Origin of the sequence: Ruminococcus sp. 1001136sp1, from assembly GCF_039841815.1 — a bacterium.
Classification (GTDB): domain Bacteria; phylum Bacillota; class Clostridia; order Lachnospirales; family Lachnospiraceae; genus Blautia_A; species Blautia_A faecis.
Genome location: NZ_JBDPGY010000002.1, coordinates 1 through 57,671, shown reverse-complemented (window position 1 = coordinate 57,671; position 57,671 = coordinate 1). Strand labels below are relative to the sequence as shown.

Sequence of the window (57,671 nt, the reverse complement as noted above, 5' to 3'; positions counted from 1 at the left end):
GTCTACACGGATCTTCACCTGATTGAAAATGGTTCCTCTCTCATTGTCTGCTTTAACAGATACGATATCTCCATCCTTCACACCGGCTGCCTGAGCATCCTTCGGGGACATGTGAATGTGACGCATTGCTACGATACATCCCTCTTTCAGATAAATCGCACCTTTCGGTCCGACAATTGCAATAGGAGCACTTCCCTTAACATCTCCAGACTCACGCACCGGTACTTTCATACCAAGCTTGATTGCGTCTGTAGCTGATACTTCAACCTGTGAAGCCTTGCGGACCGGTCCGAGAATACGTACATTCTCAATTGCACGGAGCTTCAGTCCAACGATAGTTACTGTCTCATTGGAGGCAAACTGTCCGCCCATCAGCTCTTTCTTCTTGGTGAGCTGATATCCTGGTCCAAATAAAGCTTCAACATGTTCCTGCGTCAGGTGGATATGTCTTGCGGAAACTCCGATGGGCACCATGAAGCCATTGCCTTTTTCTTCTTTTTTATTGAGAGCATCCAGTACCATTCTGGTAATCAGCTCAACATTATTGGTTTCCAAAAGTACACCTGCTTTCTTCCTGAAATTCGGTAATGTCTGCCATAGCAGACATTATAAAAGTAAGGAGCATCCATGAATTCGCTTATGCAAGCACAGCTCATTCATGGCTGCTATCTGGGACTTTTATATTATTTCAGAACTGGAAGGATTTTCTCAACATCTGTATGAGGTCTCGGAATTACGTGTGTAGCTACAAGCTCTCCAAGTCTGGATGCTGCTGCGCTTCCGCTCTCTACTGCAGATTTAACTGCTCCAACATCTCCACGAACCATAACAGTTACAAGACCGGATCCGATCTTCTCTGTTCCAACTAATGCAACGTTAGCTGCTTTGCACATCTGGTCAGCTGCCTCGATAGCTGCTGTAAGTCCTCTGGTTTCTACCATTCCTAATGCTTCCTGTGTCATGATTTTTTCCTCCTTATGAATTGCTGGTTTCTCAGCTTCTGTATGTTTGGTTTCTGTAATCTCTTTGTCAGCTGCAGTGGTCTTCGGCTCTTCGGCCTTTACTTCTGCTGCTTTTGCTCTGGTTGTTCTGGCCGTTCTTCTCGGAGCGGCTGCCTTTTTAGGGGCTGTTTTTTTCGCTGTCTCTTTCTTTTCTTCGTCAGCCATTATTCATCCCCCTTTTTCTTTCTCCATCGACTTGCGCTAAGCTCCACCATTTTGACGATTTCCTCATGGGGATTGGCAATTACTGCATAGCTTGCCGGTTTCTTGATGGCATTTGTTGCTGCCGCTTCCACAGCTTCTGTAACAGCTGCCACATCGCCTTGTACAATAATGGTCACCAGTCGTCCGCCCAGCTTACGCTCCCATGACGCCAGCTCAACGTCTGCCGTTTTACACATAATGTCCAGGGCATCCATGGCCGCTACAACACCTGTGATTTCAATAAAACCATATGATTTACTCATGAGCGAACTCCTTATAGTTCATTAGATGCTTGGAAGGATTTTCTCCACATCTGTATGAGGTCTTGGGATTACGTGTGTAGCTACAAGCTCTCCAAGTCTGGATGCTGCTGCGCTTCCACTCTCAACTGCTGCCTTAACAGCTCCGACATCACCGCGAACCATAACAGTTACAAGACCGGATCCGATTTTCTCTGTACCAACCAGTGTAACCTCTGCTGCTTTTGTCATTGCATCTGCTGCCTCAATTGCAGCTGTAAGTCCTCTGGTTTCTACCATTCCTAAAGCTTCCTGTGCCATGATGAATTCCTCCTGATATATCTCGACTTTTCAAGTACGCTCCAGCGTACTTGCTGTGAGGTACCTGCCATGCTCCGCATGACTTTGTTCGTTTTTATTATAGACTTAAATTCACTGGTTAGCAATCATTAATCCTTATCCAGTGCGCTGATTTTCAGCATTTTTTGTGTACCGGGTTCCGGATTTGGTATTACGTAGTGCTGTACCACACCGGTCATACTCTCTGCTACTCTGATTCCAGCTTCCACAGCCTCTGTTACATCAGAAACGCTTCCGCGGAACTTGATGCAGACAAGGAGCGGTACCGGCAGACTGTCCGCATTTGCAGGTTTATTTTTATCAAAAACCTCCAGATGGACATTTGCTGCCTTGCAGCCGGCGTCGGCCGCCACAAACGCTGTTGCCAGTCCGAACACCTCCAAGATTCCTACAGCTTCTGCCATCTTGATTCTCCTTTATCCGGCAATTATTTATTTACAACTGCGATCTTAAGACCGGTCATTGCAAGGTTCTTCTTTAATGCTTCATTGATCTCCTCAAGCGGATACTTGTCTGTGATCAGCTCAGACATTGGAAGTCCGATTGCATTTGCTCTCTTAAGGAAATCAAATGTTGTAACGTAATCTCTTAAGGTGTATACCCAGGAGCCTACGATTGTGATCTCTTTGGAGCAGATGTCAAAGTGCGGGTTGATTGTAGCATCTCCACCATTGATGAAGAAACCAAGCTCGCAAAGGCCACCGCCGTTACGGATGAATTTGTAGATGTTTGCATGAGCAACAGGTGATCCTGTACACTGGAATGCAAAGTCTGCAAGATGTCCGCCAAACTGATCTTTAACAGCTTCAGAAAGTGCTTCGATTCCTTTGTGCTCCATGAAGTTTACACTCATGGTAGCGCCCATTCTCTTAGCGAAATCAAGACGCTGCTGATTTCCATCTACAGCACAGATGTTCTCGATACCCATGGTACGAAGAACTGCAATACAGATCAGACCGATTGGTCCGCATCCCTGTACAACAACTCTGCTGTTGAAACGAAGGATACCAGTTGTTTTTGCTCTCTCAACTGCATGTACAAGAACTGCACATGGCTCGATCAGGATACGGGAGTCCAGATCAAGATCACTTACGTTGAAGAATGTGCTTCCAAACTCTCCACCTCTGATAAAGATGTAATCAGAGAACCATCCGTTAAGATGAATGTCATCATCTGGAAGAAGTCCGTATACGTCAGCTCCTCCAACGTTTTTCTTGTTTAAGTCGAACATTGTGATTTCAGGATCATCCTTGAAGATCATACAGGTAACGACTTTGTCACCGATCTTAACCGGTTTTCCAGCTGTATCAGTCTTAACATTTTTACCCATGGCAACGATCTCACCAGTTCCCTCATGTCCAAGTGCAACCGGGATCAGGTTGAATGGGTCTCTCTTGAATTCGTGAGCATCAGTACCGCAAACGCCGCAGCCTTCTACTTTAACAAGGATGTCGTCATCGCCAATTGCCGGAATCGGGTACTCTTTAATATCAAAATGCTCTTTTTCAGTAAGTACTGCAACGTGTGCAGTTTTCGGAATTGCGCCTGCCGGTGCTGCAGCTGGTGCTGCCGGTGCTGCTGATGCAGAAGCTGCCGGTGCTGTTCCAGCCATTCCAGCAAGAACCTGTTTTACGATTTCTTCGATATTTACGTTATTCATATCCATTTTTATGTTTCCTCCTGTCAGCGAATGCAAAGGCTGTCTGCCATTACGCAGCGTCTTCTCTTGGTGAATGTACTTGCACTTGTAAGTCCTTCACCAGTACGGCTTGCGATTGTGAATGTACAGTAACCTTCTCCGCCGAATCCAAGTGCTGCATAGGAAGGTGCATTCTTAACAAGGATTGCGGTGTCGATTGCTTTCGCATATTTGGTGATATTGTCAATGTTCTTGGAATGAATGTGTGCAGAGTGGCGGTTGCCATGCTCAAGCCATACAGCTTGCTCTACTGCATCATCAAAATCTTTTGCCCTTACAACGCCAAGGATCGGCATCATAAGCTCTGTAGCGATAAGTGGATGTTCCTTCGGTCCTTCAAATACGATGCAGCGGATATTTGCAGGAGCATTTACTCCGATCATGGAAAGTAATGTTCTTGCGTCACGTCCAACGCATTTACGGTTCAGCTTGCCGCCTGCAAGAACAACTGCTGTAAGTTTATCCTGTTCTTCTTTGGAAGCAAGGTAACAGTCATTCTCACTTACCAGATAATGCATAAGCTCATCTGTAATAGAAGCAACTGCTACGATTTCCTTCTCTGCGATACACGGAAGGTTGTTATCGAATGTACATCCGTTTACGATATCCTGAGCAGCTTTTCTTACATCTGCTGTCTCATCTACAACTGCCGGAGGATTTCCTGCGCCAGCGCCGATTCCACGTTTTCCAGAGGAAAGGACTGCTGTTACAACGCCAGGACCGCCTGTTGCTGCGATAAGCGGGATATCTTTATGTTTCATCATAATATTGCTTGTCTCTAATGTAGGTTTCTCTACTGTTACTGCGATATTGTCCGGGCCACCTGCTTCCAGGGATGCCTCATTCAGAAGATTGATCGCATAAATAGAGGTTTTGATTGCTGCCGGATGCGGATTAAATACAACTGTATTTCCACCTGCCAGCATACCCATTGTGTTGCACAGAATGGTTTCACTTGGGTTCGTACACGGAGTGATTGCTCCGATTACGCCAAACGGTCCCATCTCGATCAGAGTAAGTCCTCTGTCGCCTGACCATGCTGTAGTGCTGAGATCTTCTGTACCAGGGGTCTTATCTGCTACCAGATGATGTTTCAGGATCTTATCTCCTACATTTCCCATTCCGGTCTCATCAACACCCATACGTGCAAGGATTTCTGCATTTTCTTTTGTTTTTCTTCGAATGCAGGTAATAATTTTTTCTCTCTGGTCCAAGGACATTTTCCGAACGATCTTCTGGGAAGCTTTCGCAGCCTCAATGGCCTCGTTCATATCTGTGAAAATTCCATGTTTACCGGCCGGAGCGTCTGCAATCTGCATTTTCGCCATAACTTCCTGTACAATATCCTGTACCATGCTCTCGCTGATTGGCATGAGATTGTTCCTCCTTAACAATTGCCTGCAGCTGCCTGATTCTCTCACAGCTGCGGCCTTTATATTTTCTGATTATTTCAGTCCTAACTGAGCCATAACCTGTTTGGTAATCTTAGCTACTAACTCTGCATCTGCATTAGCTGTATCTGTTGCCGGAGCATCGCAGTTGCCGCCAACGAAATCATACTGATATCCTGGGAACTGTTTATAGTCTTCGTTGTGACATGCACCACCGCAGTTATGGCAGTTCATGCCATCTTTGTTCTGGCAAAGGCTTGCCGGATGTTTTCCAGGCATACCGAATTTACGACGGATCTCATAAAGTTTCTTAATGTTCTCTTTATCAAATTCCTTCGGGCCTCCAAGAAGTTTGCTCTGATACAGAAGCTGTGCATAGAATTCTACGGACTCCATCTTCATGTATGCAGCGTTCAGGTCTGTGCTCCAGGTAAGAGCTCCGTGGTTCTCAAGAAGAACTGCATCGAAATATGGAAGATATTTCTCAAGGTTATCCGGAATCTCCATTGTAGAAGGTGTACCATACTCAGCGATCGGAACACATCCAAGAGCGATAACTGCCTCTGGCATGATTGGCTGTGTAAGCGGAATACCAGCAATAGCAAAAGATGTTGCATAAATTGGATGAGCATGTACAACAGATCCTACATCAGGTCTCTTCTCATATACTCTCATATGCATCTTGATCTCAGATGATGGTTTGAATCCCGGGTTAGCCTGAAGAACATTTCCTTTTGCATCTACTTTACAGATGAACTCTGGAGTCATAAAGCCTTTGGATACACCAGTAGGTGTGCAAAGGAACTCATTGTCATTCAGTTTTACAGAGATGTTTCCATCATTTGCTGCAACCATGTTGCGGTTATAGATTCTTCTTCCGATGTCGCAAATCTGTTTTTTGATTTCGTATTCGTTTACCATGCTTTTTTCCTCCTTAAGCACATTCAGGTGCGGTGGATTATGTAAGTTATAGTACCGCACCGGGTAACTTATCATGGCTAGGCATAGCTAGCCTGTTACTTTTTAGGTTATGTTGTAAGTTTACACCATTCCACATTATAAGTCAAGGTTTTTCCGTTGTTTTATGTTGTTTTATGTGGATTTTTTTCTGGATTGCTATGTTGTTTTTCGTGGTTTTGCTGGTTTTACTGTTTTTCCACATTTGACAGGTATTTTCTAATTCACAGGATCAGAGGCATCTTTTTCCCATGGCATTACATCGCCATCTTCCCTAAGATATTCCAAAATCTCCGGAATGCCCTCCTGCTGCCTGGAGTCTACATAAAAGATTTTTTTACAGCCGGCAAGCTCCAGCCAGGACGTGGCAAGTTTTACATTTGCATCCGGATTGTGGATTTTGGTAACAATTCCAATTACTTCACGGTTGGCCATACAGGTAATGCAAGGTGGAAAAAGGCAATACGGTTCCGTGGCAGATACCAGCAGCCCTACCACATCTGATTCATATGTATACAACGCCAGGGCGTGTCCCAGACCTTTCGTCTGGGCATACTCTCCTGGCGTATCTACGATCACATCAAAATTATTTACATATTGTGTTTTATGATAATGTATTTTTTCACCACGCAGGGCCTGGGTCAAAGTAGTTTTTCCAGCCTCGCTGCGACCGATCAGAACAAGTTTCCTCATATTCTGTCAAGTCCTTGTAATGGGGCATAAAGTAAAGCCCAGTTTATTTCCCACATAGTCCAGAATTGCGCTAGTAGAAGCTTCTACTTCCGACACAGTACCTGTGATGATCAGGCTTCCGCTGAAACGATCAACAAATCCCAGTTCAATGCCAGATGATTTCATCGCAATATCTGCCATAATGATAGCAGTTTCTGCCGGACTTACAGTCATGATCCCAATGGCCGCTCTTGAGTAATCCAGAGATGGATCAAGACCCAGCTTGGTGTAAAGAATCTTATCCGGATTGGCAATGATATGTGCCAGGGAAATCTGCTTGCCTGGCACAAGCTCCTGTACAATTCTCTGTTTCATTTCCGGAGACATATTATCTGTGTATCCCATTTTCTCCTCCTGAATAAAGAGTTTTTATTTTCTGATTTGATTATACCTTTCTGATTTCCAAGTGTCAACAAAAAGCAACACTTCTCTGCATGCGATGTGTGGTTTTTCTTGTACTGTAATGTTGTTTTTATTTGTTTTCTCTGTTTTTTCTTATTTATGATTGACATGTTTTTTGCCCTCTGGCATACTAAAGTTAACTGTAAATGGCTTTTTAAAACACTTTTATAGTGAAATTACCAGCTGCATATATTCACGTAATCTTGATTAGGAGATGATTTTATGTATCTTTCTGATATACACACACATTCTATTGCCAGCGGACACGGCACGACCTGCACCATCAGTGACATGGCAAAGGCAGCTTCCCAAAAAGGGCTGAAGCTTCTTGGAATCACAGACCACGGACCAGCCACTCTGGCTGCCGGAACTTCTTCTTATTTCCGAAGCCTGATCTATTCGCCCAGGAAGCGTTTCGATGTGGAATTATTATATGGAATTGAACTGAACATTCTGGATACCGATGGAAAAACAGATCTGCCACAGGAGCTTCTTGATAAGCTGGACTACGCAATCGCCAGCATGCATTATCAGAATTTCCGGCCAAAGACCAGGGAAGAAAATACTGCTGCTTTTCTGAACGTAATGAAGAATCCGGTTATAAAGATCCTGGGACACATTGATAATCCCCAGTATGACATAGATTACGACGCAGTTGTAAAATCTGCCAGTGAAAACGGTGTTATCCTTGAAATCAACGAAGCTTCCCTGGCGCCTTACGGATATCGGGGCGATACCCATGCCAACTGCGCGCAGATCCTGTCCTGCTGCCGGAAGTATCTGGTTCCAATCGTGCTTTCCAGTGACAGTCATGGAACAGAGCATATTGGAGACTTCACTTATGCCGCTGATTTCGTTCATAATGCTATGTTTCCAGAGGGTCTGATTCTCAACAACCAGATTCCGAAATTAAAGATGCTGTTAAGCATACGATAAAAAGGATCCAGCTTGCAGAATTCCAATGGAATTTTGCATTACGCAAAAACTCTCCGAGAAATGTAAATACGTAAGCTTAACTTCGTATATATTCCGGAGAGTTTTTTATACTTATTTCTTTGATTACTCATTTTCATTTTTATGATCTGCTTCTCTTACTTTCTGCATCATCGCAGCAAGTTCCTGATATTTTCCTGTCACATAACCGTAGTTTTTCTTCTTATGAGGGAGCTGACAATTCGTACAATCTTTAAATCCCTTCTCATTATATTTGAAATTTCCGCCGCATTTGTCTCCAAGGGCATAAAGCGGGCAATAGCAGAACAGACAGTTAAAGTCCTCTGGATCAGCTCCTTTATGGCATGGAAAATACTCACATTTCTTATGACTGAAATAAGCGTATTCTTTATCTTCCCAATATTTTTTCTCCATATTTCTCTCCTTATCTCATACAGCTCAAAACAAAATATTCTTTATATTCTATTTCGTAATGCCCCAAAATCAAATGCAAAAAAAGAATCCCGCTTACAGGAATAGAATACGGCCAGAGCGTGTTTAAAAAAGGCTTTCTGTAAGATGTGCGTCACACCCTGCAGGAGATTACGGGAATAATTCTACAAACAGGCTCAGGAAAAGTGTAAAAAAAATACCGCATATGCGGCTTCTGAATCATCATTATTTAAGAGGGAGCGATGCTACTCCGGGGTAGAATATGATCCGTTCATATATACGCGGAGGGAACGGTTTCATCCGAAGTAGTATCGCCTGCCATTTAATCTGTATAATTCTTCTGAACAGGCGATCATTCCATAAAAAATGTCCACTCACAAAAGCGGACAACATCTCAGGGCTGCGGATTCCCCAAAACTGGTTGTTACACTTTCATCGGAAGTTTAACCTCGCCATACCAAGCAGGTTTCCTGGCTCCAGGATCATCACATCCTCTCTCCTTCTCATGCGCAAGCACAATGGACTATAAGATTCGCTCCTCTGTTACAGTGACCGGATCGCTCAGGTTTCTCACCTGATTCCCTCTTTCTGCCAGCTTATAGCTGTCAGCACTTAATATGTTCACTATGGAATTATACTGACACCATAGTACCACCGGTCACTGTCTTTGTCAACCCTTTGAAAAGATTTTTGTTATTTTTGAAAAGATTTTTGTTATTTTTTTATCAACCAGATGTTGCTAGTCACGGCGTGACCAGCAGCGTCATTTTTTCCTGAATCTTCTCCACCAGGATTTTCGCTGTTCTTTCATGAGATCTGTGCCCTGGGTGCTGCCTTGATCCAAATTCTCCTTCCAGTGTATCCGGAAGCTTCACAAATTCTACGCGTTCATCCCCTGTTTTTCTTTTATAATTCCCCACCGCTTTCTCAAGCGTTGGTAAAATCTCATCTCCAAGCATTCCATAACACCACAGAATATAGCTTTCCGGATTACATACGCGCAGTTTTCTCAAAAAGTCTTCCACAGCCTTTCCAATCCTGTCCATATTCTTCGTGCCGCTGCTGTCGTTTGTCCCCAGATTCACCACGATCACATCAGGCTGAAACTTCTGGAAATCCCATTTTTCCATAGCACCCAGTTGTTTGTTTCTTTCTCCATTTAAAAGACCGCACACCTGCTCATAATATAGCGGGATTGCCTGCTGCTCATTGCCTTCCCAGGAACAGAAAACGCCCCAGCCGCTCTGACTGATGCAATTGTACACCGCGCCCAGTTCTTTTGCTGCCATATATGCATAATTATCCACGGCATTGAAGCAAAAGGAATTCCATGTCATTTCTTCTCCTGCACCGCTGCCGCCCTCACCAGAGGTAATGCTGTCCCCTATTACCTCCAATCTGAGCTTTGGTGTTTCAAGAGGTAAAAACTCACCGTCAGTTTCAACCTCCAGAAGCTGAAGCAATGTTTTTTCATCTGTGGGAAACGCAGGAGTATCACGAAGAAGCTTTACATTTCTTACCTTATCCCTTTCCATATTACGGAAAAGGCAGATTTCCTGTTCTCCCTTATTTACCATAAGCCGTTGGGACAATACGCCGTCTACGATCACATCCACCCATGGCTCAAAAACATCATAATCGGAGCGGATTTTCACCCATATTTCTGTTGCTTTTACATTCAGTTCAATTCCGGAAGCGGTCCAAAATAGTGTTACCGGTTCCAGACTGCCATTCGATCTTCCTAATATTCTTAAATATGGAATTTCCTTCATCTGATAATGGCTAAGCATTTTTCTCCACCTCTCATCTGGCTATACGAAATATTTATATTACGATTTTCAGACAATACTTTTATTCTTACTATACTTCTTTTTCCTTTGCTTTTCCACATTATTTTCAGTAAAAAGCCCCTTCCGGATTTTCATCTCCGGAAAGGGCTCACAAATTCATTTATTCAGATTACACAAGACGTCTTACAGAAGTAATCGTTCTGTATGCAGCATTATCGCTGACCTTGATGCCATCTCTGGCATTGGATGCATGGACAATCTGTCCATTTCCCATATAAATTGCAACATGTCCGCCATAGCAGATCAGGTCGCCTGGCTGAGCATCCGCATAGGATACTTCATATCCGGCATTCTGCTGCTCATAAGATGTTCTTGGAAGACTTACGCCAAAGTTTGCATATACACTCTGCACAAAGCCAGAGCAGTCAGCACCACTGGTAAGGCTTGTTCCACCCCATACATATGGGTTTCCAACAAACTGTGTTGCATAGGATACAACAGAAGAGCCGGAACCTGAAGAACTGCTGGCTGATGAACTGTCAGAAGAACTATCTGAGGAACTGTCGGAGCTGCTTGCCTCGGAATTGTAATCAACTGTATTGTCAGTATCAATTACATTACCATACTCATCGTATTCATAATCAGAAGATCCATCAGAAGAACCACTTACAACATTTCCATCTTCATCATACTGAACATCTTCTGAGGAATCATCTCCGTTCTGAGCTGCTTCCTGTGCTGCTGCAGCTGCTGCGGCCTCTGCCTCTGCCTGACGTCTTGCCTCTTCTTCTGCTGCAATACGTTCTGCCTCAAGCTGCTCAATTTCTGCCTGCTGCTGTTCCAGAAGGTTCGCATACTCAGTAGCCTGCTGCTGTGCGTATGCGATCTCATTCTCGCAATCAGCACTGTTCGCACGGGTTACATCCAACTGATACTGAAGGTTAGACTGCTGAGCCTCATATTCTTCCTTCATGGTCTCAAAATCAGCTTTCTCCTGCTCATACTGATCTTCTAACTTCTGAACCTCCTCAATCGTTCTTGCATATTTCTGAAGGCTCTCTCTGTCCTGCTCATACATCTGCTGTGTATACTCAGCTCTGGTAAGAAGGTCTGCAAGGTTATCTGCATTTAACATCATCTGGAACCATGCATTGTTTCCACCTTTTTCATAAAGATACTGAATACGTTTCTTCATGGCGCCGTACTGTTTATCCTTGGCATTCTGAGCCTTGGTCAGGTCACCCTGTGTTTTCTCAATTTCTGCTTCCTTGGAAGCGATATCACTCTCAAGAGTCTGAATGGAAACCATTACATTTACAAGATCAGAATTCAAAGATTCGATCTGGCTCTCAAGCTGCTGCTTCTGATCCCACAGGGCACTCATGCGTGCGTATGTAGCATCCAGCTGCTGGCTTGTCCAGGCCTGCTCTTCTCTTAAATCGCTCTCACGGTCAGCCATTACGCTTACAACCTGTGAGCCGCACATTAAAATTGCCAGTGTCAGACATACAATTCTTTTCTTCATGTTTCATCACCCTCGTTAATCTTTTTGATAATCTAAAAAGCTCAATTTGTAATATGTTTGCAACATTTCATTCAATCTTGCTACATATTAGCACACTCTTGCAAAGATTTCAACCCTAAATCGCAATAATTTTTAAAACTTTGTAACATTTCGTAATACATTTGTCTAAATAAGAGAACACAGAGCGTGTTTGTGTAACAGAGGGGGAATTCAAAGATTTCCGCTGTTACATAAAAAGAGAACCAGTATTTTCACTGATTCTCTCTTGTATATTACTTAACCATTATTTTCCAAACAGATCGTACAGAATCTGGTCTGCTGTCATATTGTAATAACCATCCGGATCAGAAAGTGTATCTCCATTCCATCTCAGATAGTTTCCATTTCGGATATAGTTTCCAACGGATGGATGATAGTTGAAGATGCTGTATCCGGAATACAAGGACATATATTTCTTCGCAAGGGCTGCCGCCTCACTGGAATAGCTTCCTGTAGGTGTGGTAGTTCCAGAAATCTGGACACCTGCCTGCGGAGTGGAATGAATGATAACAACACTCTTATCACTGCACTGTCCAAGAACGATCCATGTATGACCATCATTGTATCCGATATCGCCAGGCTTCAGTTCCCAGCCATTCTGTGACAGATAAGACTGATTTACGATTGAGCCCCAGCCTTTCCCCTTGTAATAGCTTCCAATTTCACCTGAAACCACTGTGTATCCATATCCTACACCGGACTGTGTCTGCATTACCTGATAAGCAGACCAGCCTACAAAGCCTGAGCAGTCAAATCCTTTCGCACGATTGGAAGTAGAAAGATCACGGTAATTATTGTAATCATAACTGGATGGATTCGCTGACCATTTATTATACCAGCTGGTCATGGTATCGCTGAGACCCTTTCTTGTGGAATCATTCCATCCGCCGCCCCATACGTAAAGTGCTTTTCCAACAGGTAAAAGTGCTCCTGCAAGATAATTCTTGATGGTCTTATTTCCTGTATTTCCATTCGGAGAAGGATCATCCTGCTTCTCTCCCTGGCATACACCAGTGCTGGAAAATGTATATGTAACACCATCAACAGTCTGTGTGCCTGTGTACATCGCGCCTGTAGTAGGATCAAAATAGTACTTTGTACCCTTGTCTGTATTCTCCACCCAGCCCGTCGCCATAGCTCCGGAGCCGCTGTAGAAATAATAGGTCACATTATTGATCGTCTTAAAACCAACTGCCATGATTCCATTGGTAGCAGTTTTCGATGTAGTGTCAAAATACCGCTTCACTCCTGATGAGCTAGTCAGCCAGCCAGTGGCCATAATTCCCGTTTTGGAAAAATAGCGGATATTTCCTTTGCTGTCCTTTACAAAACCGGTAGCTGCAACGCCTGATTTCGCGTAAAGGTAATAGGTCTTTCCGCCAAGCTTCAGCCACTTTGTCTTCATGTATCCGGTTGATGGTGCAAAGTAACGGCGCTGTCCCTTGGAATTGGAAAGCCATCCAGTTACCATAACACCTGCTTTGCTTGTGAAATAACGCTTTCTGCCCTTTTTATCTTTCACCCAGCCTTTCACCTGAACACCAGTAGATTTATTAAAATAATATTTCTTACCGTTCAGGGTAAGCCATCCTTTGACTTTCTTGCCGTTTTTATAGTAGTATGTTTTCCCTTTTACTGTACGGAATCCATTCTTCGTGGCAGCCTGTACATCTCTTGATGTACTATGGCATGTAAAACCGGCTGCCATAAGCATTACCAGCAGCAAGATACTCCAAAGTCTGAATTTTTTACATTTGTTTTGCATACTTACCTTCCTTTTTAATTAATCTGTTGCTGTCCACAGGTAATACTGCTGTCCAGCAAACACAACCCCTGTTATTATCATCTTCAAGTTTTTACAAAGTTGTTACAGCTTTATGTAGCTCATTATATTACAGTTTCCATCTATCGTCAACCCGAAAGTAAAACTCTGTAAAGTTTTCACAATATTTTCGTATTATTTTCTCTTTAAAAGCAATGTTTTCAAAGGTATTTTCCATAAAAAAAGAACAGCCCCACACAATGTGAAAGAACTGTCCTTTTATAAATTCTGTAATATTTCTGTTATAAAGTAATTATAACAGATGTTTTCTTAATTCTTCTCCACTCAGAGCGCTTAAGTAAGCAGGTGCTACATCAAATACCGTCTTGCAGCCATTCTGTCCTTCCTGGTTCATGCGGTATGCAGCTCTTGCATATGCAATGATTACAGAAGAAGTAAATTCCGGATTGGAATCCAGTTTCAGGCTATATTCGATCACATGGCTATTCTCATCGTTCCAGCCAGTCTTGCCTGTGCGGATTACAAATCCACCGTGCGGAATTCCGCTGTGGTCACGTTTCAGTTCCTCTTCGGAAATAAAATGTACTGTGGTATCGTATTCATCAAAGTAGTTCGGCATAGTCTTGATCTCATTCTCAATCCTTGCAAGATCAGCGCCTTCTTCAGCTACTACGAAACACTCTCTGGTATGTTTCTCTCTTGTAGTAAGCTCCGGATTCTTTCCGCTTCTTACTGCTTCCAGAGCAGACTCAACTGGGATGGTGTACTGTTTGCCATCCTTTACTCCTTTGATACGGCGGATTGCATCAGAATGTCCCTGACTTACGCCTTTTCCCCAGAATGTGTAATCCTTGCCGTTTGTCAGGATTGCATTTGCATACATGCGGTTCAGAGAAAACATTCCCGGATCCCAGCCTACAGAAATAATTCCAACATGACCGCTCTCAGAAGCTGCTTTGTCCACATTTGCAAAATGTTCCGGGATTCTCTTATGGGTATCAAAGCTGTCTACCACATTGAACCACTGGGCATACTTAGGTGTCTGCTCCGGCAGATCAGTAGCACTTCCGCCGCAAAGAATCATAACATCAATCTGGTCTTTCATCTTCTCAGCATCATCTACAGAATATACCTTCGCTGTCTCTGTCAGAATTTTAACACTTTCAGGAGCACGACGGGTAAAAACTCCCACCAGTTCCATATCAGGATTGTGTTTGATCGCACATTCTACGCCACGTCCCAGGTTACCATATCCCAGAATACCAATACGAATACTCATTATCTGATTCCTCCTATACTACCGCACGCCAGATGCACAATCCCCACAAATGGTCATGCAGCCCCCAAAAGCTGTATTATCCCATACGAACGTCAGATGCTTCACGTCTGCGGTATCTATATCTATTTCACGCTTTAACAGTTTAATACGTGCGAGTTTTCTTGTCAATTGATTTTTAACAAAATCTGTCATTCAAAGGTTACTGTTCTCTGGTAACATCAAAACACCTCAAAAAAGAATACTGTACAATGGCATCCTTCTCCACGGTACAGTATCATAAACTTCTACTTTATCAACAGCACAGCACTCCGCTTCCCGGACAGCACATTCCGCAAAGCGCATTCGCCAGACAAAGCTTCAGGCACATATCATCCCCTGCCACTGGCATTCCTCCAAACGGTCCCTGCTGTGTCTCATACCAGCTTCCGCCACCTTCCATCCGGTTCAGGAGCATACGGTACTGCTGATTATTCGGCTCCTGGCGCACAGCTTCACGAATATGCTCCAGCGCTTTTACATTATTCCCCATTCCCATGTTCGCCATGGAGGAAATATAATACCACTCTCCATTCTTCTGGGAAAGGGAATTCAACACATTCATAGCCTCCTGATAATGTCCGCTCTGAACAAAATTAGCTGCTGCACGTCTGCGCACACTTTCCTCATCTTCATAAGTGCTCTGGCGCTGCTGTCCTCCAAAGCCGCCAAATCCTCCATATCCATAACCACCGTATCCGCCGGAAGATCCACCACTGCTTCCATACTCGCGTTCTCTCATGATCTGCTCATATGCCTGCTGTACTTCCTTAAACTTCTCTTCTGCCTGATCCTTGTTCGGATTGTTAATATTCGCATCCGGATGGTACTTCCGGCTTAACTTTCTGTATGCCTTCTTTATTTCTTCATCTGTTGCATTTCTGGAAACTCCCAGTACGCTATATGGATCCAACATGTTCTTTCTCCCGTTCTTCCCTGCGTTTCCTGCTCACTTCCTCGAAGCGGCACCACACACCGGAATATAAAATGTTCCGAAGAATATCCCCATATTTAATAATAGGAAGCTTCTCGAATTCTCTGCAGGTTTCTGCCATCATCATCATAAGAATCTGGCGTACTTCCCCTTCAAACCCTTCCATTGTATATTTTTCTGCGAAAGGATTGTAATCTTTATTTTTCACATCTTCTTCCACATCATCATATGCATCCAGAAGATAGATGAATTTGCCAAGATAAAAGCCAATTCTTCGAAGGCTTTTCTCCCACTCATCCTGCCTGTAAGCAAGAATCTCCTCCATAATATGCCCAAAAATCCCGGACATTCTGTCTATATCTGTCTCTCCCTGTTTCTCCAAAGCGGAAAGCTCATCCAGAAGTTCGACGATCCGCTTCGCCTTATCTGGATAAAGTTTTAACAGACGGTTATTTTTCCCCTCGAGAAGCCTGGCGTAACCAAGCTTCACATATTTTCTGTCATCGTTCCAGTCATCCAGACATTTATAATAAGTTAAAAGTATATTCATGTCTGCACAGTATTCTGTCATCACATTCTTTCGAACTGGCTGTTTTCTCACAGGATGAAGAAGGCATCTGGTAGTGCCCTTGTACGTCTTTGGCTCATAAAGGCCGGAAAGAAGCATGATCACAAAAGTCATATCATAGCTTAATGTAATCTGGCCGGATATCCCGTATTTCTCACGCAGTTCCCTGCAGAGTCCGCAGTAAAAGGTTCTGTACATGTCAAAATCCTTCATCTTGATCTCCGGCTTGTTCATTACAATATATCCAAACATATCAGCGCCTCTTTATAAATTTGGTATGACACTTAGGACATTCAATCTCCACTTTCTTAAATCCGCCTCTGGGAATACGGATTTTCTGACCGCAGCCAGGACAGCTGTAAATATGATAGTCCTTGCGCTGGCTCATCATTCGCTTCTCTTTCTGGAAACGGGCTCTTAACTTATCTGTCATCTGAAGATACTTCTGATTCTCCTGATAACGTTTGGAAATATTTTTGGAAAAAATCCTGAAATAAGTATAAACAATGGCAGCCATTCCAAACAGATCCAAAAATGCGCCAATTCCACTTCTGGTCCCAGTAAATAAGGTGAGCACAATAGCAGCCAGTGCCACTCCCATAGTGAATCTTGCGAACTGATCCACTCCGTTGCGTCCCTGCATAAATCTCATAAATTTTTCTTTCAATAAAATACCTTCTTTCTTGTGAACTTATCTTCCTGGAATAAGTTTCTGTCGCTCTTTTGTTATTATATTATTTCCCTATCCCTGATTCTGTACATTCACTATTATGGTTCACAAAACAACCAGCAATCATTCCGTCTTTTCCTATCTGTCGCTGCAGACTTGAAAAATGTAAAATTTCAGATAATAAGATTCATCAGCAGACCATAAGATCGGATGATCTGGTGCCTGGGTGCGATATTCTACCTGACGGAGACGTTTATGCACATTTCTGGCAGCCTGCCCGATGGTCTGGGTAAAAAGCTGGTAATCCATAAAATGTGAACAGGAACAGGTTGCAAGGAAACCGCCGTCTTTCACCAGCTTCATGGCACGGAGATTGATCTCACGATAGCCTTTCACTGCATTCTTAACAGAACTTCTTGACTTGGTAAATGCAGGTGGATCCAGAATCACCACGTCATATTTCTCGCCTTTCTCTTCCAGTTTCGGAAGAAGAGCGAAGACGTCCTCACAGATAAATTTTACAGAATCAGAAAGTCCGTTTAAAGCTGCATTGGCTGTAGCCTGATCAACTGCAAGCTGTGAAGCATCCACACCAGTTACTTCTTTCGCTCCTGCATATCCTGCATTTAAAGCAAAAGAACCGGTATGGGTAAAACAGTCCAGAACTCTGGCATTCCTGCAAAGCTTCTGGATTGCCAGACGATTGTATTTCTGATCCAGGAAAAATCCTGTCTTCTGACCGTCTTTTACATCCACCTGATATTTTACACCATTTTCCACAATTTCAACCAAAGTAGGGAACTCTTCACCAATAAAGCCCTTATATGGCTCCATTCCCTCCTGCTTACGTACTTTCACGTCACTTCTCTCGTAAACGCCGCAGATCCGGATACCATCCTCTGCCAGAACTTTCTTCAGAAGTTCCACCAGCATCTCTTTATAACGGTCGATTCCAAGTGCAAGGGACTGTACCACCAGCACATCAGAAAACTTGTCCACAATAAAACCCGGCAGAAAATCTGCCTCTCCAAAGATCACGCGACAGCTTGAAGTATCCGTTACTTTCTTACGATACTCCCATGCATCCCGCACTCTTTTCTCAAAAAATTCCTCATCGATCACAGTATTCTCATCTCTTGAAAGAAGACGTACCACAATCCTGGAATTCGTATTGATAAATCCTCTTCCCAGAGGATATCCGTCAAAATCATGAACCAGTACAATATCTCCATTTACAAAGCTTCCCATAATAGAAGCTACTTCATTATCAAAAATCCACATTCCGCCGGATTTCAAAAGACGTCCTTCTCCCTTTTTCAGGGTTACTACTGCCAGACTCATAGCACTACTCCTTTGCTTTTGCGATTTAGGTAACATTGTAGCACACAATTTCTCAATTTGCCAGTGTTTCCAGGGGTTCTGAGAAAAAGTCATAAAAATTTCACTAATCTTAAAATTTTATAAACTGCCAGCCATTCATCTTCTTTTTTTAACAGACATCTCAGTCTCATTAACAACACAAAAAAACTCCGGACTACCTGAACTCGCTTCCTATCGTCAGATTCTAAATCTGACTTTCAATGGCGGTACACGGTTCAGACATTCCAGAGCTTTCACTTATCTTATATTCTGACTTTTCCAGATGGTTATTTTCTTCTTATTTCGCATTCGCTGCAGTTACATATACATGAATCAGATTTGCCTTAATAAGAGCTGGACGAACTGCATTGTAAATAATCACAACCAGGATTGTAGATACAATTGCATTTACAAATGTAGCACCGGCGCTTAATTTTGCAAGGATGCTCGCTACTTCCTGGGGCTGACCAAGAATGTACTGTTTGTAGAAATAGCCAACGATGGGATCTGCGATCACATTAAAAGCAAGACCTGCAATGGAAGCGATCAGACTCCATTTGAATACGTATTTCTTGTCGTTCGTCTCATTGATCTTTGCAATCTTGTGGGCTACAAGACCTGTTATAAGACCGATGCAAAGCTTCAGGACAAAAGTCTTGGGTGCTCCTGTAATGTAAACCGGATCCATAAGGTCTGCAATAGTCATTCCAATAGAACCAGCAAGACCGCCGTACCAACCGCCAAGAAGCAGAGCTCCAAGCACGCAGAAGGTATTTCCGATGTGAAGAGAAGTAGCATCTCCACCCGGTACCGGAATCTTAATCTGCAAAAATGTAAAAGATACATAGCAAAGTGCTGCAAGAAGTGCAGTCTCTGCAAGTTTCATAATGGTAGAATTCTGTTTGTTCATAGGTTTCTCTCTCTTTCCCGGAAACCTGGTACATATTGAAAAAACATTCTGCAAGATGTGCCTCACAAGTTGCAGGAATGATTTCTCAAACAAGCTCCAATGTTTCCTGTTTAATCACTGCTTTTTATACTGCAGTATCTAATTAGCACTTATCATAGCGAGATACTGGTATGTCTTCAATAGACAGTTTTGATTATTTTTAAGAGGACAGTTATTTTCTGCAAAAAAAGGTACCGTCCCCAATATCCCACTGGATATCAGTTTCTGTACCTTTTCCACCAGCAGACATGTCATCTCCTGGAGCATCAACACATACTATTCAACAGTATTCTTCCGAATTCAGGTCTGTTATTCTTCGTAGGACTCTTCATCAATAGTCTCGTCGTAAGATTCATCGCCAACTTCATCTGTAGCACTTTCATCTGTTGTCACATTTTCAGAGCCGTCAGCTGAATCACTGGAATCTGAACTTTCACCATAAAGTTTCTCAAAGAACTTCATGGTATCTTTATACAGGGTATCTTTATCATCAGAAGATACTGCATCGCCAAGAACATCAATATCCTCAGAAGACTCACCATCATCGATCACATCAATGCCGAAAAGTTTCTTCATCTCTTTATCCAGCATGTTCAGTTCTGGTGTAATGTATTTCTCAGTTCCATCCTCCTGATAGGAAACAGCACCATTTCCAAGGATACCAAGGTATTTCTGAAGAACCTTGATGGAAAGCTTGTTGGCTGTGTCGGAATCAAGTGTTACAGTAACTGCAGCATCATCTCCCATTACTTCGTAAAGAGCGTCCTCATCACCGCTGTACTCTCCCTGACAGAAGGTCTTCGCTTTTTCAAATTTCGCTTTCGCATCATCGCCAAGGAAATCTGTATTCAGCTGGGATATATCTGTGATCTCTTCGGAAGAATCACTGCCATCACCAGTATCTGTTCCGCCAACTTCACTGATGTCACCGTCAGCTGACTCATCTGCAGCTCCAGTCTCCTCAGCAAGTCCCGGATCCTCTGTAGAACTCTCGATAACATTATCACCAAGAGCACTCTGGTCTACATTATCCACAATACTGTCCTCATCATCTGATGAATCACTGCTCTCCTCTGCCTTTCCTGTTACATTGTCATTTACACGCTCCAGAGTTTCCTGCATCTCAGAGTAATCATAGTCCTGCTGGGAAATCTGCTGAAGCAGGTTTACGATGGTATTAATCTCATCATCTGTAAGAGTTACATTGTTATTATTGGAGATATTTACAACAATATTGTAGATATCGTCTGCATTCTGAACATTGTCTGCAATAACCTGCATTTTCGCCTGGTTGATAACAGTGGTAGCGTCATTCTTTCCTACAGAATCAGCAAGATTACCTGTAACTACCATCTCCTCAGTAGCAAGCTTCTTCTTGGTCTCATCAAGTTTCTGTCCACTGGCAGTCTCATATGCCATCTGGATACCGGTCAGTGCTCCTGTACCGGATACTTCAAACGGGCAGGCAGCAACAACCTCACAGTTGGTAACACCAGATGTGGAAAGGGAACTTGCGATCATATTGCAGGTAACCCAGTTCAAATTGGCGGTACGAACCTTGATACCACCGGATGTGGTAGGCTTCACATAAGCACAGCTCACTGTTCTTGTACCAATCTGCTCCAGCGGAACATAGGAACTTAAGTGATCCCTCTCATCCTGATTGGTAACGTAAATAATCTGTGCCTGGCTGGAATCTACTTTAAAATATTTCAGCATGGTGTTCTTCTGCTCATCTGAAAGATCTGCGCCAAGTGTAACAACCTTCATAGCATCTGCCATAGCCGGTACTGTGGAAACCATGCTTCCCATAACCATTGATGCGCTGCAGAGCAGCGTAGCTAATAATTTGCCTTTCTTCATAACTTTTCCTCCAACTTTCTGTCTGGGTTATAATCTGATCTTTAATGAAAGCCTCATACTCTGTAACGGCTTCCATGCACTGCACTTCTGTCTTTGCAGTTGTTTCATTTAGTACACTTATTATAACATACTTCTTATAGTTTTTGTAATTTTAATTGTTAATTCTCTCTTTGAACCTGAAAATATGTTTTGGTAAAAAAATTATTATATCAGCAGCTTTTCCAGAGCCTGTTACCGTGCAGGCTGTAAACAGTAATCCAGAACCTCCTGCACGGTCTTAACTGGTGTAATCTCAAGCTTCTCTTTTACCTCATCGGCCACATCATCAAGATCATCCATATTCTCATATGGAATAAACACATGCTTTACGCCAGCTCTTTGGGCAGCCATCAGCTTCTCCGGCAATCCGCCAATAGGCATAACACCGCCGCGAAGGGAAACTTCTCCTGTCATTGCTATTTCTGCTGGTGCAGGCTTTCCTGTCACCAGAGAGGATAATGCAGTTACCAGCGTGATGCCTGCTGATGGGCCATCCTTGGGAACTGCTCCTGCCGGCACATGGATGTGAAGATCATTTTCCTTGAATTTATCTGCAAATTCCGGATAGAGGGACTTCACAAGAGTAATGGCAATCTGGGCGGACTCTTTCATCACATCTCCAAGCTGTCCGGTAATGATCACCTTTCCATCGCCTTTTGTAAAAGAAGTTTCGATAAAAAGGATTTCTCCACCAGCACTGGTCCAGGCAAGACCGGTTACAACTCCAGGCACTGGATTTTCCAGAATCTTCTCATGATGGATTCCATGTCCCAAAAATTCTGCTACACGCTTCTCACTTACCGTAATACTCTTCTGCTCACCCTTTACCAGCTTCACAGCTGCATATCTGCATAGCACATCCATCTGCTTCTTCAGTCCGCGGACACCAGCCTCCGCTGTATACTCTTCAATAATGCGGCGGATTGCCTCATCTGTCACCTTCAGATTCTGGGCTTTGATTCCCATGCTCTTCATTGCTTTCGGCAAAAGATGACGTCTCGCGATCTGAAACTTCTCTACTGCAGTATATCCAGGAAACTGGATTACTTCCATACGATTGAGCAATGGCTCAGGAATGGTATCGGTGGAATTGGCTGTACACACAAAAAGCACATTGGAAAGATCATAAGGAACATTCATATAATGGTCTGTAAAGCTTCCGTTCTGCTCCGGATCCAGCACTTCCAGAAGAGCACTTGCCGGATCACCGCCGTAATCTTTGGCGAGCTTGTCCACCTCATCCAGTACCATAACCGGATTTGCAGCTCCGCTTCTCTTCATTCCTTCCATAATCCTGCCTGGCATAGCACCTATGTAGGTTCTTCTGTGTCCTCGAATTTCCGCTTCATCACGGATTCCACCAAGACTGATACGCACGTATTTACGGTGAAGCGCACGGGCAATACTCTGTCCGATACTGGTTTTTCCAGTTCCGGGCGCGCCTACAAACAATAAAATGGAACCAGACTGTTTCTTATTAAGAGCCATAACAGCAAGCTGCTGGATAATTCGCTCTTTTACTTTTTTCAACCCATAATGGTCTTCATTCAGGATTTCTTCTGCCTCGTTCAAATCAATTTCAGCAGGTTCCTCTGGCTTCCAGGAAAGACTTGTGGCAAAGTCCAGATAATCGTACAGCATGCCATACTCATGGCTGTCTTTTCCTTCCTGCTTCATGCGGTTCAGCACCTTTTCAGCTTCTTTGCGCGCTTCCTCATTCATGCCGGATTCCTGGATTTTCTTCTGGAAACGGCGCACATCAGAAATATTCTCCGGATGCATTTCGTCCAACTGCTGCTGAAGAAATTCGATCTGCTTCCGGATAGCGGACTCCCGGTAAACTTTCTCATTGGAGTTCTTCTGCGCAGTCTCAGCTTCCTCACTGACACGGAAAATCTCCATCAGCTCATAGACAGCCTCTTCCATCAGATGCATGCGTTCTTTCCTGGAATCCACCTCGATCATATGGTATTTTTCTTCCCAGGAAAGGCTCATGTAACCAGCCAGGGCACTGACGGCTTCCGGATAGCTTTTCCAATGGTAGATCATGCTGCGTACCCAGACGCCCCACTGAAAGCCTTTTGCAAAATCCATCAGTTCTTTCTTGATCTTATCAAATTTCTCCTTTTCTTCTTCCGGGGAGATATCCTGGATATCCGGAAGATCTACCGCTTCTGCCAGAACCATGCCGTCAGTATATTCTACATGAGTCACCTGCACTCTTCTTCTGGTAGTAATCTTGACGCTGCCTTCCTCGTCTATATTCTCAATGATTCCCATCACGCCCACTGGAAAAATATTTTCCATGGAAATTTCCTCTGGGGCTATTTCTTTCTTCTGTAAAACGAAGAGAATTTCTTCTCCGATATTCTGTTCTTTAATTCTGCCTTCCGGAAACATATCTTTTTTAAAGAAAAATGTAACTTCCGGTAAAAGAAGAAGTTCATAAACTGGTATTGTAATCATACATGTTTCCTCCTTGTATTGTCAGCACTCCTTTAATATGAGTGCCAGATTTATTCTATAGAAAATGGCGAACTCATATGAATTCGCCATCTGAATCTATGATAGTTCATTATAGCACTAAATTAAAATTTTGCAATAAAAATCGAACATTCTTTCTGGAACATGGTAGTTTTTTGAAACATTTATTTCGAAACGGGAGCTAATTTTGCATTCTGATCTGTTCCCCTTTTATGGGCGCATAGGTATAAAGCTTCTCACCATCCAAATCCGCCTTGTACATATCCACAGCACTGATCTGGTGATTGTCGTAAGTATTATAATAATAGATTCCCTTATCTGTATTACAGCAGGAAGTATATAGCGTAATCTCATACTTGTCTTCTCCCAGCTTGCAGCAGCCTCTCTGCTGGTCTACGCTGCCAAGAATGTGGAAAAACTGGCTTACACTTTCTTCTTCTGAATCCCCGGACAGAGAGTTCATTTTTACAAAGGCCACCCGCACAAATCTTGACTGGGAGGAGAGATCTCCCGGCAGTCCCATGCCACCCATTCCCCGGCTGTACTGATTCAGTTCCAGATTTTCTGAAAACGTGTTACTGCGGTTTTCCACAGCCAGCTGCATATAATTGTTCAGATTAAACATCTGATAGTTAAAGGGCGGATTGTTTGTGAGGACCCCTACTGGATTATCATATATTTTCATTCCCTCTTCCAACGACTCCAGGGTAATACATTCCTCTTTGTCCGCAATAATCCAGTGCAGCTGCGCAACTGGCAGATCAGGAAGAAATGGGGTGTCAATCAGGTTCATATTCTTAAGAAGCTGGCGTGCTTCTTTCACTGTAGCACATTTTCCCAGAATCCATGGGATCAGTTCGAACTGAGTGATATTGTCTTTCCCCTCTACAGGCTTCTTGTAGCTGGCATTTCCAACGAAATTAAGGCCGGCGATTCCAAGACCTTTCTCATTGACCGCATCATAATACAGAGGATAGTTCTCCATAACACATGCCATTCCGATCATGGCATAATGACTTTTCAGCTGACCGCCTTCTCTTAAATCAAATACATAATTTCTAGGCGTGATCACTACCTGGTCTCCATAGGAAATCTCATAATCCAGAGTTCTTCCAAAATAGAAATCCTTTGTTTTATAGGTTGCTGCTGTACACATATTCTGTTCCTCCATTCATCAGAGACTGTTTAAAAGTCAGTTCTGTATTACTGTTCACTGGTAACGTTCTGTAATCTGCATATTCCAAAAAGTTCCCAAGGCGTTGTATTTTCCAGTCTGTCATGTTATTATTTATAAAAATTGTGCATGAACGGTTCATCATTAGTGTTATATATTGTAGCACAAACTGTGAAAATTTAAACTCTTTTTTCCCGATTTCACACTTTTTTAAGAAAGGAACTTACCATGAATAAATCTATTGCAGTCGCAGGTACCGGATATGTAGGGCTTTCTATTTCTGTACTGCTGGCTCAGCATAATCATGTTGTTGCAGTTGACATAATTCCGGAGAAGATTGCTTTGATAAACCAGAAGAAATCTCCAATTCAAGATGAATATATCGAAAAATACCTGTCGGAAAAGGAACTGGATCTTACGGCCACCTCAGACGGAGAATCCGCCTACGCAGAGGCTGATTTTGTGGTAGTGGCCACCCCCACCAACTATGACAGCAGGAAAAATCATTTCGACACTTCCGCTGTTGAAGCTGTACTAAGCCTGGTCACAAGGGTGAATCCTGCTGCCACAATTGTGATCAAATCTACGATTCCTGTAGGCTACACAGAATCTATCCGAAAGAAGCTTCACAATAACAATATTATTTTCAGCCCGGAATTTCTCCGAGAGTCCAAGGCCCTGTACGACAATCTTTACCCAAGCAGGATCATTGTCTCCTGTGATGAACACACCAGAGAAGCAGCTCATACTTTTGCAGCACTTCTTCAGGAGGGTGCTCTTAAAGAAAATATCGACACCTTGTTCATGGGATATACGGAAGCAGAAGCTGTAAAACTTTTTGCCAACACCTATCTGGCACTTCGTGTTTCCTATTTTAATGAGCTGGATACTTACGCGGAAATGAAGGGGCTGAACACCCGCGATATTATCAATGGAGTCTGTCTGGATCCCCGGATCGGAACCCATTACAATAATCCTTCCTTTGGCTACGGCGGCTACTGCCTGCCTAAGGACACCAAACAGCTTCTTGCCAATTACAACGACGTTCCTCAGAATATGATGTCCGCAATCGTGGAAAGCAACCGTACCCGAAAGGATTTTATTGCTGATCAGGTACTGCAAAAAGCCGGCTATTACAACTACAATGAGGACAACCTTTATCAGTCAAGCCTGGAAAAAGAAGTGGTTATCGGCGTCTACCGCCTCACTATGAAGAGTAATTCCGATAATTTCCGGCAAAGCAGCATTCAGGGTGTTATGAAACGGATCAAGGCAAAAGGCGCCACTGTCATCATCTATGAGCCCAATTTGGAAAACGGTTCCACATTTTTTGGCAGCAAGGTTGTAAATAATCTGGAAGAGTTTAAAGAAAAAAGCCTGTGTATTCTGGCGAACCGTTATGACAAGGTCCTGGACGATGTGAAGAAAAAGGTTTATACAAGGGATCTGTTTTCCAGGGATTAAGAAACGAAAGCGTGTCTAAAAAAGGCTTCCGCAAGATGTACATCACAATTTGTGGGAGATTTTGCCCGGATGAGGGCGCCGCAGCGGGCTGCGTAGGTCGAATTCGAGCAAAATATACCGCAATCTGCACCATACAAAAACAGGCAGGAAACATAGCGTTCAAGAGAGCAATAGCTCCGTTTAATCACTGTGTTTCCTGCCTGTTGTCTATGAAATCCGTTTTTTATTCACCATACTGGCAATTGCTCTCTTTCAATTGCCGGATGACTTTATCCTGAAATAGTGATTATAAGCATCCAGCACATCCTTACGTCCTCTCACGCGAATGGGAACCCGTTCTCCATTTCGGAGTAAAAACTCCTCTTCTACATCTGTAATGTGATCCATATTTACCAGAAAGCTTTGGTGGCAACGCAAAAAACGGGGATCCTCTATCTTTTTCTCAAGATTCCCAAGTTTTTCCGCAGTTTCAAGCACCGAACCATCCAGCATATGTAAGGTTACTGTATGGCGGTCACTTTCCAGGTATAAAATTTCATCCACGAAAGGATAACGATACTGTCTTCTGCATTTCACGGAAATCCGCCTGCGAAGCTCAGACTTCAGCAGTCTGTTTAAAATTGCTGTGGTCTGCTTCTCTTCTGCAGGTTTCAGAAGATAGCCGGATGCTTCTACCTCATAACTTTCAAGCGCAAAATCAGGTGAAGCAGTCAGAAATACAATAGGCGCTTTTACTCCCAGGTCACGCAGCTTCCGTGCCGTGTCCATTCCATTCAGATCGCCCATATAAATATCAAGAAAAATCAGATCTGGCCATATATAGCCCTCTTCAATGTCTGCAAGGAGGCTCTCTCCAGATTCATATTCCTGGATCTGCGCCTCCCTGCCATTTGTCTGAAAGTACACCATCAACTGACGCTTCAGCACAAAACGCTCAACTTCCACGTCGTCACATATGGCAATTCTGTTTACCAAAGCTCTCCCAAAGCCTCCTTGTACTTGACTAGTTTATTATAACACAACGTTCCCTCTCGGGGAGAAATCTGCATAATCGTCACGTTTCAGAGCATAATCCTCAATTACCTGCACTCCCCACTTTGTGGGATCTTTCAAGGCTTGCAAAGATCCTTCACAACCTCTCCGGCAATGATCAGTCCTGCAACAGACGGCACAAATGCTACGCTTCCCGGAATATCACGACGCTCTGTACATTTGTGCTTGGCACCTGGCGGGCAGATACAGTGGGTTCTGCAGCTGATGGACATATCCTCTATCGGTCTTGTCGGGATTTCCTCGGAATAAACCACTTTCAGCTTACGGACGCCACGTTTCTTCAGTTCGCGGCGCATAACCTTGGCAAGAGGGCAGACCTTAGTCTTATAAATGTCCGCAACTTTAAACTGGCTTGCATCCAGTTTGTTTCCGGCACCCATAGAACTGATGATCGGAACCCCTTTCTCCTTCGCCTTCATGACAAGGGAGATTTTTGCAGTAACGGTATCTACTGCATCTACAATATAATCATATTCTTCAAATGGAAAATCGTCTGCATTCTCCGGCAGAAAAAAACACTTATGTGTCTCCACCTTCACGTCCGGATTGATTTCCAGCATACGCTCTTTCATAACATCCGTCTTGTATTTTCCCACTGTTTTTCGCGTTGCTATGATCTGGCGGTTCAGATTCGTAAGGCATACCTTGTCGTCATCGATCAGGTCAAAAGCACCTACCCCACTTCTCACCAACGCCTCACACACATATCCGCCAACACCGCCGATTCCAAATACTGCCACTCTGGCACCGGCAAGCTTCTTCATCCCCTCTTCTCCAAGAAGAAGCTGGGTTCTTGAAAACTGATTTAACATAAATTTTTCTCTCCTCAATGAAAGACAGGCAACAGACTTTCAAACAGACATTTCTCTTTCAATAAGAAAACTGCGGTCTGTTCTATCTTCACATAAAAAGCCTGGGAAGCTTATCCACCCAGACTTTTGTCCACATTACCTTTCGGAAATATTTTATAATGACTGTGTTTTTCTGTCAATTATTTTTTCGCCTACACATAAATAAATTACAGCGTTCCTGTTCACTCCGTTCGCAGTATCATTACAGCCATTTTTTCAAAACATCACTCAGCTTATTCATATCCAGCGGCTTTGCGATATGTCCGTTCATACCTGTATTTTTTGCCAGCTGTACATCTTCTGCAAAAGCATTGGCAGTCATGGCAACAATTGGCAGTTCTCCTTTTTCACCGGGGAGGCTTCTAATTGCTGCGGTTGCCTGATAACCATTCAGAACAGGCATTTGGATATCCATAAAAATAAGGTCATACCGGTCTTTTGGAGAAACCTCCACTTTTTCAACTGCAATTTTTCCATTTTCGGCTGTCTCAACTTCTGCCCCTGTCATCTGCAGGATTTCCACTGCAATTTCTCTGTTTAACTCATTATCCTCGACCAGCAGAATCATTTTTCCTGTGTAATCTGCTTCTGACAGATTCTCCAGATAATTCCTTGCTGTTTTTTCTTTTTTGTCAGAAACAAACTGCCGCAGTGTAGCGGTCAGCCTGGAACGGAATAACGGTTTTGCAATAAAAGCATCTACACCTGCTGCCTTTGCATCTTCTTCAATCTCGCTGAACTCATAAGATGTCAGTACAATGATGGTAATCTCCTTCCCTATCCGTTTCCGAATCTGTCTGGCAGTTTCTATGCCATCCATATCCGGCATCTTCCAGTCCAAAATAACAGCAAAGTAATCATTTTTTAGCTCATGACGTGCATAGCAGCGCTCAACGGCTTCTCTGCCGGAGAGGACCCATTCGCCTGTAATTCCAATCTCCTTCAATGTCGCAACTGTACTTTCACAGCATGTCTTATCATCATCCACAACCAGAACCGGCAAATTCATCAGATTTTCATCCTTTTCTTTCTCTTTTTCCTGAAGTTCAAGATAAATTGTTACCGTAATTTTAGTTCCCTTGTGTAAGGTGCTGTCCACTTTAATATTACCATTCATCAGATTTACAATATTTCTGCTGATTGCCATTCCCAGACCAGTTCCCTGAACTCTGGTTGTCCGATGGTCATCTGCGCGGCTGAAGGGATCAAACATGATTTTCTGGAATTCCGACGACATACCGATTCCATTATCCTCAATCGTAAATTCATAGCATCCAAGCTCCGAAAATCCATTTGGCTTTTCCTCTATGGAAAAAGTAATATTCCCGCCATCCGGTGTATACTTGATCGCATTACTCATCAGATTCACAAATACCTGCTGAATCCTCAGACTGTCACCGCAGACATCCTCATGTTCAATATGATTAATGTGTATATCAAAATTATGTTTATGTTCATCAAGCACCGGTCGCGTAAGTGTAATAAGATTATCCACCAACTCTGACAGATTGAAATCTTCCTGTGCCAGTGTCATTTTTCCACTTTCAATACGTGCCATATCCAGCACTTCATTGATCAACCCAAGCAGATGACGGCTTGATTCTGTAATCTTGCTGAGACATTCAATAACTCTGTCCTGACTCTCAATATTTGCTCCGGCGATTGCTGTCAGACCCACAATGGCATTCATCGGTGTTCGGATATCATGGGACATATTGGAAAGGAATTCTGTTTTTGCACGATTTGCATTTTCTGCGGACCGGTAAGCCTCTTTCAGTGCCTGACGGGATTCAATCTCTGCTTTCTTCTCCTGTGTCACATCCATGGATGCCAGCAATACCTTTTCCAGCTTTCCATTCTTCCATTCCAAGGGAATATAAGAAGCGATTTTATAAGTCTTTTCATCCAGGCTGCAATACTCAAACTTATAAATATCATTTTCGCTTTTCAGATTTTCCCGGATATTTTCCGGGGCTATCAGAATATCTATAGCTTCCAACGGTTCCAGTGTCTTATACTTTTCAAGAACCTGCATCTGAAAATCATGATAGAAGCCCAGAGGTTTATATATCATCTGTCCATTCAGATTGTAGAATTCATATCTGTCATTTTCCAGATCACAGACAACAAAACGGTCAACCAGACGCACTATGCTCTGAATCAGCTGCTCCATGGAAGCATTATCCGCTGCCATCTGCAGATGCCGTGCGCTCTCTACCTTTGCCTCCGTAATATCCCGCAGAAAAATCATGGCATATTCTGAATCCTCTATCTCGCCACGTATGATCACATTACGGACCCATCGTTCTTCTCCCTTCAGAGTGATTCGGCACTCCAAAGACAATTCGGTTTCCAGACCCTTCAGTTTTTCCGCAATATAGCCACGATCATAAAAAGCAGATACTGCCTTCTTATCTGTTTCCACAACATAGGAATCCACAAAATGCCGGATCAGTTCATCCCATGTATGACTCTGTTCAAAAACAGTCATCAGGGACGGTTCAACCTTAAAGGTATCAAATGTGTTTGCTTCCAGGTTAACATAATATTCGCACAGATCTGTTTTCGTAAAGGCACGGTGGAAAGCAGCTGACTTTTGTGCCTGCATAATTTCTTTTTTTTCCGCATCAATATTAATAAAAATCCCGGCAATCCTGCTGGCAGAACCATCCAGCCGGCGTATTACTTCTGCTGATGCCCGAAACCACTGGTACTGATGATCCTTCATTCTCATACGGTACTCTACCTGGTATTTTACCTGATTCGTCTTATCCGCAATTGCCGCCTGAAGCTGCATCATTACTCTTTCTTTATCCTGTGGATGCAGAAGATCTGACCAGGATTCCAGTTTATTCGGAAAATCCAGAGTATCATGATAGCCAAGCATTTTTCGGAACTCATGGCTCCAGTTTGCATTCACAATCTCACTGTTTTCGTCACAGTCAAAATACCAGAAGCCGGAACAGATAGCCTCATTGATCAGTGCCAGATTTACATGATCCCAGTTGACCTGTACGGACATAATCCAGATCTGTCTGCCTGCTTCATCTGTCGCATCCTCTTTATAAAGCCGTACATTATTCACTGTACCGTCCGCTGTAAGAATCTGCGCTTCCCCGGCTCCGTGGATCTGCAAAAAACGGTCTCGATCCAATATACTTATATCCTTGCCGTAAAAAAAATTCTTCAATGAGCCTTTTGTCTGCTTCATAAAAGAATCGAACGTATGTCCTATACTATGTAGCAGCAGATTACTCACAGACAGAATAGACAGATTTTGGTCATAATATCCGGTCAACATACCTACCCCGCCATTATTTTCCAGTGTTTTCTGTATTGCCTGTGATAAATCCTGTGTTTGTCCAGGTACCGTCTTGTTTAAAGAATATATTTTATCCTCATAATTTTCCTTATATAACATTTTATAAAAACCCTCACTCTGTTTGATACGTGTTTGAAAAAGGCTTTCTGCAAAATGTGGCGCGCAGATTGTAGGAATGCTTTTTCAACCACGCTCCAGAACATGCTCCGGCAAGTTCTCGTACATATTTTGGCATATAAAAAGGACACCTGACAAACATCCTGCCAGTGTCCCTGCTACATCTTTTTAAACTCACACATCCATATACATATAGTATAAAAGGTATCGGAATCGCTTCCGTTCTCACGTCTTTTCTATATATGGAAACAGCAGCAACCGGCTGACATGGTCAGACTTTCTGACTTTAGCCCCTTCTGGCTTTGCGTCCCTGCCTTTCAGCAAGTTTGCCTTTAAATAATTCCCATTTTTCATCAAAAATAAAATACCATGAAGTTTCCGGTGCGTCAATAATATTTTGATAGAAAATCTGTGTTTATGAACCATTCGCAAAGTCGAAGATGTCTCGCACAATCGTTACTCTGTCTTTGTCATATTCCCCGAAGTTCTGAATCATGCAGCAGCCACCACCAACAACTACATATAAACGCATCAGCTCCGGATTGTATTCCCGTTCTCTCAGATTATGAAAGATTTCTCTTGTGTAATCACTGGCAGCCTTACGGATTACAGCCAAATACTTTTCTCCGATGTCTGCTGTCCCGGTACGGATCACCTGTTCAATCTATAGAATATCCAGACGGATGTGGAGTCTAAAAAAAACTTCACGCAACTGACCGCCCGATGACCACACCCTTGTTTCTGCTTCGCTGCGTACAGCTCGGAATCTCCAGCCGGGATCTGGATCTTCTTACGATTGGGATGGTGAACGACATGTACGCAGAAAGCAGCAATGATGAGTACAAAGGCTATGCGCAGATCGCTACGCAGAGGGATTTTGATGCATTTTAGCAAATTTATGTGCCTTATATAATGACAGTGTGTTGACATTAGACACGCATTTGAGTATACTATACTTGAATGGAGGTGTTCTGTATGGCAACAACTAATTTAAATATTCGTACAGAGAAGGCAATCAAGGATCAGGCGGAGGAAATCTTCAATGAGCTTGGTCTGAATATGACAACTGCTGTAAATATGTTCCTGAGAACCGCTATCCGTGAGCATGGTATTCCTTTTGAATTAAAACTGGAAGTACCGAATGATACGACAGCCGCTGCCATTGAGGATGGCAGAAAAATGATGAAGGATCCTTCTGCTCCGCGTTATTCCAGTATGGATGCGCTTAAGGCAGCTCTCGACGTATGAAATACGACATTCAGTTTACCAATCAGTTTAAAAAGGATTTGAAGCTTGCCAAAAAGCAAAATAAAAATCTTGATAAGCTGTTTTAGGTAATCGATATTCTGGCGAATGGCGGTACGCTGGATGCAAAATACAGGGATCATGACCTTACAGGAAACTATAAAGGCACGCGTGAGTGTCACATCGAACCGGACTGGTTGCTCATTTATGAGATTCAGAACAACGTTTTAGTACTCATGCTTTACAGGCTTGGTACGCACCCAGAACTATTCAAAAAATAGATTTAAAAAACAGAATAGCAATTCAGAAAGCATCTATCAGAAATGGTAGGTGCTTTTCTTATGCCCAAATCCAGGAAAGGAGGTGCGCTATGGCGAGAAGTAGAATCAAGGGTATCACGGTCGAGATCGGTGGCGATACTACCAAGCTTCAGAGTGCCTTAAAGGGTGTCAATTCAGAAATCAAGAATACGCAGTCACAACTTAAGGATGTCGAAAAGCTCCTGAAATATGATGCTCTTCAGAGGGAGATCATCGAAACGGAAGAATATCTCAAAAAGCTGTAAGCGCAGGCCAATCAGTCTGCCACTGCTGTGCAGAAGATTGCTACTGCTGGTGAAAACCTGAAGTCTGCAGGCGATAAGGTTTCCTCCACCGGCGAAAAGCTCCTTCCTGCCTCTGCTGCAGTTACAGCTCTTGGCGTTGCTGCTGTAAAAACAGACTCCGATTTTGATTCTTCTATGAGCCAGGTAGCCGCCGTGTCTGGTGCAACCGGAGATGATTTCGATAAGCTCCGTGCAAAGGCTCATGAGATGGGTGCGAAAACCAAGTTCTCAGCATCCGAGGCTGCGGATGCTATGAACTACATGGCGATGGCCGGATGGAAAACCTCCGACATGCTGGATGGTATCGAAGGTATCATGAACCTTGCTGCGGCATCTGGTGAGGACCTCGCCACCACATCGGATATCGTAACCGATGCACTGACTGCATTTGGTCTGACAGCCAAAGATTCTGGGCATTTCGCAGATATCCTTGCAGCGGCAAGCTCTAACGCAAATACAAAGGCAATGGATGATTGACGACTGCGAAGCCGAAAACATCGACATGATTATCACCAAGTCCATCAGCCGATTTGCCAGAAACACGCTGGACTGCCTGAAATACATCCGCCAGCTGAAAGATAAGAACATTCCCGTCTTCTTTGAAAAGGAAGCCATCAATACAATGGATGCCAAGGGTGAGGTTCTGATTACGATTATGGCTTTCCTTGCGCAGCAGGAATCATAATCCCTCAGCCAGAATGTGAAGCTGGGACTCCAGTTTCGCTACCAGAATGGCCAGGTACAGGTAAATCACAATCACTTCCTCGGCTACACCAAGGATGCAGATGGGAATCTCATCATCGATCCGGAACAGGCAGAGGTGGTAAAGCGCATCTACCGGGAATACCTGGAGGGTATTTTCTACATCCACAAACCAGAATTGTCTTAACACTGTGCTGTTTCTCTTTTCTTCCAACATATGAATCCATACATGTCATTAAGAAAAAATATCAAGAAATTTACAACCACTGGAATATACCCCGGGTCCTTAATTGATGCCAGTATCCATAAGATAATCAGCACGATGTCATTCGATGCATATCCCAAAGCATAATAAGAAGACCGTAACATAGTGAGTGATGCAGCAAAAAAACTTGTTACTACCGAAATGGTACTAAATATCAGATTCGGCGTGTTAAGTTTTTTTAGTAATATATAAAATGCAATTGTCACTGCCACATTGCAAAGAACAAGAACTCCTGCTCCTTTTCTTGTAATTTTTCGTATTTCTACTGTTCCATCACTACTGTTTCTCGCATTTTTCAGCCATGTCACAATCGACCAAACAGACATCGGAAGTGACATAAATAAGTAAGTAAACATCTCTCCCCAGTAGCGAAAACGGTATGATATTATCGCATACTGGATGCAGAAAATCGTCATCAATATCGGTGCCCATACATTTCCCTGTGCGGCAAATATCAGTGAAGTTACACCAATACAAGTTGCAGTAAGTGTCAAAGCATCTACTCTTCCTGCCATAATATTCGACATAACAACAATAGCAATAGACACGAACCAAAGTGCCCATTCTCTTTTGGTCATTCTTTTAAATGGATTATTCATTTTTCTAATTCCCTTCATACGTTGATTTGAGACAACAGGAAATTAGATATATTTTATACCTGTTGTCTCTTAAAATTGGATACCCTTTATATGCTTCTCTTGCGAAGCAATGGCACCCTTCTGCATATGAAGGATTGCATAATTACTTTCGTGAAATTGATAATATCCAAAAAACATAATTTTATCCTCTATAACGCTCTGACAAATCGCGATTCACCGAATTTTCCCTTGCCATCTAATCCACTGCCTCAAATCGTGACATCTAATCCGAGGTTACAACCTGACACACATTTTGCAGTAGATATGTTTCCATATAAAACAACCGAGCTTTTTCAGGAGTTAGGCTTCTATTCCCAACTTCCGAAAAAGCCCGGAAATACGCCGCTTTCTGGCACTTGATTTTATTTTCTTGACATCAAGACTACCGTCTCAACATGCGTTGAGACGTCTGAACTGCTCTCTTTTTTACTCGTTGGTTTGCGAAAATATGTCCAACGTCTCATCAGTTTGTGGAAACATATCAATGGATTACAGCTTCTCCATTGTATGTTTTTGGTACAGTTAACTTCTAGAATAACCTACTTACTTCAACGTATCATTTCAATGATAAATTGTTCTGTTCCCTCTTCCAATTGCCTTACTCCACTTGGAGTAAAACCGTGTCGCAAATAAAAGCGCTGCGCTTTTGTATTCTTCTCAAGAACCCATAGTGAATTACAATTCCTACTTACGGCAAAATCTAATAATTTACCTCCGATTCCCTGATCCACGAAAAACGTATCTACATACAATTCCAAGACTTGCGTTCCCTGAATATGAATGAACCCCTTAACAAAATCATCTTCATATACATAAAATTCCTTAAGTATCTCTGGGTGCTTGATGTATTCTTTTGCCAACGGATAAACTTGTATTTCACCAAATGAAACCATATCATCGTGAAAAATTTTTCTATAGTTCATCCGCTTGGAGAATACTGATATCTCAGCAATTCTCGATGCATCTCTATCTATTGCTCGTCTTATCATGACTAATTCTCCTTTTTGTAATAAACTGAAATTCATCAGCATCTCTGCCTTGTTTTTCTGCGCCACAGAGATTATTTCAACCGCCCGGATTCATCTCTATCTTGCTTTTCTGCACCACAGGGATTATTTCAGCCGGCCAGATTCATCTCTATCTTGCTTTTCTGTTCCACAGGGATTATTTCAACCGCCCGGATTCATCTCTATATTACCCTTTTGTTCCACAGGGATTATTTCGACCGGCAAGATGCATCCCTGCCTTCCTCTTTTATTCCGCAGGGATTATTTCGCCTCGGTTAGATACGTCCCCCATCGCTGAAACCATCTCTACCAGGCCATTCCATCAACTTCCGATTTAAACAATTCTCCACATATCTAATCCACTGTCTCAAATCGTGACATCTAATCCGGGGTTACAACCTGACACACATTTTGCAGCGGATATGTTTCCATATAAGAAAACCGAGCTTTTTCAAAAGTCTGGCTTCAAATCCAAACCTCCGAAAAAGCTCGGAATCTATGTTTTTTAATTTGTCTACGCCACGCCGGATGCGCTACGGAAGCAAAGCTTCCTACGCTTATCCGCGGCATTCGCCGCATACAGCCCATCGCATAACGGTGCCTTTGTGAGCAAGCTCCCACAGCACCTTATGCTCGGTCTGTGCGTGGCTCATTGCTAACGCGTAACATCAAGACTACCGTCTCAACGTGGCACGATACCTTCTGCTTGATGTCAGGTATTGTGCCCGTTCACAGAGACATGTCCACACCTTCTGAAACCGCGCATTTACAGCTGCAAACAGATGCAATCTGTGGCAAATTTGACATCCATATCACGGTCTTAACCATTGAAGTCTATGGGAACAAGTCGGTATAAGGTCTTTTCTACCTATACAATGCAAGGCAAGTTTACACTGCTGCCACCTGCCACTGTCTCGACCGTTGAGACAGTGAAGGCCGCTTAACTTCTACACAATCCATCCGTTCAAACCACGGATTTGCCATACACTCGCAGGGAGTTGAGTTGCCTGATTTCACCGTCTCGACCTGGTATCTGATCCTTATTTCTTTGCGCTTTCTTCCAACTCCAGCATATACCTATCAAAGTCGGACATGAATAATCTGTCCTGGATCACGCGATATTTTTCAAATTCTGCCTCAGCATGAAGCTTTGCAATTTCTGCGGACACTTTACCCGCATCCTGTAAAATGCCATAATCAAACATTTCGATGAAGCTGTTGAGCCTCTTTTCCCAGTCCTGCATCGTAAGCGGAATATGTCGTAAGGTCATGTTTTCCGCAAAATCCAGGTATGCCGTCACCATACGATTCAGCTGCTTCATTTCATCCTGACTCAGATAATTTTTAGCAACCGTGACATCGCTTTTCTTAATCTTTCCGTCAGGAGCATCTGCCCAGGTGGTTAATCCCATGTGCTCTTTTGTGTGATCCGCTCTTTCCACGATCATCTCCGCCGCCGTATGTCCATGAACGGCATAATGCATTTTATTCTGAACAGTCGCATAGAATCTTCTCGTTGTTGCAGCATTTTTATCATAGTCAATGGCTGTCGCATACAGGTCAGTGATCTTCTGATAGAATTTTCTTTCGCTGGCACGGATCTCTCGGATGCGCTCTAGCTGCTCATCGAAATACTTTTCTGTCAGATACGTTCCGCGCTTCAGCCGCTCATCATCCATGACCCAGCCTTTGATGGTGTAGTCCTTTGCGATCTGGTTTACCCATTTTCGGAACTGTACCGCACGCTCGGAATTGACCTTGAAGCCTACGGCAATGATCATTTGAAGGCTATAGTGCTTGGTATCGCGTGTGACCTGGCGAGAACCTTCGGTTTGAACTATTCGGAAATTCCGAATAGTTGCGGCCTCTTCCAATTCACTATCCGCATATATTTTTTTAATATGTTCATTTATCGTTGGTGAACCAACATCATACAATGTGGCCATCATCTTCTGTGTCAGCCATATATTCTCATCCTCATAGCGCATCTCTATGCTGTCCTGTTGATCACCTACAGAGGCAACATAGGTCAGGTACTCTGCTGCGCTGGAACGGATGGTTATTTCATCTTTTTTCTTTGCCAAATAGAATGCCTCCCTTCTACATATCACTAGATCCAGCCATTCTTTTTAAATTTCTCAATTTGAGCTAATTCTTCCTCAGATGGTTCGCCCGCCTTACCCTCGCTGACCGGAGTGTTTAAATATTCGTTATTCCATCTGTTCATGATTTTGACAACCTCATCAGATACACGAATATCACGTTTCGTGATGGATTCCAGGTTCCAATCCATTACATCAGAGGTTCCCATTGCCTTAGTAATTACAATTTTGGAAGCTATGTACTCTTTTTTCTTCTTGCCAAAATATCCATTACCAGCGACAATGTTCAGCTTCTTTTCGAATGGGAGCTTATTGCCTATATGCTCAATTTTCTCTTTGATGGTTGCGTCTGGCTCATCCGGAAAATAATTCGTCTGCCACTTCTGTGGAAAGATATGCTCTATCTCCCACTTAGCCGGAAGCAAATCATCCTGATGTTCATACGCAAGCGTCTTCAGAAGCATACGCACTACATTACGATTCGGATTCTGGATATATGGCTCCAGCTGTGTCATATCGACAGTCTTAAATTCAAACGTAGGTATATCCGATGCTACAATTGCAGAATTCAGCTTCAGAATATCCGGCTTTACAGCATTGATTGTCGGTATCATCAAGTATTTTGTCATCAGCTCCATGAGCAGCTTATTCAAGAACCGAGCAAATCGTGTTTCAAAATTTTCTTCATTCCTGTAGCAAACATAGTAAATAACAACCGGGTATTTCCAGTACTCGTTCGGATATGAAGTCAGAATATCCAGTGTCTGCCTAATTTTAATATTCTTGGACCAGGCTTCATCTTCAAGTTCCTCTCCTTTGTTTACAACCTTCCACAGATTCAGGATAACAAAAAGAGTATCCAACAATTCAGGCTTATACAAGCGTTCAAACTTATTAACCGCATAATACTTCCTGACACCAGGAGTAGTCGTCTTCGTATCCTTATCCAGTGCTCGATAATAAAACATATTGTAGTAGAACAGCTGCTGGATGCTTTCATTAGCATCTGTAGACTGCTCATCTAAATCTTTCCAGCGGTCGATAAATGCCTTCTTATCATCCGGCGCAAGCTGGTTGTAAATCTTTGCCTTAAAAATATCTGCGTCCGACAGAGGAAGACCTCTATCATTTAACGTTGAGAAAATAGTCAACGCAGTATCCTGGGTGTCTGCTGTGATAGGAAGCAGAATAGCCTGGTTCAAGAGCGCATAGATAAACTGATATACCATCAATGGATTCTCTGTGGAATGCTTATCAAACAACTCTTGAAAATGGCGATAATTCTTTGAATAGTTATCTTTCGCATCCTCATCCGCTTTTCCGGTTTCCAAGATTGATCGCAGAATTTCATTTCCTTCGTTATTCACAACACGTGAGGTCAAAAGGATATTTTTGAAATCCACCGTTCCAGTAAGTTTATTGGTTCTCCAGATAGTAGGCTCAATTTTTCCAATAAAGTTATTGGCCTCTGCCGTTCTCTCTGATGCAGGCGTAGCAACAAGCTTCGTATAAATTGCACGTAGCAGCAGAAACAAAGACGTAATACGCTGCTGTCCATCAATTATTTCCTGCTCACCATCTTCATTTTCGTAGGAAACCACACTTCCGAGGAAGTAGGAACTCTCTCTTTCTGTACCGCCACTTGTAGCAGTAAAATCCCATAAATCCTCAAAAAGTGTTTCTACCTGTTCATCCGTCCAAGCATATGGTCGCTGGTACTCAGGAATGACAAACGGTTTTGATTTTCCGCTACCCAGGAGCGCTTCCACGCTTTGTTTATTTACTTCTATCGTTGTTGGCATGTTTACGCCCTCCTCTAATTATCAAAGAAAGTATGTAAATCAATTATTTCGTAATCTTTTGAAAGCCGCACGGGATAACTCTTTCCAGCCTCTATAGTCTCATTTGGGAGAACTATTCTATACTCCTGTTCTTGCTCAAAAAATACATCTTTGCAGAATAAAACTCTAAATGCATAATCCGCATAAAAAGTATATCTTATTCCTCCGTCTACTTTTTCTGGAGATGCATCTTGCATCAAATATTTCATATACTCCATGTCCATAGCTATTTCACCATCGGTGGTTTCGTAACCTTTATCTATATGAAAATAATTGACTTTTTCAGCCTTAATCTCAGTACCGATACTTCTTTTAACATCTTCAATAAATTCCTCAGGATTCGGAATTACTGCAACAGCATCAGCATTAGGGAAGTGTTCCCTAATAGTCTGTTTTTTATCATCTGAAAGATTGATGATTGAAGCTCCAGTAATATCGACTTTGCAATCGTCTTCATAAACAGCAAACATACAAAAAACTGGCATTTTCTCTGCTGGTTCTATTCTCACCAAGCCATTTGCTTTTCCACATTTTGCAATTACCTCTTTGGTATCTGGATGCTGCATTATCATTTTTTGAGCAAACATTCTAGTACCAGCTTCAAGAATATCTCCTTGTCCTTTGATTTTCAGTTTATCTTCAATCCCCCAGAAAGTAATTGCATTTGAACAATATATATTTCCACTTACTAGACTTTCCAAATGTTCTCTCTTTCCAAATTTCAACAGGTATTTAATATCTGCCACTCATTCATTCCTCCTTGCCATCTAATCCACTGCCTACAAACACCCCAAATGGTCGAATTGCCGGATTGGTTGTCATCCGTTTTCATTTTCCCAAAATCATCCCCAAATGCCTGACATCTAATCCACTGTCTCAAATTGTGACATCTAATCCGAGGTTACAACCTGACACAGATTTCGCGGTAGATATGTTTCCATATAAAACAACCGAGCTTTTTCAAGAGTTAGGCTTCTATTCCTAACTTCCGAAAAAGCCCGGAAATACGCCGCTTTCTGGCACTTGATTTTATTTTCTTGACATCAATACTACAGTCTCAACGGTACTTTCGTTGTCCCAACAAAGTTCCTGTGTCTCCCGGTCTCCGAAATACACCGGAAAACGGAACTTTATGTGCTTCAGAAATCTGCCATCTGGCTGCTCCTGCTCATAAATATCCACCTGTTCTACAAAACTGTTAAGAAATTCTTTCTTCTCCAGGTCGGTGAACTTATCATATAGTTTATCAAAATACAAAAGAAATTGATAGACGTTTTCTTCTGATATTTTCTGTTGCCGGATATTCAACAGGCGGTTCTTGACTTCCTCTATACTGTTCTCCACACCTTCAATCTCATCATACAAACGGTATAACCTTGTCTCCATATCCTGATATTTCTTCTCATAAAATTTATCCATGATATCCAGGCTATCCATCTGCTGTCCAAGTCTTCCTTTTGCTCCGGTCAGCTGCCTGTGCTGTTTTTCCAGTCTTTCAATCTCTTTTTCTATTTCTTCTGTATCTATTCTTGAACCGATTTTATTCAGAATTGCTTCTTCAAATTTAGGATTCTTCACCAGCTTCCGAATAACTTCTTCCACTGCATTGTTAATCTTCTCCTCACTCCATTGTTTACGATATCCACATTTATGACCATCTACCAGGCGACGATGTTTGCAGGCATAATAGAAATAATCCTTATATAAAGTTCCGTCTTTCTTTTTCTTTCGGTTCACGTTTCCATACATACCACTTCCACATAATGGGCATCTCAATATTCCGGATAAAATATGCTCATGATCGAGACTATGTGTCTTTTCATATTTCACACCTGTTTTTTCCCGTTTTTGATGTGCCAGCTCCCAGTCTGTTTCTGAAACAATCCCTTCATGGATACCATCGTGCAGCATATAATTTTCCTGCTTTACAATGCGGTATTCATTTCTTGTACCAGAAACTTTCTCGTTTTTCCTTCGTCCATAAGCCAGCTTTCCACAGTATACCGGATTATCCAGAACGCCCTTTATAAATGAAGCGGCAAATGCGTCCAGTGTATTATTCTGTCGTTTTTTCTTTTTGTATCCATGCTGGTTCAGCCATGCAGCAATCGCAGAGATTCCCATATTGGTATGAATAAATTTGTCATAGATCAGACGAATAATCTCTGCTTCGTCCTCTGCAATCTGCAATTCTCCATTTACTAATTCATAACCATACGGAGCAAATCCACCATTCCTTTTTCCTTCCCTGGCTTTCTGCTTACGTCCTTCCATTGTCTGAACAAGGATATTCTCTCGTTCGATCTCTGCCACCGCAGACAGAACAGAAATCATCAGCTTTCCACTATCTTTTGAGCTGTCAATTCCATCTTCTACACAGATCAGATTCACTCCAAAATCCTGCATCCTCTGCAAAGAATTTAAAACATCTGCCGCATTACGACCAAATCTGGAAAGCTTGAACACCAGTACAAACTGCACCTCATCTGTTCCATTCTCAATATTATCCAACATTCTCTGAAATTCCGGTCTGCCCTCTACGCTTTTTCCAGACTTACCTTCATCGGAATACTCATTTACGATTTCCATGTTCTGAAATTCCGCATATCTCTTGAGTTTTTCTTTCTGAGCATCCAGACTGTAGCCATCTACCTGCATGGTTGTGGATACTCTGGTATAGATATCACATTTTATCTTTTTATTCACTTTTCCTCCTCTCCTCAGAACATCCCAAAGCAATTTCCAACAATTCCGTTGCAACTTGTGAATTTCTGATACGCATTAAGTTATCCCAGACATCAGCTTTTCCAAGTAGATTCATCCCGCCATGCCATACTATTTCATCATCAATAACGGCAAAACATTCTTCTACTTCTGTTCTTGTTATCACATTTATTCCTACCAATTGCATTGCTCTGATTAATTCATAGCATACATCTGACTTTCCGTAAGTAATATCTTCCGGATCTGTTGTAATAACTGTGACCTTTACCCCTACTTCCTGTCTCTTCTTGACTAGTAATAAAAATCTGTCAATTTTATCCTGTCTGATATCCGGACTGGAAATTACCACCATTTTTTCTGACTCTACAATATCTTGCTCGAATTTTTCGGTATAATTTACAGAATCAAATATTGCATTTATTATTTGTTTAGGTTGCAACTCTTGCGTCCAGATTGAAAATCCCATTTTCCTATATGTTCTCAATCTTTTTGCATACATTTTATCAAAATAACGCACATGCGAATCGATATAATCATACACATAAACGGCTTCTTTTCCGACATAATCTCTGTTTAATCTACCTACATACTGTTCCAGGCGTCCTTCAAAAGATACAGGTGCTGCAAGCATTAATACATCCAGTCTTGGGAAATCAAACCCTTCTCCTATTTTCTGACCAGTTGCCACCAAAATAAGCGATTCATTTTCAGGTATCTGCTTTAATTTTACTCTTATTTCAGCATTTTCCTTATCCGAATTATCCCCATACAGAAGGAATATATGATCTGCTTTTTCCTTTAAGGCATCATGTAAAAATTTTGCATGTTCCTTAAATCTTGTCAAAATTACAGGAGTTTGTTTTCTTGCAACACAAGTTATAACATCATCTATGATCATTTCATTGCGCACCTTACTGGTACTAATCAAATTATATGCTTTATTAATATTATCCTTGCTTTCTGCAGTATCAACTACTCTTGTGTATCTTGGGACAAAATAATGTCCAATCCCCTGTTCCTTAGCCCTCTCCAATGCAGTAAATCTATGTCTCAAAGGTCCTAACAGCATATAGATGATCCGATCAAGACTGTCACCACGTTTAGGTGTAGCAGAAACACCATATACGTATTTTGCATTTATTTTCTGCAATAATTCCATAGATGTGTTAGAAGCTGCGTGATGACATTCATCCATAATTACCATTCCGTAAGAATTAATCCGTTCATTAAATTTTCCTCTGCTGTACATTGAACCAACCATTGCAACATCTATAATCCCTGTCAATGTATTTTTATTTCCGTGCAAAACGCCTATCACACTATTTCTTTTTTTCTTTCTTCCTGTTTTTGTTTCATATTCCGGTGGTTCTTCTCTTATCTCTAAGAAATGATTCAATTCATCAACCCACTGATTAAGCAAATCTTTACTTTGCAGCAAAATGAGCGTATTTACTTTTCGCTCTGCAATAAGGTAACTACATACTACAGTCTTTCCAAATGCAGTTGCCGCACTCAAAACCCCATCTGAATGTGATAATAATTTTTCTGCTGCTAATTCCTGTTGCATTCGCAAATCACCTTTAAAAGATACTCTGATAGGTTGTCCTGTTTCTCTTTGATCTGAAACATCAACTGAAATGCCTGCTTTTTCACATTCCTGTATAATATTTTCCCGCAGTCCTCTCGGAATCTGTATATATCCATCTATATCCTTACCTAAATATACAGCACTGAAATTATAATAATTAGAATATCCCAGCCTTTTATTTTTGTAAAATTCCGGATTATCAAATGCCGCCAAACTACGGACCTGATTTTGTATTCTTGGCATAAGATTCAGAGTATCAATATAAACTCCATTGCCCAATACCATATGAAGCTTGCCCACAACATCTGACTTACAAAACTCACATTTCTTCTTCCATGGTTTCGGTCTGACATTCTTCTCAATATTAGTAAGCGTTCCTCTGACTTCTGCTAATTCTCCCTGCCATTTTGCCATGCATTGTTCAACATCTTCTATTCCCAGCTTTTTTGTTTTATTGAAAAGAGCATCCCATTGATCAGGATATGCATTCCAATTTTCATCTACAAAAGCACTATTTCCATTTTTAAGTGCCTGCCCCTGTAATGGCAATGCAATCAAATTACCTATGCTGCTTGCCACATCCTGCGAAGGATACATTCTATCATAATAATGAAAAGATTTCAGATTGATGGAAGTTGAACCCTTGTCTAACAGGAGAAATCCAAAATTCCTTGCTGTTGCCGCAGGTATTGCCTTTTTAAAGAAAATCCATACATGGGCACCTTTTCCAGATCGAGATCTCTCAACTAAAGGTCTGATACCATTAAGCTCACACATTTTTCTAAGCGCATCCACTTCTTTATGCCACTCATTATCCGTATTTGCAAAGTCCGTAACCTCTGCTCCTTTTTCGTGATTATCAAAATCAAATACAATAAATCTGCATGTTCCATTTGGCAGTAAAGGATATACACCTATTACATCTGATCCATCTTCTTTTGTGCCTAACAAATGAGCAATTATTTTTTTTACATCCAGACTTATCCATTTGGTATTTTCACATTCATCACAAAATACCTTCTCTTTACGTTGTTTAGGACAAAGCCGGTCATTCCAACGATTTGCACATTGTGGAAAATAACCCCCGTTCTTTCCCCGTCTGGCATATACATCTTCTCTTCCCCAAAACATCGAAAAGAAACGTATTGCCATTTTCTCTGTAATATATGGCGGATTTACAATACGACTCCCTTGATCCAGGTCATATTCTTCTGCACTTTCTATTTTTTCTTCAAAAGGATTCACCTCTTCATATGAAATGCCTGCTTTCTTCAATTTATCTTTTAATATCTTGTTCTCATATTCAAGCAACCTAACCATTTTTCTCAATGAATCAGCATCATATGCTTCTATGTTCAAACCTTCCACCTACAATTCTTATTATCTCGTAACATAACTTCCATTCAATGTCCCAACTTAATTTTAGTACTTGTTCCAACTATTTTCAATACTTATTTTCCGTATTGACGCATTTCTTCGCCAATCGTATAATTAATACACAAAAAAAGCCACAAAAACTGAGAGGTGTCCGTATGGCTACTTCAAGTATTACTCATAATTTTGTCATATCCAATCCAAATAGCGTAAAACGTTTTGTCGCAGCAATTGACGAAGCCGACCGTGACTGAACACCAAAGCAGACACTTCCCGGACGTCAGTAAACGAACCCACAGGAAATCTTAGCGTTAATGTCAAAATGAAAAAACAAACTCTTAAATATTAAAATTTTTCAATAAAAAATCCTCTAAGACAATAGGTATTTCACTATCTCTTAGAGGATTTTTCTTCAAAACTTGTTCCTGTCTTTTATTCCCTTTTCATCACTGATCCAGGAAACCTGGTCGCTAAAAAAAGAAATTTTTTCAATATTATTTACTATTGTTTCCGATACTTCTCCCCACGGAAGATCTAATTCTGTACCATGTACATCAATCAAATTATTCAAAGCATTTATTTTCATATCAACCGAGGTATGCATACTAGTAATCACAAGAATGGACAGTTCTGCAGGTGAAAAAAAGTTTCTCTGTTAAAATCTCGAATATCCTTTGAGTCAATAAAATCTATATAATCCATTACCATGAAAATCGTCCTTTCTGTTATTTTCTTTTGGTCCCACCAAGAATTCTTCCAATTGCTCTCAACTTAGCTTTAGTTCTACATTTCTCACACAACCCCATGTCCATATGATCTTGTGGAGTCATAATAATACCACCGCTTTCCCAGCGATACATCTTTTTACATTCACGGCATATTTTCATCTCGATTCTTCGCATAATAAACACCTCTTTCTAATCAAAAACAATCTCGCAAATCCACAAACAACACCGGTTATGAACTTCCGACATTGCTTTTAAATTTTGAGAATATCGATATTTCCTCTATGTACCTGCTTATGACACTTCTGACATAAAGTTACAATATTATCTACACTTGCAGCTCCTCCATACTGATAATTCATAATATGATGCCCTTCTACATGATCTGTGGAGCCACAAATCTGGCAAGTATACAAATCTCTCTCTTTACCTTTTCTCTGTACAACCTGATGCTCTCTTTCTCTAGCCATATCATCCCTTCCTTTCTAACTGCTTTCGTTTACCGGACTGAAGCAATCCTCCAACATTGCTCTTCTTTCCGCAGGCTATGGTTCCTCTCCCATTAGGTGCATACTTTCTCTTGACTTTCATAATTTCTTTTGTCATTTGTGCAGCCTGCTCGTTCGTTAAATCTCCAATAACCACAACAACGGCATTATCTTTGGTTCCCGCCATAAACATCACCTCCTAGAAATTTGTTATCTGGACTCCATTTTCATTCTCAAATGTCACGGTATTATCACCATATCCTATAGTTACTATGTTCTCAAAATCTACTCGCCAACTGTCTCCATCTTTTAAAATCGGAATAATATCTACATCACCTTTCTTTCTCTTAATTGCCACAAAATCACTGGTTACATTTAATACTTCATCACCTTTTTTTAATAATCCCAATACCATAACGAGTACCTCCTTAGTCTGATGTTACTAGGCTCTTGCCTGCCTCTGCTATTCCCACATTTAACACTGTAGTGGTTCCACCTGCTGCAATGGTTCCTAATGTAGTTGCTGTTGCCGCTTCAATACCAATCGTGGTTGCTGCTCCGGCTGCTGCGTTCCCGCTAACCCTCCGATGGTTGCAGTTCCTGCTGCTACTGTTGCTCCAATTGTGCCTGCTGATGCGATAACTCCTCCTGTAACTGCTGCTGCGGTTTCTGCGACGACCGCCAACGCTGGTAATAAAAACAACATACAAATTCCTCCTTTACTATGCACAAGCACTCTGACTTGCAAACTCATTTGCCATAATCCAACCAATGGCCTCTGTTATCGTAGCTGCTGTAGTTGCGTTAATAATATTTCCCACGCCTGGGATCCAACCAACAAGTACTTGAGATGCTGTACGACCAACAGTCGCTGCTGCCGCACTGGCCACCGCCGCTTTAGCTGCGCTCTGATCTAACGTGATTCCAAATACCTTTCCCAATGACACTGCCATGGTTAACTGGATTGGAGTAATGATTAGGTTGTCGCTTGCTGGCACCTGAGCCAAGCCTCCACCTACGGCTGCAGCAGCCGCACTAGCTGAATGAATGATTCCGTTACATAAACCTTTTTCTCTACTTGTCATAATAGTTTCCTCCTTAAAAATAAGAATAATGTTAATTGGTAATGTCGTGTTTTCGCATCGAACAATTATAATATAGCATCAGTATAAGTAACTTACAAGAGTTATATAAACCCGCATTTCTGTTATCTATTTACATACTTATCACCTCATTTTCTTATTATTTGTTACCTAGTAAGTAACATTTTATCAAAATCCACCATATCTCCATATTTCGCTTTCACTTACATTAAACATACTTGCTGCACTTGCAATAGCCTGTGGCTTGCTCATGCCTCCTGCAATCAACTCCAAAATCTTAGCAATAATAATTACCCAATCCCATACTGACATAATCAATTCCTCCTCGTATAATGAAACAAACAATTAACAACTACTTATGCCACCAATTTTCTCCTTTCTCTCGGCATATTATCTATTACCATATCTAATAACTTTTCAACGTTGTATCCCCTTTCGGCAGAATAATAAACAGGTCTTGACACCCTTGTTCCGGTAGCTTCGGCAAGTCTGCTTCGAACAGAGTTCGCCTTATCCTCTAAAAAATCTAACAAAACACTATCCGGACAATTTAGATTCTCATCCCAATGTCTTCCTTTCATCGCCATATCTGCCTGATTAATAGCAACTAAAACTCTGTCAATCTGAAAATTTGGTGCAACCACCTCATTCAGCAAACGGTATATTGTTCCCATATCTCTACCCGAACCATCAAGTATCACGAGCACGGTATCAATCAACCCATATCTGTTATCATCCAGATAATAATCTTTGTACAATAAGTCAACTAAATCCCTTGAGTATCTTCTGTCACTCTCTACATTATCACCTAGCCCAGGACTATCCCAAAATCGTAAGAGTTCATTTAATTCCATTGAACCAATATGCATGGTCTCAGGATCACAATTTCTTCCTACTTTTGTCACCTCCTTTTCAAACAGTGCATTAATGGTAGAGGACTTGCCAGCCCCCGTACCACCAACCACAAGTACATCCAAAGGTCTAAATCTTGCCACTCTTAAATTTCTATCTATATCATCTACTCTATATAATCTATTCATAATGAACCTCCTTATCCAAACAAGCCACCGATAAAACCAATAACACCACCAACAACAGTTCCAATGCCACGGCCAATAGTCTCTCCAATGCTGCCAAATATACCGCCAATAGCACCACCAATGTCTGCTCCCTTAGAAGCGCCCTCTGTGATGGATTCAAAGATACTCTTTCTGGTTTCCTCACCATAATCAAGCAATTCATCGTCATCCTTCCACATTTCTGCGTCCTCATTAATATTGTTTGCATATACCACTCTTTTCTCGGAAGGCGTAGCCTTAACGATGTAATACAAGAGTTTTGATAAATTGTACGGTCTACCTTGCTCTCCTCCTTCTTCCTTGTATCCCGCACTGTAATATATTGGCTCGATTCTAACGCCTGTTGCCTCGTATATTCTGTCTCTTACCGATCGAACCTTGTCCTCCAAGAAGTTCACCAGTTGCTGGTTTGGCTCATTCTTATCGTAATCCCAATTGCGTCCTTTCATCGCCATATCTGCCTGATTGATAGCCACCAAAATTCTGTTTTCCTTTCCCTTGCCAAGGTTAGGAATAATAACACTGTTAATGAGTTCATATGAAGTTCCTAAATCTCTGGTGCCGCCATCAAGGATAACCAAAAACAAATCAATAAGTGCATCTCCATTCTCATCTACTTCTGAAAGCTTCTTAATAATATTCTTGGCGTGTCTATTATCTGCCTTCTTACCATCGCCAAGTCCTGGAGTATCCCACAATACTAGGTTGTCTAATTCATACTTCTCAATTTCCATTGTTTCAGGGTCAACGCCAACTCCAACCTTGACAACCTCGGTGTCAAACATTGCATTGATAGTAGAACTCTTGCCGCAGCCAGTAGCTCCCGTAATCATAATGTTCACCTTCTGATCCTTAAGTCTCATAACATTCTTTAACATCTTGTTCTTGTCTTCTTCGCTAATGTTAGCATTCATAATGTCGTTCTGCATTGCTTCATAAATACTTTCTTTTCTCATAATAAATTCCTCCATAAAATTAAATTGATAAAATTGTTTAGTGTTCTTAATTCGATTGTTCAACTGAGCTTGTCTATAATATACTCCCTTGTATAGGTAACCACCAGTGAACAGTTTCAATTCATCTATGTTCTGTATTCAATATTTTTATTGTAATATTCTTTATTTTGTGTTACCTTTATCGTAACAATATAGTGAAAAGAGGTGTTTTTTATGGGATTTATTGATGAAAATGATTATCCATTAATCAACGAAGAACAAAAAATACGAATTGCCTTAAGCGATAGAGCAAAGCTTACCATGGCAGAAGATATGGATGTATTTGGGACTCCTAAGGCAGCAACCTTTATAAATACCGTTTTTAACAACTTCAAGTCTGAGGCTAGATCTTCTATATCTTTATATTTACAACAAAGAGAACTTGAACTAGATAGATTATTTACCGGAGCAAAGCTTGATGCCATTAGTAAAAAAATAGCAATAGATCAAATTTTAACAGTAGAAAAAAAAGAGATACAGTCAAAAATAGCAGAATATAGTAATTCAAAAGGCGAAAGTAAGTTGTATCATATCAATGACAACAATGTTGAATATCTTCTTGAAGACTGTGATGAGGAGCAATACTACGGACGTCCTGGTTTATATATTCGTTCTGTTATTGAAGAGTATTGTTCTCTTCCTTTTATAAAAAGAGAACGTATATACAGAAAAGATATATATGAGACCATAGAAAAAGCATGCTCTGAAAAGAGGATTTTGAAGATAAAAGCAAATTACTATGGTAAAGACCAACTCTTCTATGTATATCCATATAAGATTGTTCCAGATCCATTCCACACTCAAGCATACCTTGTATGTTATTCGAGAAAAGCAGAAGATGAAGAAAAAGATAAAATTGTAGCATCTTTCTCAATGGCTAGAATTAGTTCACCAACTATGCTTACTAAGGCTTTCCATCTCAACAAGCAGGAAATCGCTAATATCGATTCACAGATAGCAAATTACTCCCCTGCATACCTCATTGGAAAGCCAGAGCAAATAAGTGTCAGATTAACAAAAAAAGGAAAGCAATCCTACCAATCAAGACTTTATTCGCGTCCTGAAAAAATAGAATCACTTTCCAACGATGATATTTACGTTTTTGACTGCACACAACAGCAGATATTTAATTATTTCTTCTCATTCGGTGCTGACGCAGAAATTATCAGCCCTGAGTATTTAAGAAACCGTTTTAAGAATGCACACGAAAAAGCTCTTAGTAAATATCAATAGTTCACAATGCCTAGTTCAATTTTACATTGGGCTAGGCTAGTTCAATCTGTAATGTGTTTTGAGTCTCATTTACCAATGTAATTGTAACATTATAATCATTTCCAACATGAGTACTTATAGGAGTTCCAGGATACTTTTGAAGCCACTTATTCTTACCAACAGTGCAATTATAATTTTTACCATCTAAAGATATGAATCCTTTTATACCCTTATTGTTTTGCTCTGCTGCAGTCATCACGCAATTTCTTCCTTGTAACTCAGCGCTAACATTATCAAATGACATAGCATAATATCGTCTTCTAACATTTGACTTCTTGATATTTTCTTCTTTCTTTAATTCTGTTGCAACATCCACGCATGCATTTGTTTTTGATAACAATTTAATAATTGAATCACAATGCTCATTAACACTTGCTTTGGCTTCTGTTGACAAAAATTCTTCATGACCATGAGCCATAGGGTTTCTGGCACTTGCGCACAATCTTAGTTTATATTCCCACTTATCCCATGAGTCGTTATTAAAGAATTGACTAAACCATTCCTCCCAGTAAAACTGAATAATGCTAACAGCAACATCCATACTGCATACGTCAAGCATGTCAACATCACATTTGTACTCATTCATAGAATCAGCTATAAACTTATCATATGTGTCTAATGTTCCTGATGCACCTATTTTTTCAAAAATATCAATCCACATATCATAGTCAATTAATTCAAGACTATAATTTTTCATTATCTGTTTTCTGACCATTGACTTTAGTTTCTTTTCTAATCCTAGGATGGCTGTCCATGTATCAATATTCAGTGGCATTCTTCTAAGAGCATTGGTAAAATGCTGGGAAATAGAATAATACATTTCGTCTTCTGAATACAAATAACCCATTACAAAATTATAACAGGCTGGCTCTTTTGTGGCCACCTTTATTCTGTCTGTTCGTTTCAATTTTACTGCTCGTCTTTGTTTTTCTTCGGAAGCTTTATTAAATACTTCTTCATCCAAAATCTTTGGATAAAAGCCTGTTCCAAGATACTTTTTATTAGTGATAATTCTTGAAACCCCACCGTGAAACAAATCAAGTCCAAGTGTATCTGCTATACCCTGAAGCCCCATGCCGGATAAATATAATTCATATATTTTCTCAACATTTTTTGCCTCATCCTCATGTATAACAGCCGCACCATCTTTTATTCTATAGCCATATGGAACATGTCCTGGTCTCATGCCATCACAACCTTTCTGTTAATACTAAACCGCATCGCAAATTAAACTGTATTTCATCTCTTGAAAGAACTTTAATAGTATCTACATGGTCATCAAAAAGTTCCTCACTATATTCGGCGATTTCCTTATTTTTCTTAAGAAATGCTATCAGTTTCTGTGCCTGCTCAATCATGTCGTAGCTTTCAGTGTCCACCCTTAAAATCATATTTCTCTGCGTGGCCAGATTATCATAATCCTGCACCAAAGCATTTATACTTTTAAGATACACAGGCCTATCGAGATAACCCTGGTTGAGCAAAGTGCCAAGGGTAGTTCTCTGCTCCATGTTCTGTTCCATAGCAGATTCCAATTCTGATATCCTATCCCCGTTATCCGCCATAGCCATCTTCCTTAATTCCTTTTCAAAAGGAACTAAAATCTTGTCGAAGGCAAATGCCAGCTTATTCATCATCAGCACAAATGCATCCTTGAAGGCATCGTCTGCAATGTACTTAATGGTGCAGGAATTAACATCATCAAGCCTTCCGGCGCAAGTCCATGCGATATAATTACCACTTGGTTTGTAATGCTGTCTGCGTTTAAAATGCCTGCCACAGCACCCACATACAATTCTTGCTGAAAAAGCATATCTGTTCTGGTATTTGGAAGTGTCTTCTCCATTGCCCTTCTCTCTACCCCTTTGGTAAAGTAACTCATTTGCTTTTTCAAACATCTCATGACTGATAATAGCTTCATGGTGATTTTCACAGAAAAATTGATCATAATCACCATTATTTCTGTGTCTTTTGAATCCATCATCCGTAAATGTTTTCTGAAAAATAACATCACCTGTATATTTCTCATTTTTTATAATTCCGTTGATGGTATTTGCATTCCACTTAGGGCCTTTTCTGGTATGAATACCAAGGTCATTTAATTCTTCGGCAATCCTGTGCGTACTTTTTCCATCAAGCAAATCTGCAAATATCTTTTTGATGGTTTCAGCTTCTTCCGGCACAATAACCATTTCACCATCCACATTGGCATATCCATAGGGCGGATACGAAATTACATAAGTACCATCCTGAAAGCGTTTCTTGATGCTCCATTTAGTGTTTTCCGAAATGGATACCGATTCTTCCTCTGCCATAGAAGCAAGAATGGAAAGCATAAGTTCACTATCCATCGAACTGGTATCAATCTTTTCTTTTTCAAAAATAATGGTTACACCGATATTACCCATTTTTCTGACAATGGCAAGGCAGTCCGTGGTATTTCTGCAAAACCTACTGATTGATTTTGTAAGCACAATATCAATCAATCCTTTGTCGCAATCATCTACCAACCTTTTAAGTCCATCTCTCTTGCGCATGGATGTACCGGATATACCTTCATCAAAATATAACCCGGCATATTTCCACTCGTCATTGGAGCGTATGTAAGATTCATAATGCTCTTTTTGTGTTTCAAGGTTAAGAAGCACAGTACCATCCAATCTTTAGCATGGACTTTTAACTGAATGAACGAAGTTCGTTGTGCCGGATTATCAATGCCTCGTGTCACCACAGAAGCAGATAATTCTTCTGCAATCGAGGCAGAGCGCATCACGATGGGGATAGTGATTGCCTCCAGAATGAGCATGGGGCGCGTGAATACATTTTTCCACGAAAGGGCGATGCCTCTTAACTTCATCGCGTCATAAATGTTGTGAATCTCCTCACTGAAAGTAGGGAAAAAGCGTAGCACCATAGCGAATGTAATGGTAATGCTCCGAGGAATTTTTAGCGAGTACATAGCCGCAATCAATTCGCTGACTTTCGTTGTAGCGATAAAGGTTGAGGCAAAGAGTACCACGGGTATCATCACCCGGATAAACAATGTGAAGATCAACAAAATAGTTTCGATGGCTTGGGGGAGGTAGATACAAAGCTGCTGTATAGCCGCAATCACCACATAAAAGACGATATATTTCAACACGATCTTTTTCTTTCCCATCAGGCACGAGAGGATGCAGATAAAGGAAAAACATACGCTGCCAAGGACAAAATCTTTCAAGCCGAACACCATGAAGTTGATGAGCAAAAACAGAAGCAACTTGATTCGAGTATCTATGGCAAGCAGGGAGACCACCTCCTAAATAAAAAGCTGATGGGTTAGCATAAACCAACCGCACCAGCTCATTATATCTGCCTGCGCAATTTTTTCTGCTCCATTCCTTTGAGATGACGCAGAAAACAGCCCATTCTTCCTATTTATTTTTTTCGATAGTCCTTTGGCAACATCCCATAGACAGATTGAAAAGCCTTTGCGAACTTACTTGCGTTACTATATCCAAGTTCCAAAGCTATATCCACGATTTTCATTTTATTTTCCGAAAGCCACTGAGCTGCTAAATTCATTTTGTATTTTTTGAGATAGGCATACGGCGTGTCTCCATAGATATGGGAAAAAACCAAATGAAAAACAGATAGGTTCAAATGCGCTTCTTTTGCCATCTGCTCCAAAGACACTTTTTCGTCCAAGTGAGAAACAAGATATTCCCGGATTGCTTTTGTAGACTGTATTTGTTTCTTATCAAAATACTTCAAGTCGCACCCGTTAATCTGCGTTAGCTGATCCATGTGGTACAGGAGTTCAATAGCCTTAATTTTGAAATAGCCGATTGGCTCCGTCTCAGCGGCAGAATATAATTCTGAAAACAGATGCTTCAACTGCGCTGGGGTATCACTGACATACCACCGTATTTCAAGTCCCAGCGTTGTTCCTATTTTATCAAGGTCAATAGGGATTGTCTGCATCATCCGGCGTGTTCCATCTGAAAGCGCCTGACGGTCAATGACGAGGCTGACGCCGTAATATTTTCCCAAAGGGAAAGAAAAGGAAACCGGCAAATGCTCTGTTTCCGCAACGCTAAAATAGCCCTCTGGCAAATACGATACAGTGTGGTTAGCAAATTCACATTCATACCGGCCGGTCTGGCAGTGCGTGATCTGAATAATATCTGGATTAAACTTTTGAGCTTTCATAGCCCCATCCGTCTCAAAATCGAGGAAACAAAGCTGTATCCCCTCAAATAGGTTATAGTTTTTCACGATACCACGGCCATTGCAGCCATAATCAACGACTACACAATCATCTCTCTGCGATAACACTTTGGCCTGCATACCGTACCAGTCTTGATTAAAGTTTGGTTTGTCCACACACATCCCTCCAATCGGTTAGTTTTGACTTACTGATTTTATAATAACACACGCCTGAACGAAATTCAAGAAAATAGCCCGTTCATGTTTTTACGAGTCCAGATTCGGGATAATACTGGCAAGCAATGCCTGTGTTAATACACACAGGCCCGCAGAGAAGAAAATCCCTTTGTGATTTTCCTCTCCGCTTGCTTGTTAAGGGCAGCGCCCCCAAGCCCCTTTGAACACAGAATTTCATTCTGTGGCTGCGCGTTCTGCGAACGCTTTTGACCAGGACCAGCTTACCGCTGGCCGTGGTCTTTTTCTTTTTCAACATCCTGTTCTACCTCCATTTTCAGCACCCGATCCACATTGGCCTTTGCCGTTAAAAGCTCCCGCATTTCCTCACGGGAACGCCGATACTCGGCATAGGTCTTTTTCTTTTCTTCCAGCAATTTTGCGTACTCTGTCTGCAACTCTTTGACCTTGGGCAGCTTCTTGACGCCCATCTCATCAAAGGCATTCTTAGCAGCCTGGTGGAGCAGAATTTCTTCCTCGTGTTCCTCCCGGAATTTCTTAGAATAACCTGCCTTGCGGTATGCCACATAGGTCTCGCGGGTCTTGGCATAATTTACGATGTGAGTACGCAGAACAGCAATCTCTGCCATGCGCTTTTCAGCCGCTTTGATCTGCGCCGAAAGATCATTGTGATGTGCCGTGGCAGCCGTAGCCTTTTCTTCCAAAACCGCATACTCCAGTAGATTGTTCTCTGACAGGTAATTCATGGTCTGCGCCATTTGTTTCAGATTAAAAACTTTAGCCCATCGAGCATAGCCAGCACCTTTTCCAGCCTGCAATTTTGCCTGAATGTCCACCAGCAGATTGACCTTCGGCGGCTCTGCCTGTGTGACTGTTTTCTTTCGCGGGGTATGTGCTTTCTTCCCTAAGAGAACTGCCCGCAAATCTTCCAATCCATATCCTTCGCCCAAACTGTCCATGCGGGCGGCTTTCTCCCAACCAGAGAGCTTCAGTCGATACGATTTTCCGCGCTTTGAGACTTCACACCCATACTCTTGCAACAGCTTCAGCAGTTCTTCAAAGTCAGCAGGACTTTGTGATAATGCGTTGTCAATCGCCACACGAAACAGCTCTCGGTGAGAGGGCTTTGCCTGATTGCCCAGCCATTTGTTATAGCTCTTTCCGTGAAGTTTCGGATTCTCTACAATGGACAGTCCATTCTCAATACAGGTGGTGTCACTTAGCCGACGAACCGCCTTGGTGCTGCCCCAAAAATTGCGGAACTTCCGGTCATATTCTAAGCTGACCGATGACCAGATAATGTGATTATGAACGTGGGCTTTTTCTATATGAGTGCAGACCACAAAGGCATGATTGCCTTTAGTAAAACGCTTTGCAAATTCTACGCCCAGCCGGTTTGCTTCTTCCGGGGTAATCTCACCAGGGCGGAAGGACTGGCGCACATGATAGGCAATCACATCATCTGCGCCACGCACTCGTCCGGTAGCGGCAATGTACTGCCGCTTTGCCAGAAGGAACTCCGCATCCGCAGTCCGGCTGTCACACGCATAGCCGGTAATGAGCCTGCCGTTATCTGTTTTCTTTGGATTGGCCACATAGTCGATGATATCACTGATCGCCCGACTCTCTGTGCGGCCTTTGCCGACATGAAGCGGCACGATTCTTGTAGTTGCCATAAAAAACTCTCCTCTCAAAATATTTTCTCTGAACTCTTTGTGCCTATCGTTGAAATAAACTCTCCTTATGGGTATAATATAAAGAAACTACCAATACCTCAAAGGAGGGATTTTATGATAGAACAGCTCATTGCTGAAGCAACCGAATGTGATTTCAAAGTTGCACTTGAAATAAAGAAACCCAAAAGCT

General features: G+C 41.8%; 54 protein-coding genes, 4 pseudogenes and 2 riboswitches (1 of these 60 running past the window's edge). Of the genes and pseudogenes, 10 read left to right on the top strand and 48 right to left on the bottom strand.

All coding sequences use genetic code 11. The features are described from left to right. The 10 genes from ABHC48_RS02225 to ABHC48_RS02180 all read right to left on the bottom strand — a co-directional run. A protein-coding gene (locus ABHC48_RS02225) for a phosphate propanoyltransferase (RefSeq protein ID WP_117850748.1) crosses the window boundary here: on the bottom strand, positions 1-555 show its 5' portion. Its footprint begins 90 nt before the window's first position; only the first 555 of its 645 coding nucleotides appear in the window; its start codon is at positions 553-555; its stop codon lies off the left edge, out of view. A gap of 128 nt (positions 556-683) precedes the next feature. Further along, complete coding sequence (locus tag ABHC48_RS02220) at positions 684-962, bottom strand: BMC domain-containing protein (RefSeq protein ID WP_005427721.1); 279 nt, start codon at positions 960-962, stop codon at positions 684-686. A 203-nt stretch (positions 963-1,165) separates the two neighbouring features. Further along, a complete protein-coding gene (locus tag ABHC48_RS02215; protein WP_118577772.1) occupies positions 1,166-1,468 on the bottom strand; it encodes a BMC domain-containing protein in 303 nt (100 codons plus the stop codon). Positions 1,469-1,489: 21 nt separating this feature from the next. Then, the gene (locus tag ABHC48_RS02210) at positions 1,490-1,765 is read right to left on the bottom strand and encodes a BMC domain-containing protein (protein ID WP_118577773.1); all 276 of its coding nucleotides are present in this window, start codon (positions 1,763-1,765) and stop codon (positions 1,490-1,492) included. 128 nt (positions 1,766-1,893) lie between these two features. After that, positions 1,894-2,208: a BMC domain-containing protein gene (locus ABHC48_RS02205; RefSeq protein ID WP_118577774.1), complete on the bottom strand. Its 315-nt coding sequence runs from the start codon at positions 2,206-2,208 to the stop codon at positions 1,894-1,896. Between the two features lie 23 nt (positions 2,209-2,231). Then, complete coding sequence (locus tag ABHC48_RS02200) at positions 2,232-3,470, bottom strand: zinc-binding dehydrogenase (protein ID WP_173717926.1); 1,239 nt, start codon at positions 3,468-3,470, stop codon at positions 2,232-2,234. A gap of 17 nt (positions 3,471-3,487) precedes the next feature. After that, positions 3,488-4,876, bottom strand: a complete 1,389-nt coding sequence (locus ABHC48_RS02195; protein WP_118577776.1) for an aldehyde dehydrogenase family protein — start codon at positions 4,874-4,876, stop codon at positions 3,488-3,490. 72 nt (positions 4,877-4,948) lie between these two features. Continuing rightward, on the bottom strand, positions 4,949-5,815 hold the full coding sequence (locus ABHC48_RS02190; protein ID WP_187565045.1) for a class II aldolase/adducin family protein: 867 nt from the start codon (positions 5,813-5,815) through the stop codon (positions 4,949-4,951). A 255-nt stretch (positions 5,816-6,070) separates the two neighbouring features. Beyond that, positions 6,071-6,544 (bottom strand): EutP/PduV family microcompartment system protein, encoded by a 474-nt coding sequence (locus ABHC48_RS02185; RefSeq protein ID WP_118577778.1) that lies wholly within the window; start codon positions 6,542-6,544, stop codon positions 6,071-6,073. 6 nt (positions 6,545-6,550) lie between these two features. After that, complete coding sequence (locus ABHC48_RS02180) at positions 6,551-6,928, bottom strand: BMC domain-containing protein (protein WP_021924989.1); 378 nt, start codon at positions 6,926-6,928, stop codon at positions 6,551-6,553. A 279-nt stretch (positions 6,929-7,207) separates the two neighbouring features. On the opposite strand from ABHC48_RS02180, the gene ABHC48_RS02175 reads away from it, so the two are divergent. Then, the gene (locus tag ABHC48_RS02175) at positions 7,208-7,921 is read left to right on the top strand and encodes a phosphatase (RefSeq protein WP_195699947.1); all 714 of its coding nucleotides are present in this window, start codon (positions 7,208-7,210) and stop codon (positions 7,919-7,921) included. Between the two features lie 123 nt (positions 7,922-8,044). Here the strand turns inward: ABHC48_RS02175 and ABHC48_RS02170 are convergent, their stop codons facing one another. From ABHC48_RS02170 to bsh, 13 genes are all read right to left on the bottom strand, one after another. Continuing rightward, a complete protein-coding gene (locus ABHC48_RS02170; RefSeq protein ID WP_118577780.1) occupies positions 8,045-8,353 on the bottom strand; it encodes a cysteine-rich small domain-containing protein in 309 nt (102 codons plus the stop codon). Positions 8,354-8,813: 460 nt separating this feature from the next. Further along, a riboswitch (cobalamin riboswitch) is annotated at positions 8,814-9,002 on the bottom strand. A 112-nt stretch (positions 9,003-9,114) separates the two neighbouring features. Then, complete coding sequence (locus tag ABHC48_RS02165; RefSeq protein WP_195699948.1) at positions 9,115-10,161, bottom strand: GDSL-type esterase/lipase family protein; 1,047 nt, start codon at positions 10,159-10,161, stop codon at positions 9,115-9,117. Positions 10,162-10,330: 169 nt separating this feature from the next. After that, the gene (locus ABHC48_RS02160) at positions 10,331-11,686 is read right to left on the bottom strand and encodes a C40 family peptidase (RefSeq protein WP_195699949.1); all 1,356 of its coding nucleotides are present in this window, start codon (positions 11,684-11,686) and stop codon (positions 10,331-10,333) included. 283 nt (positions 11,687-11,969) lie between these two features. Next, a complete protein-coding gene (locus ABHC48_RS02155) occupies positions 11,970-13,490 on the bottom strand; it encodes an N-acetylmuramoyl-L-alanine amidase family protein (RefSeq protein WP_173734863.1) in 1,521 nt (506 codons plus the stop codon). A 310-nt stretch (positions 13,491-13,800) separates the two neighbouring features. Then, on the bottom strand, positions 13,801-14,787 hold the full coding sequence (locus tag ABHC48_RS02150; protein ID WP_148461163.1) for a diaminopimelate dehydrogenase: 987 nt from the start codon (positions 14,785-14,787) through the stop codon (positions 13,801-13,803). Between the two features lie 292 nt (positions 14,788-15,079). Further along, entirely contained in the window at positions 15,080-15,739 is a 660-nt protein-coding gene (locus ABHC48_RS02145; protein ID WP_118577784.1) for a J domain-containing protein, read from the bottom strand. Continuing rightward, on the bottom strand, positions 15,723-16,577 hold the full coding sequence (locus tag ABHC48_RS02140; protein WP_195699950.1) for a DUF5685 family protein: 855 nt from the start codon (positions 16,575-16,577) through the stop codon (positions 15,723-15,725). Before ABHC48_RS02140 ends, ABHC48_RS02145 begins: the two co-directional genes overlap by 17 nt. Before the next feature lies 1 nt (position 16,578). Further along, a complete protein-coding gene (locus ABHC48_RS02135; RefSeq protein WP_118577786.1) occupies positions 16,579-16,992 on the bottom strand; it encodes a hypothetical protein in 414 nt (137 codons plus the stop codon). 141 nt (positions 16,993-17,133) lie between these two features. Further along, complete coding sequence (locus ABHC48_RS02130; RefSeq protein ID WP_195699951.1) at positions 17,134-18,336, bottom strand: class I SAM-dependent rRNA methyltransferase; 1,203 nt, start codon at positions 18,334-18,336, stop codon at positions 17,134-17,136. Positions 18,337-18,652: 316 nt separating this feature from the next. Next, positions 18,653-19,264 carry an ECF transporter S component gene (locus ABHC48_RS02125; RefSeq protein ID WP_118577788.1) on the bottom strand — a complete coding sequence of 204 codons (612 nt, stop codon included), beginning with the start codon at positions 19,262-19,264 and terminating at the stop codon, positions 18,653-18,655. Positions 19,265-19,612: 348 nt separating this feature from the next. After that, positions 19,613-21,166, bottom strand: a complete 1,554-nt coding sequence (locus tag ABHC48_RS02120; protein WP_195699952.1) for a DUF1002 domain-containing protein — start codon at positions 21,164-21,166, stop codon at positions 19,613-19,615. A gap of 231 nt (positions 21,167-21,397) precedes the next feature. After that, the gene (gene lon, locus ABHC48_RS02115; RefSeq protein ID WP_195699953.1) at positions 21,398-23,671 is read right to left on the bottom strand and encodes an endopeptidase La; all 2,274 of its coding nucleotides are present in this window, start codon (positions 23,669-23,671) and stop codon (positions 21,398-21,400) included. A 199-nt stretch (positions 23,672-23,870) separates the two neighbouring features. Beyond that, complete coding sequence (gene bsh / locus ABHC48_RS02110; RefSeq protein ID WP_195476892.1) at positions 23,871-24,845, bottom strand: choloylglycine hydrolase; 975 nt, start codon at positions 24,843-24,845, stop codon at positions 23,871-23,873. 246 nt (positions 24,846-25,091) lie between these two features. Here bsh and ABHC48_RS02105 point away from each other — a divergent pair, with 246 nt between their 5' ends. Continuing rightward, positions 25,092-26,327, top strand: a complete 1,236-nt coding sequence (locus tag ABHC48_RS02105; protein ID WP_148461157.1) for a nucleotide sugar dehydrogenase — start codon at positions 25,092-25,094, stop codon at positions 26,325-26,327. A gap of 11 nt (positions 26,328-26,338) precedes the next feature. Further along, entirely contained in the window at positions 26,339-26,605 is a 267-nt protein-coding gene (locus tag ABHC48_RS02100) for a DUF6783 domain-containing protein (protein ID WP_148461156.1), read from the top strand. On the opposite strand, the gene ABHC48_RS02095 is transcribed toward ABHC48_RS02100, so the two are convergent. The 4 genes from ABHC48_RS02095 to ABHC48_RS02080 all read right to left on the bottom strand — a co-directional run bounded on the left by ABHC48_RS02095 (position 26,580) and on the right by ABHC48_RS02080 (position 32,286). Continuing rightward, complete coding sequence (locus ABHC48_RS02095; RefSeq protein WP_226815623.1) at positions 26,580-27,302, bottom strand: LytTR family DNA-binding domain-containing protein; 723 nt, start codon at positions 27,300-27,302, stop codon at positions 26,580-26,582. The two genes, ABHC48_RS02100 and ABHC48_RS02095, sit on opposite strands and share 26 nt — an antisense overlap. Positions 27,303-27,436: 134 nt before the next feature. After that, a complete protein-coding gene (locus ABHC48_RS02090; RefSeq protein ID WP_148461155.1) occupies positions 27,437-28,192 on the bottom strand; it encodes a tRNA threonylcarbamoyladenosine dehydratase in 756 nt (251 codons plus the stop codon). Between the two features lie 241 nt (positions 28,193-28,433). Next, positions 28,434-31,652: a response regulator gene (locus ABHC48_RS02085; protein ID WP_195699954.1), complete on the bottom strand. Its 3,219-nt coding sequence runs from the start codon at positions 31,650-31,652 to the stop codon at positions 28,434-28,436. A gap of 268 nt (positions 31,653-31,920) precedes the next feature. After that, positions 31,921-32,011, bottom strand: a riboswitch (cyclic di-GMP riboswitch). Between the two features lie 74 nt (positions 32,012-32,085). Continuing rightward, entirely contained in the window at positions 32,086-32,286 is a 201-nt protein-coding gene (locus ABHC48_RS02080; RefSeq protein ID WP_272067007.1) for a hypothetical protein, read from the bottom strand. 107 nt (positions 32,287-32,393) lie between these two features. On the opposite strand from ABHC48_RS02080, the gene ABHC48_RS02075 reads away from it, so the two are divergent. The 5 genes and pseudogenes from ABHC48_RS02075 to ABHC48_RS02055 all read left to right on the top strand — a co-directional run. Then, positions 32,394-32,561 (top strand): hypothetical protein, encoded by a 168-nt coding sequence (locus ABHC48_RS02075; protein WP_173716616.1) that lies wholly within the window; start codon positions 32,394-32,396, stop codon positions 32,559-32,561. Between the two features lie 84 nt (positions 32,562-32,645). Continuing rightward, on the top strand, positions 32,646-32,918 hold the full coding sequence (locus ABHC48_RS02070; RefSeq protein WP_118578232.1) for a type II toxin-antitoxin system RelB/DinJ family antitoxin: 273 nt from the start codon (positions 32,646-32,648) through the stop codon (positions 32,916-32,918). Continuing rightward, positions 32,915-33,196: pseudogene (locus ABHC48_RS02065) on the top strand (type II toxin-antitoxin system YafQ family toxin). The gene ABHC48_RS02070 and the pseudogene ABHC48_RS02065 overlap by 4 nt, the downstream one beginning before the upstream one ends. 89 nt (positions 33,197-33,285) lie before the next feature. After that, positions 33,286-33,978, top strand: a pseudogene (locus tag ABHC48_RS02060) (phage tail tape measure protein); the annotation flags it as partial. Between the two features lie 34 nt (positions 33,979-34,012). Continuing rightward, positions 34,013-34,375 (top strand): annotated as a pseudogene (locus tag ABHC48_RS02055) (recombinase family protein); the annotation flags it as partial. Positions 34,376-34,404: 29 nt separating this feature from the next. Here the strand turns inward: ABHC48_RS02055 and pnuC are convergent. The 16 genes from pnuC to ABHC48_RS01975 all read right to left on the bottom strand — a co-directional run bounded on the left by pnuC (position 34,405) and on the right by ABHC48_RS01975 (position 50,111). Continuing rightward, a complete protein-coding gene (gene pnuC / locus ABHC48_RS02050; RefSeq protein WP_148461152.1) occupies positions 34,405-35,085 on the bottom strand; it encodes a nicotinamide riboside transporter PnuC in 681 nt (226 codons plus the stop codon). A 587-nt stretch (positions 35,086-35,672) separates the two neighbouring features. After that, entirely contained in the window at positions 35,673-36,113 is a 441-nt protein-coding gene (locus ABHC48_RS02045; protein ID WP_195699955.1) for a GNAT family N-acetyltransferase, read from the bottom strand. Between the two features lie 1,058 nt (positions 36,114-37,171). Next, positions 37,172-38,215 carry a virulence RhuM family protein gene (locus ABHC48_RS02040; RefSeq protein WP_195699956.1) on the bottom strand — a complete coding sequence of 348 codons (1,044 nt, stop codon included), beginning with the start codon at positions 38,213-38,215 and terminating at the stop codon, positions 37,172-37,174. 26 nt (positions 38,216-38,241) lie between these two features. Beyond that, positions 38,242-40,035, bottom strand: a complete 1,794-nt coding sequence (locus tag ABHC48_RS02035) for a DUF262 domain-containing protein (RefSeq protein ID WP_148461149.1) — start codon at positions 40,033-40,035, stop codon at positions 38,242-38,244. A 14-nt stretch (positions 40,036-40,049) separates the two neighbouring features. Next, positions 40,050-40,820, bottom strand: a complete 771-nt coding sequence (locus ABHC48_RS02030; RefSeq protein ID WP_148461148.1) for a hypothetical protein — start codon at positions 40,818-40,820, stop codon at positions 40,050-40,052. A gap of 283 nt (positions 40,821-41,103) precedes the next feature. Continuing rightward, positions 41,104-42,780, bottom strand: coding sequence for a recombinase family protein (locus ABHC48_RS02025; RefSeq protein ID WP_272067005.1), 1,677 nt, complete (start codon positions 42,778-42,780; stop codon positions 41,104-41,106). Further along, complete coding sequence (locus ABHC48_RS02020) at positions 42,773-45,745, bottom strand: DEAD/DEAH box helicase family protein (RefSeq protein ID WP_195699958.1); 2,973 nt, start codon at positions 45,743-45,745, stop codon at positions 42,773-42,775. Before ABHC48_RS02020 ends, ABHC48_RS02025 begins: the two co-directional genes overlap by 8 nt. 740 nt (positions 45,746-46,485) lie before the next feature. Beyond that, a complete protein-coding gene (locus tag ABHC48_RS02015) occupies positions 46,486-46,662 on the bottom strand; it encodes a hypothetical protein (RefSeq protein ID WP_195699959.1) in 177 nt (58 codons plus the stop codon). Positions 46,663-46,739: 77 nt separating this feature from the next. Then, entirely contained in the window at positions 46,740-46,955 is a 216-nt protein-coding gene (locus ABHC48_RS02010; RefSeq protein ID WP_195699960.1) for an HNH endonuclease, read from the bottom strand. Position 46,956: 1 nt separating this feature from the next. Next, positions 46,957-47,160 (bottom strand): hypothetical protein, encoded by a 204-nt coding sequence (locus tag ABHC48_RS02005; RefSeq protein ID WP_195699961.1) that lies wholly within the window; start codon positions 47,158-47,160, stop codon positions 46,957-46,959. Positions 47,161-47,172: 12 nt separating this feature from the next. After that, entirely contained in the window at positions 47,173-47,388 is a 216-nt protein-coding gene (locus tag ABHC48_RS02000) for a hypothetical protein (RefSeq protein WP_195699962.1), read from the bottom strand. A 13-nt stretch (positions 47,389-47,401) separates the two neighbouring features. After that, positions 47,402-47,683 (bottom strand): hypothetical protein, encoded by a 282-nt coding sequence (locus ABHC48_RS01995; protein ID WP_195699963.1) that lies wholly within the window; start codon positions 47,681-47,683, stop codon positions 47,402-47,404. A 12-nt stretch (positions 47,684-47,695) separates the two neighbouring features. Then, on the bottom strand, positions 47,696-48,058 hold the full coding sequence (locus ABHC48_RS01990) for a hypothetical protein (protein ID WP_195699964.1): 363 nt from the start codon (positions 48,056-48,058) through the stop codon (positions 47,696-47,698). Between the two features lie 186 nt (positions 48,059-48,244). Next, positions 48,245-48,388, bottom strand: a complete 144-nt coding sequence (locus ABHC48_RS01985; RefSeq protein WP_195699965.1) for a hypothetical protein — start codon at positions 48,386-48,388, stop codon at positions 48,245-48,247. Positions 48,389-48,432: 44 nt separating this feature from the next. Continuing rightward, the gene (locus ABHC48_RS01980; RefSeq protein ID WP_195699966.1) at positions 48,433-49,116 is read right to left on the bottom strand and encodes a GTPase; all 684 of its coding nucleotides are present in this window, start codon (positions 49,114-49,116) and stop codon (positions 48,433-48,435) included. An 11-nt stretch (positions 49,117-49,127) separates the two neighbouring features. Further along, positions 49,128-50,111 carry a GTPase gene (locus ABHC48_RS01975; RefSeq protein ID WP_195699967.1) on the bottom strand — a complete coding sequence of 328 codons (984 nt, stop codon included), beginning with the start codon at positions 50,109-50,111 and terminating at the stop codon, positions 49,128-49,130. A gap of 213 nt (positions 50,112-50,324) precedes the next feature. Here ABHC48_RS01975 and ABHC48_RS01970 point away from each other — a divergent pair, with 213 nt between their 5' ends. Then, positions 50,325-51,383: a WYL domain-containing protein gene (locus ABHC48_RS01970; RefSeq protein WP_195699968.1), complete on the top strand. Its 1,059-nt coding sequence runs from the start codon at positions 50,325-50,327 to the stop codon at positions 51,381-51,383. A gap of 31 nt (positions 51,384-51,414) precedes the next feature. Here the strand turns inward: ABHC48_RS01970 and ABHC48_RS01965 are convergent, their stop codons facing one another. The 5 genes from ABHC48_RS01965 to ABHC48_RS01945 form a co-directional block, all read right to left on the bottom strand. Next, entirely contained in the window at positions 51,415-52,608 is a 1,194-nt protein-coding gene (locus tag ABHC48_RS01965) for a recombinase family protein (RefSeq protein WP_195699969.1), read from the bottom strand. Positions 52,609-52,612: 4 nt separating this feature from the next. Then, on the bottom strand, positions 52,613-54,025 hold the full coding sequence (locus tag ABHC48_RS01960) for a recombinase family protein (RefSeq protein WP_272067013.1): 1,413 nt from the start codon (positions 54,023-54,025) through the stop codon (positions 52,613-52,615). Beyond that, positions 53,926-54,717 carry an energy-coupling factor transporter transmembrane component T gene (locus ABHC48_RS01955; RefSeq protein WP_272067003.1) on the bottom strand — a complete coding sequence of 264 codons (792 nt, stop codon included), beginning with the start codon at positions 54,715-54,717 and terminating at the stop codon, positions 53,926-53,928. The genes ABHC48_RS01960 and ABHC48_RS01955 overlap by 100 nt, the downstream gene beginning before the upstream one ends. Positions 54,718-54,839: 122 nt before the next feature. Then, positions 54,840-55,787: an AraC family transcriptional regulator gene (locus tag ABHC48_RS01950; protein WP_347505131.1), complete on the bottom strand. Its 948-nt coding sequence runs from the start codon at positions 55,785-55,787 to the stop codon at positions 54,840-54,842. A 281-nt stretch (positions 55,788-56,068) separates the two neighbouring features. Beyond that, complete coding sequence (locus tag ABHC48_RS01945) at positions 56,069-57,481, bottom strand: relaxase/mobilization nuclease domain-containing protein (protein WP_195699972.1); 1,413 nt, start codon at positions 57,479-57,481, stop codon at positions 56,069-56,071. Here ABHC48_RS01945 and ABHC48_RS01940 point away from each other — a divergent pair. Beyond that, positions 57,452-57,671: pseudogene (locus ABHC48_RS01940) on the top strand (AAA family ATPase); the annotation flags it as partial. The gene ABHC48_RS01945 and the pseudogene ABHC48_RS01940 overlap by 30 nt on opposite strands.

Bases quoted from the DNA above. Each gene is read 5' to 3' on its own strand.
- ABHC48_RS02120 (WP_195699952.1), bottom strand. From the start codon at position 21,166: ATGAAGAAAGGCAAATTATTAGCTACGCTGCTCTGCAGCGCATCAATG.
- ABHC48_RS01970 (WP_195699968.1), top strand. From the start codon at position 50,325: ATGGGATTTATTGATGAAAATGATTATCCATTAATCAACGAAGAACAA.
- ABHC48_RS02175 (WP_195699947.1), top strand. From the start codon at position 7,208: ATGTATCTTTCTGATATACACACACATTCTATTGCCAGCGGACACGGC.
- ABHC48_RS02125 (WP_118577788.1), bottom strand. From the start codon at position 19,264: ATGAACAAACAGAATTCTACCATTATGAAACTTGCAGAGACTGCACTT.
- ABHC48_RS02210 (WP_118577773.1), bottom strand. From the start codon at position 1,765: ATGGCACAGGAAGCTTTAGGAATGGTAGAAACCAGAGGACTTACAGCT.
- ABHC48_RS02140 (WP_195699950.1), bottom strand. From the start codon at position 16,577: ATGTTTGGATATATTGTAATGAACAAGCCGGAGATCAAGATGAAGGAT.
- ABHC48_RS02090 (WP_148461155.1), bottom strand. From the start codon at position 28,192: ATGTTAAATCAGTTTTCAAGAACCCAGCTTCTTCTTGGAGAAGAGGGG.
- ABHC48_RS01945 (WP_195699972.1), bottom strand. From the start codon at position 57,481: ATGGCAACTACAAGAATCGTGCCGCTTCATGTCGGCAAAGGCCGCACA.
- ABHC48_RS01980 (WP_195699966.1), bottom strand. From the start codon at position 49,116: ATGAATAGATTATATAGAGTAGATGATATAGATAGAAATTTAAGAGTG.
- ABHC48_RS01990 (WP_195699964.1), bottom strand. From the start codon at position 48,058: ATGACAAGTAGAGAAAAAGGTTTATGTAACGGAATCATTCATTCAGCT.
- bsh (WP_195476892.1), bottom strand. From the start codon at position 24,845: ATGTGTACAGCAGCAACCTATAAAACAAAGGATTTCTATTTTGGAAGA.
- ABHC48_RS02185 (WP_118577778.1), bottom strand. From the start codon at position 6,544: ATGAGGAAACTTGTTCTGATCGGTCGCAGCGAGGCTGGAAAAACTACT.
- ABHC48_RS02180 (WP_021924989.1), bottom strand. From the start codon at position 6,928: ATGGGATACACAGATAATATGTCTCCGGAAATGAAACAGAGAATTGTA.
- ABHC48_RS02150 (WP_148461163.1), bottom strand. From the start codon at position 14,787: ATGAGTATTCGTATTGGTATTCTGGGATATGGTAACCTGGGACGTGGC.
- ABHC48_RS01965 (WP_195699969.1), bottom strand. From the start codon at position 52,608: ATGAGACCAGGACATGTTCCATATGGCTATAGAATAAAAGATGGTGCG.
- ABHC48_RS02170 (WP_118577780.1), bottom strand. From the start codon at position 8,353: ATGGAGAAAAAATATTGGGAAGATAAAGAATACGCTTATTTCAGTCAT.
- ABHC48_RS02200 (WP_173717926.1), bottom strand. From the start codon at position 3,470: ATGGATATGAATAACGTAAATATCGAAGAAATCGTAAAACAGGTTCTT.
- ABHC48_RS02215 (WP_118577772.1), bottom strand. From the start codon at position 1,468: ATGAGTAAATCATATGGTTTTATTGAAATCACAGGTGTTGTAGCGGCC.
- ABHC48_RS02035 (WP_148461149.1), bottom strand. From the start codon at position 40,035: ATGCCAACAACGATAGAAGTAAATAAACAAAGCGTGGAAGCGCTCCTG.
- ABHC48_RS02145 (WP_118577784.1), bottom strand. From the start codon at position 15,739: ATGTTGGATCCATATAGCGTACTGGGAGTTTCCAGAAATGCAACAGAT.
- lon (WP_195699953.1), bottom strand. From the start codon at position 23,671: ATGATTACAATACCAGTTTATGAACTTCTTCTTTTACCGGAAGTTACA.
- ABHC48_RS02070 (WP_118578232.1), top strand. From the start codon at position 32,646: ATGGCAACAACTAATTTAAATATTCGTACAGAGAAGGCAATCAAGGAT.
- ABHC48_RS02105 (WP_148461157.1), top strand. From the start codon at position 25,092: ATGAATAAATCTATTGCAGTCGCAGGTACCGGATATGTAGGGCTTTCT.
- ABHC48_RS01975 (WP_195699967.1), bottom strand. From the start codon at position 50,111: ATGAGAAAAGAAAGTATTTATGAAGCAATGCAGAACGACATTATGAAT.
- ABHC48_RS02220 (WP_005427721.1), bottom strand. From the start codon at position 962: ATGACACAGGAAGCATTAGGAATGGTAGAAACCAGAGGACTTACAGCA.
- ABHC48_RS02015 (WP_195699959.1), bottom strand. From the start codon at position 46,662: ATGCGAAGAATCGAGATGAAAATATGCCGTGAATGTAAAAAGATGTAT.
- pnuC (WP_148461152.1), bottom strand. From the start codon at position 35,085: ATGAATAATCCATTTAAAAGAATGACCAAAAGAGAATGGGCACTTTGG.
- ABHC48_RS02130 (WP_195699951.1), bottom strand. From the start codon at position 18,336: ATGAGTCTGGCAGTAGTAACCCTGAAAAAGGGAGAAGGACGTCTTTTG.
- ABHC48_RS02085 (WP_195699954.1), bottom strand. From the start codon at position 31,652: ATGTTATATAAGGAAAATTATGAGGATAAAATATATTCTTTAAACAAG.
- ABHC48_RS02190 (WP_187565045.1), bottom strand. From the start codon at position 5,815: ATGGTAAACGAATACGAAATCAAAAAACAGATTTGCGACATCGGAAGA.
- ABHC48_RS01985 (WP_195699965.1), bottom strand. From the start codon at position 48,388: ATGTCAGTATGGGATTGGGTAATTATTATTGCTAAGATTTTGGAGTTG.
- ABHC48_RS02155 (WP_173734863.1), bottom strand. From the start codon at position 13,490: ATGCAAAACAAATGTAAAAAATTCAGACTTTGGAGTATCTTGCTGCTG.
- ABHC48_RS02005 (WP_195699961.1), bottom strand. From the start codon at position 47,160: ATGGCGGGAACCAAAGATAATGCCGTTGTTGTGGTTATTGGAGATTTA.
- ABHC48_RS02205 (WP_118577774.1), bottom strand. From the start codon at position 2,208: ATGGCAGAAGCTGTAGGAATCTTGGAGGTGTTCGGACTGGCAACAGCG.
- ABHC48_RS02195 (WP_118577776.1), bottom strand. From the start codon at position 4,876: ATGCCAATCAGCGAGAGCATGGTACAGGATATTGTACAGGAAGTTATG.
- ABHC48_RS02165 (WP_195699948.1), bottom strand. From the start codon at position 10,161: ATGCTTAGCCATTATCAGATGAAGGAAATTCCATATTTAAGAATATTA.
- ABHC48_RS02160 (WP_195699949.1), bottom strand. From the start codon at position 11,686: ATGAAGAAAAGAATTGTATGTCTGACACTGGCAATTTTAATGTGCGGC.
- ABHC48_RS02045 (WP_195699955.1), bottom strand. From the start codon at position 36,113: ATGATAAGACGAGCAATAGATAGAGATGCATCGAGAATTGCTGAGATA.
- ABHC48_RS02000 (WP_195699962.1), bottom strand. From the start codon at position 47,388: ATGGTATTGGGATTATTAAAAAAAGGTGATGAAGTATTAAATGTAACC.
- ABHC48_RS02075 (WP_173716616.1), top strand. From the start codon at position 32,394: ATGACCACACCCTTGTTTCTGCTTCGCTGCGTACAGCTCGGAATCTCC.
- ABHC48_RS02010 (WP_195699960.1), bottom strand. From the start codon at position 46,955: ATGGCTAGAGAAAGAGAGCATCAGGTTGTACAGAGAAAAGGTAAAGAG.